This window comes from Paracoccus sp. 22332, from assembly GCF_052045125.1.
GTDB classification, from domain to species: domain Bacteria; phylum Pseudomonadota; class Alphaproteobacteria; order Rhodobacterales; family Rhodobacteraceae; genus Paracoccus; species Paracoccus haematequi_A.
The window spans coordinates 1-52,141 of the sequence record NZ_JBQEOI010000021.1; the positions used below are offsets into that span (position 1 = coordinate 1).

Sequence of the window (52,141 nt, forward strand, 5' to 3'; positions counted from 1 at the left end):
TTGCGGCCCGCAACCAGTTCGCCATAATGTTCGGCGAGCGCTTCGACGCTTGAGTATCTGAAACCGCATGGAGCCGGTCAGATACACAAAGTTCAGGACACTCCCCGATCTCGGCCTGCACCAGTTCGCCCAGCCATTCGGCCGTCAAACGGCGCTCGCCACCCCCGCCCAGGTCCACCGCCACGCCATGACGCAGCCATTGCCAAAGCTGGGCGCGGGAAATCTCGGCCGTCGCGGCGTCCTCCATCAGGTTGTTGATCGGCACCGCGCCGCGCCCCGACAGCCATTGCGCCAGATATTCGACGGCCACCGCGATGTTGGTGCGCACACCCTGTTCGGTGACGCGGCCCTCGTGCGGCTTCAGCAGCATCGCCGGCTCTATCCGCCATTCCTGCCGCTGCTTGCGGATCTGATTCAGGCCCGGCATCTCGGCGTCGAACACCTCGCGCGCCACCGGCACCAGGTCGGGATGCGCGACCCAGGTGCCGTCATGGCCAAGCTGGACCTCGCGCAGTTTGTCGGCGCGGACGCGGGCAAAGGCGGCCTCGTTCGCCGCCGGATCGCCCTTGACCGGAATCGCCGCCGCCATGCCGCCCATGGCGTGGATGCCGCGGCGGTGGCAGACCTTGACCAGCCGCGCCGCGTAGACGGCCAGGAAGGCACGGTCCATCGTCACCTCGGCCCGGTCGGGCAGAACATAGGCGCCGTGGTTGCGCAGGGTCTTGATATAGCTGAAGATATAGTCCCAGCGACCGCAGTTCAGCCCGGCGATATGGTCGCGCAGCTGCCAAATGATCTCGTCCATCTCGAAGGCGGCGGGCAGCGTCTCGATCAGGACGGTGGCCTTGATCGTGCCCTTGGGCAGCCCGACACTCTCCTGCGCGAACAGTAACACGTCGTTCCACATCCGCGCCTCGTCATGGCTTTCCAGCTTGGGCAGGTAGTAGAAGGGCCCACGTTCGGTCGCGGCCAACGCCCGTCCACAATGGAAGATCGTCAGGCCGAAATCGAACAGCGCGGCCGAGACCGGCTGGCCGCCGATCAGGACATTGGCCTCGTGCATGTGCAGCCCGCGCGGCCGGACGATCAGCAGCGCCGGGTCGGGGCCGACGCGGTAGGACTTGCCGGTTCCGGGATCGTCATGCTCCAGCGTGCCGTCGCGATAATCCAGCATGTTGGCATGGCCGGCGATGATATTGGTGAAGCTCGGCGCGGTGGCGTCCTCGAAATCGGCCATGAAGACCTTGGCGCCCGAGTTCAGCGCGTTGATCATCATCTTGCGGTCCACCGGCCCGGTGATCTCGACCCGGCGATCACGCAGCGCCTGCGGCACCGGCGCCGCCTCCCAGATGCCCTGACGGATGTCCCTGGTCTCGGGCAGGTAGTCGGGCAGCTCACCACGGTCGATGCGCTCCTGGCGGCGGGCGCGGGCGACCATCAGCGCGTTGAGCCGCAGCGAGAACCGCGCCTGAAGCTCGGCCACGAAGGCCAGCGCCTCGGCGGTCAGGACGCGCTCGGCCTCGGGCGCGGTGCGCAGGACGATGGGGGGCAGGCTGGTGGTCGGGCGATCAAGCGGCATGGCATCCTCCGGTGATTCAGGGCTTGTGTCACACTAGTAATGTCATGCCGTATGTGCATTATGATCCTTGAAACAAAGGGTGTTTCTGTAACGTCTGTCGGATCGCCCTTGTCATTCTGTAAGGTTTGTCACATGGCGCAGCGCGTCGAAAAGCTCATCATCGGCCAGCGGTTGCGCGTTCTGCGCACATCGCTCGGCCTGACCCAGGCGCAGATGGCGACCGAACTCGGCGTCTCGCCGAGCTACATCACCCTGATCGAATCCGATCAGCGCCCCGCCTCGGCCCGGTTCCTGATGAAGCTGGCCGAAGTCTATGATCTGAACATCTCGGAACTCGCGCCCACGACCGACGCACAGCTTGCGGCCGAGTTCGGCGCGGCGTTGAAAGACCCGACCTTCGACCTTGGTGGCTTGCCGAAAGCCGAGATCGAGGCGGTGCTTCAGGCGTCCCCCCGCCTCGCCACCGCGGTTATCCGCCTGCATGACCGCTACCGCGAAAGCCTGCTGCGGCCGCTGGCCGAGGACAACCCGATGACCGACCGCGACAAGGTGGAGGTTTTGGCCGAAACCTCCCGTCCGGTTGAAGCGGTGCGGGGTTGGTTCTATGCGCACCGCAACCACGTCGACGCGCTGGATCGCGAGGCCGAGGCGCTCGCCGACGAACTCGGGCTGCATCGCAACGAGCCCCATGTCGCCCTGACCGCCCGGCTGGCCGCGCATGGCATTCGGGTACGGATCCTGCCGGCCGAGGTGATGGGCGAACAACTGCGCCGCTTCGACCTGCACCGCAAGGAGTTGATGCTGTCGGAACTGCTGGGACAATCCAGCCGCCGCTTCCAGATCGGTGTCCTGCTGGCCAAGCTGGAACAGGAACGGGCGATGACCCGGCTGGTGGACGATGCGCGGCTGGCCGATCCGGCGGCGGTGTCGCTGATGCGGGTCAGCCTTGCCAATTACTTCGCCGCCGCGCTCTTGATGCCCTACCGCCGCTTCCTCGCCGCCTGCGAATCCAGCCGCTACGACATCGAGCTTCTCGGCCACCGTTTTGGGTCGAGCTTCGAGCAGACCGCGCATCGCATGTCCACGCTGCAACGCGAGGGCGCGCGCGGCATCCCGTTCTTCTTCGTCCGGGTGGATCGCGCCGGAAACATGACCAAGCGGTTCAGCGCCGGGCGGTGTCCCTTCTCGCGCTTCGGCGGCACCTGTCCGCTCTGGAACATCCATGCCGCCTTCGAGATGTTCGATCAGGTCCAGACCCAAGTCATCCGCATGCCCGAGGGCGCCAGCTATTTCTCGATCGCCCGCACGGTGACGCGCGCTGGCGGCACTCATGGCCAGCCCGCGCAAAGGCTGGCAATCGGGCTGGGCTGTGATGTCGCCTATGCACCGCGGCTGGTCTATGCCGACGGGATGGATCTGGGGCGTTTGAAGCCCGTCGACATCGGCCTCAACTGCTACCTCTGCGAACGCAACGATTGTTCCGCTCGAGCGCACGCCCCGATCAATCGCCGTCTGAAGGTCAATGAAAGGGAAAGAAGCCTGGCGATCTTCCAGTTCGAACGGGACTGACGCCCTAGTTCGCAGCAGATTCAATACTGGAGAAAGTCTAAAAGGGGGCCATGAGGAACTGCGGCTACCTGTCATGCCAACCGATGAGGTTGGCGCACCCGAAGGGATTCGAACCCCTGGCCTCTGCCTTCGGAGGGCAGCGCTCTATCCAGCTGAGCTACGGGTGCCTGGGGCCGTGAATAGCCGCAGCGGAGGCGGGGCGCAACGGCGAAAACGATGCGGTGGTCTCAGCCCGCGCAGATCTGTTGCAGGGCCAGCCATTGTTCGTCGGTCAGCAGCGCGCGGGCGGGGGGGGCGTTGCGGAAGGGATCGCCCTCGATCAGCGGCAGGACCGTTTGGCCGGTGGGGTCCAGGGTGCGGGCATAGGGTTCGGCCGGGATGCCGCGTTCGGTCAGGGAGGACAACAGGTCGGCGTCGGTGGGCCGGGGCGGCGGGGCCGAGAGCATCATGGCGCCAAAGCCGCGCATGGCGTCCTGGGGCAGGTGGCCCAGCGTCATCAGCCGCAAGGAGGCCAGCAGCCCGGCGTGACGGGCGGCGTCCTGGCGGAGATCCTCGTCTCGGGTGGCAAGGCGGGCGGCGATCAGGTGGGCGGCGGCGGATTCGGGCCCGGAAGCGGTTCGCAGAAGGTCGCTGCCGATCACATAGATGTCCCCCGGAAGGCGGCGGGCGCCGCCGATCGGGCCTGGGACCACGCGGATCGCGGCGTCGGGGCCGAGAAGTTGCGGCGCCAGCCAGTCCAGCACCGCCTGGCCGGATTCGCGCCTGCACACCGCGCCCGATCCCTGTTCCAGATCAGCCAGGATCGCCCAGCCCATATCGCGGGCCTGGGCGGGCGGCGCGATGCGGGCAGCATGGGCGACCAGGGCGCCGGGCAGCCAGAAGACCAGCCCGCCCAGCACCGCCAGGATCGCCAGGACCAGCAACCCGCTGCGCAGCCGTCCGCTGTGGGCGCGGTGGCTGGCAACGGCGCCCTGGACGCGGGCGATCGCCTGGATCATCAGGGGATCGTCGATGGCGACGGTTTCATCCTCGCTGCCGAGGCCGGGGGCATAGACAGCGGGCAGGACGCCGGGGTTCAGTTGGATCACGGCTGGCAGGGACCAGTGCGACAGGGGTCGGTCGGTCCGGGGATCGGACAGGACCAGCGTCGCTTCGCCCACCGAAACGATCACCTCGCGCAAGGGCGCATCCGGGGCGGCGCGCCACGAGCCCTGGGCCTCGAGCCGTTGAAAGTCAGTAAGCGCGGTCATCGGGTCCGGTCTGCCATCCTCAAGCCGACCATAGCGCGCGCCGATGGCAGGTCAATCGCGCCCCGCCTGGGTCAGGTTGCGCTTTCAGGCACCTTCATGCCCTTGTCGCGGGCAAGGACGCGCATCCGGTCCTGCAGCTTTTCGAAGGCCCGGACCTCGATCTGGCGGATGCGTTCGCGCGAGACGTCATAACGGGCCGACAGATCCTCCAGCGTCAGGGGATCGTCGCGCAGGCGGCGCTCGATCAGGATGTCCTTTTCGCGGTCGTTCAGCACGTCCATCGCGGCCAGCAGCATCTGGCGGCGGGTGTCCAGTTCCTCGGACTCGGCATAGGCTTCGGCTTGGTTGGCATCCTCATCCTCCAGCCAGTCCTGCCACTGGGACGCCGAATCTCCCTCGCCGCTGCCCACGGTCGCATTCAGGGATGCGTCTCCGCCTGACAGGCGGCGGTTCATGTCGATGACTTCCTGTTCCGTCACGTTCAGGTCGTTGGCGATCTGGGCGACGTTTTCGGGACGCAGGTCGCCTTCCTCAAGCGCGCCGATGCGAGACTTTGCCTTGCGCAGGTTGAAGAACAGCTTTTTCTGCGCGCTGGTGGTGCCCATCTTCACCAGCGACCAGGACCGCAGGATATACTCCTGGATCGAGGCGCGGATCCACCACATCGCATAGGTCGCCAGTCGGAACCCCCGTTCCGGGTCGAACCGCTTGACCGCCTGCATCAGGCCGACATTCGCCTCGGAGATGACTTCGGCCTGGGGCAGGCCATAGCCGCGGTAGCCCATGGCGATCTTGGCGGCCAAGCGCAGGTGCGACGTGACCAGCTTGTGCGCGGCCTCGCTGTCCTGGTGGTCGGCCCAGGCCTTGGCCAGCATGTATTCCTCTTCCGGCTGCAACAGCGGGAACTTGCGGATTTCCTGCAGATAACGGTTCAGCCCCTGTTCGGGGCTGGGGGCGGGAAGATTTCCGTAATTTGCCATGGTTCTGGCCTTTCGCAAGTATCCGGGGAACGCAACCTGCGCGGCAGCGGTTCCGGCGGAACCGTCGCCACGCATGGCCCGGCAGGGATCGGGATCATTCTGACGGGTAATCGTAAACAGGTAAGGGGCGGATCCTTCACGTTTCTGTCAAGGCGACCCCCGCAGCATGTCCAGCAGCGCCTGCATGTCGAGGGGCAGGCGGCTGTCGAAGGACAGCGCCTCGCCCGTCACCGGGTGATCGAAACCCAGATGCGCCGCGTGCAGGGCCTGACGCGGAAAGGCTGATACCACCTCCGCCGCCGGGCCGAGCGCCTTGGCCGAAGCGCGACGCGCACCCCCATAGACCGGATCGCCGATCAGCCCCAGACCCGCATGGGCCATGTGGACGCGGATCTGATGGGTGCGCCCTGTCTCCAACCTGCATTCGACCAGCATCGCCACGGGCGGCCGGCCGAAGCGTTCCAGCATCCGTGCCCGCGTTACCGCATGACGGCCCTTGTCGAAGAACACCGCCTGCCGCTGCCGGTCCGTCGCGTGCCGGGTCAGGCGCGAGGTGATCTTCAGCACCGCGCCGTCTTCGAAGCTGACGCCCGGCGTGCCGCGCAGGCGCGGGTCGGCGCCGTCGATCACGCCGTGGGCCAGCGCCAGGTACCGGCGTTGCGCGGTATGCGCTTCGAACTGCGCGGCGAGGCCGTGATGCGCGCGGTCGGATTTCGCCACCACCAGCAGGCCCGAGGTGTCCTTGTCGATCCGATGCACGATGCCGGGACGCTTTTCCCCGCCGATCCCCGACAGCGAATCGCCGCAATGGGCCAGCAGGGCGTTGACCAGGGTGCCCCGTGGCGAACCGGGGGCAGGGTGGACGACCATCCCGGCGGGCTTGTCGATGACGATCAGGTCGTCGTCCTCGAAGACGATGGCCAGCGGGATCGCCTCGGGGCGGGTTTCGACGGGTTCCGGGTCCGGGATGCTGATGCTGTAATCCTGCCCCTCGGCCACGCGGGCCTTGCCGTCGCGGATCACGCCATCGGGACCGCTGACCGCGCCATCCGCGATCAGCCGCGCCAGCCGCGAGCGCGACAGCGCCGCTGCCTCTGGCACCGCAAGGGCAAGCGCCTTATCAAGCCGGTCGGGCGGATTGGCCGGGATGGTCACGACAAGGTTCGACATGGATCACGATGATAGCGACTGGAAAAGGGCGGCGAAAGCGGTGCCGGAACTGCGGCTACTGCGCTGGCTGGTGACGGGGCTGGCCCTGGTGATGGGCCTGGGCATGATCGCCCTTGTCGCGCTGCTGTGGATGCGGCTGGGCCAGCCGGTGCTGCCGGACCTGCCCGACGCGATCGCCTTGCCCGCCGGGTCAAGGGCCGAGGCCGTGACCTTCGCCCGCGACTGGATCGTCGTCGTGACCGACGCGGGCGAGGTGCTGCTGTATGACCGTTCCGGCGCGCTGAGGGAGCGGGTTCAGCCCTGACGCCCGGCCTCCAGCTTGTCCAGCCTGGCCTTCAGCTCGGCATTCTCGGTCCGGGCCTTGATCGCCATCTCGCGCACGGCGTCGAACTCTTCGCGGGTCACGAAATCGCGATCCGCAAGCCAGCGGTCGATCCAGCCCTTCATGGCCGTTTCCGCCTCGGACCGGGCGCCCTGGGCCACGCCCATGGCATTGGTCATCAGCTTCGAGATGTCGTCAAAGAACTTGTTTTGCGTGGTCATTTGGCCTTCGCCCCCGATAGATGCTTGGCGTCCTATATGGGCCGGGCGGCGCGGGGGTTCAATGCGCGCCATGCCGCATCCGCGCCGCGACGCCGCCCGGCCCGCTGTTGACACCGCGCCCCGGCTGGCTAGCGTGCCCGCCGCAACCGCCCCGAGGCCCCATGATCCCGTTTCCCAATATCTCGCCCGAGATCTTCACAATTCATCTGGGCGGGCTGACCCTGTCGCTGCGCTGGTATGCGCTGGCCTATCTGGCCGGGCTGCTGATCGGCTGGCGGGTCGTTGCCGCGATGATGCGCCGCGACGCCCTGTGGGGCGACCATGCGCCGATGCGCGCCGACCGGGTGGACGACCTGCTGACCTGGGTGATCCTGGGGGTGATCCTGGGCGGGCGGCTGGGCTTCGTGCTGTTCTACGAACCCGGCTTCTATCTGTCCAACCCGGCCGAGATCATCAAGGTCTGGCAAGGCGGCATGAGCTTTCATGGCGGTTTCGCGGGCGTCATCGTCGCCACCTGGGCCTTCTGCCGCGCCAATGGCATCCCGGCGCTGCGGCTGGCCGACGCCTTGGCCGTGGTCGCGCCCATCGGGCTGTTCTTCGGGCGCATCGCGAACTTCATCAATGCCGAATTGTGGGGCCGTCCCACCGACCTGCCCTGGGGCGTGATCTTTCCGGGCGAGGCCGCGCAGACCTGTCCCGGCGTGTTCGGCCCCTGCGCCCGCCATCCCAGCCAGCTTTACGAGGCGGGGCTGGAAGGTCTGCTGCTGGGCCTGGTCCTGCTGGCCTTGGTCCGGGCGGGCGGGCTGCGCCGTCCGGGGCTGGCCTTCGGCGTCTTCCTGGCCGGATACGGGCTGGCGCGCATGTTCGTGGAACTGTTCCGCGTCGCGGACGCGCAGTTCATCACCCCCGATAACCCGCTGGGCCATGTGATCGGCGGGCCTGTCGTGGGGCTGACCATGGGCCAGCTTCTGTCGCTGCCGATGGTGCTGATCGGGCTGTTCTTCATCTGGCGCGCCCGCAGCCGTCCGGCGGTGGCCACCGCATGACGGCTCTGGCCCGGATCATCGCGGCGCGGATCCGTGCGACCGGGCCGATAACGCTGGCTGATTACATGGAGATCTGCCTGCTGCATCCCCGCCATGGCTATTACGCGACGCGCGATCCCTTCGGCGCAGCGGGCGATTTCACCACGGCGCCGGAAATCCATCAGATGTTCGGGGAACTGTGCGGTCTGGCGCTGGCGCAGGCCTGGATGGACCAGGGCAGCCCCGCGCCCTTCACGCTGGCCGAGCCCGGACCTGGGCGCGGCACGCTGATGGCCGACATGCTGCGCGCGATCCGCGTGGCGCCGGGCATGGCGGATGCCGCCCAGGTCGCGCTGATCGAGGCGTCGCCGCATCTGCGACGGATGCAGCAGGCGCGTCTGGGCCATGTCCAGCACCTCGATTCTGTCGAGGAATTACCAGACAGTCCTTTGTTCCTGATGGCAAATGAATTTTTTGATGCCCTGCCGGTCCGGCAATATCAGCATACGGACGACGGCTGGGCCGAACGGATGATCGGCCTGTCGGATGAGGGGCTGCAATTCGGCCTCGGCCTGCCGGTGGATCTGCCGCGCCCTGGCAAGCCCGGCGACGTGGTCGAGGAATGCCCCGCCGCCGTTGCCATCACGGAAACCATCGCCCGCCGCATCGCCGCTCGGGGCGGGGCGGCGGTCTTCGTCGATTACGGCGGCTGGAACGGCTATGGCGACACTTTCCAGGCGCTGCGCAACCATGCCCCCGAGGATCCTCTGGCAAATCCGGGCGAGGCCGACCTGACCGCCCATGTCGATTTCGCGCCCCTTGCGGCGGCGGCGATCCGGGCCGGGGCGGTGGCTTCGGCGCCGGTTCGGCAGGGCGACTGGCTGCTGTCGCTGGGGGCTGCCCAGCGGGCGGAACGGCTGGCAGCCGCTGGGGACGGGGGCGCGATGGCGGCGCTTCGGCGCTTGACCCACCCGGAAGAAATGGGTCACCTATTCAAGGCGATGGCCATCTGGCCGAAAGGGGCGCCCCCGGTGCCCGGATTTGCTGCGCTGAGGCTTCATGCAGACCACGCTTGAGATTCTGACACATCCCTTGCTGCGCCCGGTCAGGCACGGGTTCTTCACCCGCAAGGGCGGCGCGTCCTCGGGGCTGTTCTCGGGGCTGAACTGCGGTCGCCGGTCCACGGATCAGGCCGAGATGGTCGTCCTGAACCGCGGCCGCGTCGCAACGGCCATGGGTGTTCCCGCCGGGGCGCTGGCCACGGTCAAGCAGGTCCATTCCGCCGATGTGGTCACGCTGACCGACGACAGCGACATCCCCACCGTCGCGAATACCGAGGCCGACGGTATCGTCACCGCCCGTCGCGGCGTCGCCCTGGCCGTGCTGACCGCCGATTGCCAGCCGATCCTGCTGGCGGACCCGGATGCCGGGGTGATCGGTGCCTGTCACGCGGGCTGGCGCGGCGCGCTGGACGGCATCATCGAAGCGACGGTCCAGGCCATGCGTGCCTTGGGCGCCACCCGGATCCGCGCCGTGATCGGCCCGACGATCAGCCAGCGCGCCTATGAGGTCGGGCCGGATTTCATGGACAGCTTCCTGGCCGATGATCCCGGCCACAGCCGCTTTTTCAGCGGCGGCCCGAACGGACGGCCGATGTTCGACCTGCCGTCCTTCGGCCTGATGCGCCTGCGCGATGCCGGGGTGGACGCGGAATGGTCCGGGCATTGCACCTATTCAGATCCCGACAAATTCTTCAGCTATCGCCGCGCCACGCATGAAGGCGAGGCCGATTATGGCAGGCTGATCTCGGCCATCACGCTTTGATCCGGGCGGGGCTTCCCCCTGCGCTGCCGGGGATGCGCATCGGGCTGTTGGGAGGATCCTTCGATCCCGCCCATGACGGCCATGTCGCCATCACCCAAGCCGCGATGCGCCGCTTTCGGCTGGACCGGATTTGGTGGCTAGTCTCGCCCGGCAATCCGTTGAAGGCTCGGGGGCCTGCGCCGATGGCGGACCGCATCGCCCAGGCGCGGCGCCTGCAAACGGACCCGCGCGTGATCGTGACCGACATCGAACAGCGGCTGGGCACTCGGATGACGGCCGACACCATCGCTGCGCTGAAGCACGTCTATCCGGGTGTTCGCTTCGTCTGGCTGATGGGGTCGGACAATCTGGTGCAGTTCCACCGCTGGGACCGCTGGCGGTCGATCGCGGCGGCGGTGCCCATCGGCGTCCTGGCCCGGCCGGGCACGCGCACGCTGGCGCGCCACTCGGTCGCCGCGCAGATCATGGCGCAGGCGCGCCTGCCGCAATCGCTGGCGGGTTCGCTGGCCTTCCGCGCGCCGCCCGCCTGGGTGCTGGTGAACCTGCCCATGTCGCGCCAATCCTCGACCGCGCTGCGGGGCGGGCGGTGATGCGCCGCCGCGCGCTGCTGGCGGGCCTTGCCGCGCTGCCCACGGCGTCCTGGGGCCGCCCGCCCCCGAAGCCCGCCTTTTCCGCCGGACCGCTGGTCAGGGCGGCGGGGCTGCCCGGCGTCGTCGCCTATGCCCGTCTGGATGCGGATGGCGAGGTGCTGGCCGACGCGGCCTTGGCCGCCGCGCCGATGATGCCTGCCAGCACGCTGAAGGCGGTGACGGCCCTTTATGCGTTGGATCGGCTGGGTCCGGACCGCCGCTTCATGACGCGGGTGATCCGGGCAGGCGACATGCTGGTCCTGGCCGGGGGCGGCGATCCGCTGCTGTCCACCGACGACCTGGCCCGGCTTGCGGCCGATCTTGCCGCAACCGGACAGCCCGCGCCCGCGCGTTTCGCCGTCTGGGGCGGCGCGCTGCCGCAGATCCCGGAAATCGCGCCGGGGCAGGCCGATCATCTGGCCTATAATCCGGCACTGTCCGGGATGATTCTGAACTTCAACCGCGTGCATCTGGGGTGGCGGCAGGGCGGAACGCAGATGTCGCTGGAGGCGCGGGCCGCCAGCCATTCGCCGCGCGCCTATACGATCACCGCCGCGCCCGCCGATCAGCCCGACCTGTTCGCCTGGCGCCAGGACGGCCCCCGCGAAAGCTGGGCCGTCGCGCGCAGCGCCATGGCCCGTCCCGGCAGCCGCTGGCTGCCCGTCCGCAAGCCGGAACTCTATGCCGGCGACGTGTTCCAGACGCTGTGCCGCGCGAAGGGGCTGATCCTGCCCGCGCCGTCGGTCATCCGCGACCTGTCCATGGGCGAGACGCTGGCCAGCCATGCCAGCCCGCCGCTGGAGCAGATCCTGCGCGGAATGCTGCACTTCTCGACCAACCTGACGGCCGAAGTGGTGGGCCTGCACGCCAGCGGTGCCGGTGATCTGGCGGCATCGGCCCGCGCCATGCAGGACTGGTTGACGGCGCAGGGGCAGGGGCGCGATTTCACGCTGGCCGATCATTCAGGCTTGTCGCCCGAAAGCCGGGTTACGGCCGAAGGCATGGCGCACCTGCTGGCCGGTCCGGGCCTTGCTGCGGGCCTGCCCGGCCTTCTGAAGAATAACCCGCTGGACGAGGATCTGGGCCGCGACCCCGCGCAGGCCGCGCGGATCCGCGCCAAGACCGGGACGCTGAATTTCGTGTCGAACCTTGCCGGCTATCTGGACCGCGCGGACGGTCGGCAATCGGCCTTTGCGATCCTGACCGCCGATCCCGCGCGCCAGGCGGCGACGGCTGGGCAGGAACGGCCGCCGGGGGTGTTGGTCTGGACGCGCGACGCCAAGCGGCTTCAGCGGGATGTGCTGGCGATCTGGTCCTGACGACTACAACACGCGGTGGCGCACCTGGGCCGACAGTTCGATCGCGGCGGCGTGCAGCCGGGGGATGTTCAACTGGTGCCGGATCTCGGCCAGCATCGCCACTTCGCCTTCATACAGCTGGCCGTCGGCCGCGCCCACGTCGCAGGCCAGGGCATAGGCGGTCTCGTACAGCTTTTCGGGCAGCGCGTCGCGGACCAGGCCGAACAGGGCATCGATGCCGTCCTCATGCTCGAACAGGCTGATGACCGTCTGGCTGATCGCGCGGATCCGGTCCTCGTCATAGGCGGCGAAGACCGGGGCGTGATCGACGTTGCGCTGGATCGCCACCAGTTCCGAGGTGCGATAGGTCTGGCCCGAGGCCAGCACCGCCACCATGACCGCCACCAAGGCATCGCAGGGCGAGAACGAGGGCAGGTCGATGGTCATGGCGGATCCTTGTGGCAAGCCGGTTCCGGTGCAAATTATTGACCATTCGGGCGGCTTTCAATAAGGCGTCAAGGTCTTGGAACAGGAGAAGACGCGATGACCACCCTGCGCGACGCCGCGATGCGATCGAAGGCTTGGCCGTTCGAGGAGGCGCGCCAGGTGCTGAAACGCTATGAAAAGAAGGATCCCGAAAAGGGCTATGTCCTGTTCGAGACGGGCTATGGCCCCTCGGGTCTGCCGCATATCGGCACCTTCGGGGAAGTCGCGCGGACCACGATGATCCGCCGCGCCTTCGAAATCATCAGCGACATCCCGACCCGGCTGTTCTGCTTTTCCGACGACATGGACGGGATGCGCAAGGTTCCCGAAAACGTCCCGAACCAGGACATGCTGCGCCAGCATCTGCAAGAGCCGCTGACGACGGTGCCCGATCCCTTCGGCGAATACGACAGCTTCGGCGGCCATAACAACGCCATGCTGCGCCGTTTCCTGGACACGTTCGGCTTCGAATACGAATTCATCAGCGCGACCGAGTTCTATAAATCCGGCCGCTTCGACGACACGCTGCGGCTTGCCGCCGAGCGTTACGACGCGATCATGGAGGTGATGCTGGCCAGCCTGCGCGAGGAACGCCAGCAGACCTACAGCTGTTTCCTGCCGATCAGCCCCAAGACCGGCAAGGTGCTGTATGTGCCGATCAAGCATGTCGATGCGAAGAACGGCACGATCACCTTCGACGACGAGGACGGGCAGGAACTGACCCTGCCGGTCACGGGCGGGCAGGTGAAGCTGCAATGGAAGCCCGATTTCGGCGCCCGCTGGGCCGCGCTGGACGTGGATTTCGAGATGTACGGCAAGGATCATTCCACCAACACGCCGATCTATGACGGCATCTGCGAGATCCTGGGCGGGCGCGCTCCTGCGCATTTCACCTATGAGCTGTTCCTGGATCAGCACGGCCAGAAGATCAGCAAGTCCAAGGGCAACGGGCTGTCCATCGACGAATGGCTGACCTATGCGGCGACCGAAAGCCTGTCCTATTTCATGTATCAGAAGCCCAAGACCGCCAAGCGGATGTATTTCGACGTGATCCCCAAGGCGGTCGATGAATATCACCAGCAGTTGCGCGCCTACCCGGATCAGACGGACGATCAGCAACTGGCGAACCCGGTCTGGCATATCCACGGCGGCGATGTGCCCGCCAGCGACATGGTGGTGCCGTTCCAGATGCTGCTGAACCTGGCATCCGTCGCGGGGGCCAAGGACAAGGACGGGCTGTGGGGCTTCATCCGCCGCTATGCGCCCGAGGCCAGCCCCGAGACGCATCCGGGGCTGGATCAGGCGGCGGGCTTTGCCGTGCGCTATTTCACCGATTTTGTGGCGCCCACCCGCCAGTTCCGCGCGCCGACCGAGATCGAGCGCCGCGCGATGGAGGATCTGGCGGGCCGTCTGGCCGCATGGGACCAGCCCGCCGACCCCGAGGCGCTGCAATCCATGGTCTTCGCCATCGGCAAGGATCATGGTTTCGAGCCGCTGCGCGACTGGTTCGGGGCGCTGTATCAGGTGCTTCTGGGCGCCGATCAGGGTCCGCGCTTCGGCGGCTTCATCGCGCTTTACGGCATCGATGAGACCCGCGCGTTGATCGAGAAGGCCTTGACCGGGGAATTGGCAGGGGCGTGACGATGGTGTTGCGCTGACTGGCGAAGGGGCGGCCTTCGCCAGCCAAAACCTTGCTCTAAAGCCGCCGCCGGGCGCGCAGTGCCGCGCTGATCGTGCCGTCGTCGAGGTAATCCAGTTCCCCGCCGATCGGCACGCCTTGCGCCAAGCCTGTCACCGCCGTTCCCGTGTCAGCCAAGGCGTCGGCGATGTAATGCGCGGTGGTCTGGCCGTCCACCGTGGCGTTCAGCGCCAGGATCACCTCGCGGATCTTCTCGCGGTCCACCCGGTCGATCAGGGACGGGATGCCCAGGTCGTCGGGGCCGATCTCATCCAGCGCCGACAGCGTGCCGCCCAGGACGTGATAGCGCCCGCCGAAGGCGCGGCCCCGCTCCATCGCCCACAGGTCGGCCACGTCCTGAACCACGCAGATCTCTCCGGTGGCGCGGGCGGGGTCGGTGCAGATCCCGCATTCGTCGCGGTCGGTGATATTGCCGCAGGTCACGCATTCGCGGGAATTGACGGCGACCCGTTCCAGCAGCCCGGCCAGTTGCGACATCTGCCCGCTGCGCTTGCGGATCAGGTGCAGCACGATCCGCCGGGCCGAGCGCGGCCCGAGCCCCGGCAACCGCGCCATCAGCGCGACAAGCGCCTGAATGTCGTCGCTGTCGCCCGTCATCTTCCGGCGGCCATTCAGAAGGGCAGCTTCATGTCGGCGGGCAGGCCCAGTTCCTGGCTGATGCGGGCCATTTCGGACTGCATCTTGTCCTGCGCCTTGCGCTGCGCGTCCTTGATGGCGGCCAGGATCAGATCCTCGACCACCTCTTTTTCAGAAGGCACGAAGATCGACGGGTCGATGTCCAGAGCCGTCAATTCGCCCTTGGCAGTGGCGGTCGCGCGGACCAGCCCCGCGCCGGATTCGCCGGTCACGGTGATGGTGTCCAGGTCGGCCTGCATCTTCTGCATCCGGTCCTGCATGTCCTTCGCGGCCTTCATCATCTTGGCCATGTCGCCAAAACCGCCCAAACCCTTGATCATCGCTTATTCCTCGTCCTCGAAGGGATCCCATTCCTCGACCTCGGCCACCGGGCCCTGGGTCAGGTCGTGCGGGTTCGCCGCGCCTTCCGCCAGTTCGACGGCTTCGGCCACGACGGGTGCGTGGCGCACCTGCTTCAGCCGGGCGCCCGGAAAGGCCGCCAGTACCTGCTGCACGATGGGCAGTTGCAGGGCGCGGGCCTCGCGTTCCCGCCGTTCGGCCGCATGCTGTTCGGCGATGGTCGGCGCGCCGCCCGTATTCGTGACGGTGACGGTCCAGCGTTGCCCGCCGGTCCAGCCGCGCAGCCGTTCGGCCAGTTTCTGCGCCAGATCGCGCGGGGCGTCCGCGCGCGGCTCGAACTCGATCCGTCCGGGGCTATAGCGGACCAGCCCGACATGGCGTTCCACCTGCACCAGCAGCAGCATGTCGCCCATCCGCCGGATCAGCTCCAGGACCGAGGCGAAGTCGGGATAGGCCGCGAAGGCGTCCGGGCTGACCGCCAGGGCCGTCGCGGCCCCCGAGGCCTGGGCGATCACCGGGGCGGGGCGGGACGCACGGGGCGCCTGCGAGGGCGCCGCCGGGGCGCCTGTCCGCGCGAAATCGCCCGCCGCCTGCGCCTGCTGGACGCGGCGGATCAGCGCCTCGGGGTCGGGCAGGTCGGCCACATGGGTCAGCCGGATCACCGCCATTTCGGCAGCCATCATCGCGTTGGGCGCGGCGGACACTTCTTCCAGGGCCTTCAGCAGCATCTGCCACAGCCGGGTCAGCACCCGCATCGCCAGCTTTCCGGCCAGTTCCTTGCCGCGCAGCCGTTCGTCCGGCGCGATGGTCGGATCATCGCCGGCGTCCGGCGTGATCTTCACGACCGAGATCCAATGCGTGATCTCGGCCAGGTCGCGCAGCACGGCCACCGGATCGGCGCCGTCGGCATATTGCGATTGCAGTTCGGTCAGGGCGGATGCCGCGTCGCCGCGCAGGATCATCTCGAACAGGTCGATGACGCGGCCCCGGTCGGCCAGTCCCAGCATGGCGCGGACCTGTTCCGCCGTGGTTTCCCCCGCGCCATGGCTGATCGCCTGATCCAGCAGGCTGGTCGCGTCGCGGGCCGATCCTTCCGCCGCGCGGGCGATCAGCGCCAGCGCGTCGTCGGTGATCTGCGCGCCTTCCGCCGTGGCAATGCGGCGCAGCAGGGCGATCATCACCTCGGGCTCGATCCGGCGCAGGTCGAAGCGCTGGCAGCGCGACAGGACGGTGACGGGAACCTTGCGGATTTCCGTGGTGGCAAAGATGAATTTCACATGGGGGGGCGGCTCCTCAAGCGTCTTCAGCAGCGCGTTGAAGGCGCTTGTGGACAGCATGTGAACTTCGTCGATGATATAGATCTTGTAGCGCGCCGAGGCCGCGCGATAGTGGACGGATTCGATGATCTCGCGGATGTCGCCCACGCCGGTGCGGGATGCCGCGTCCATTTCCAGCACGTCGACATGGCGGCCCTCGCTGATCGCCACGCAATGCTCGCAGACGCCGCAGGGTTCGGTCGTGGGGCCGCCCTGGCCGTCGGGGCCGATGCAGTTCATGCCCTTGGCGATGATCCGCGCCGTGGTGGTCTTGCCGGTGCCGCGAATGCCGGTCATCACGAAGGCTTGCGCGATCCTGTCGGCAGCAAAGGCGTTCTTCAGCGTGCGCACCATCGCGTCCTGGCCGACCAGGTCGGCAAAGGTCTCGGGCCGGTATTTGCGGGCCAAGACCTGATAGGTCGGCGCGGCGTTCTGGGGCATCGTGGGGTCCGTCAAAAGGTCATGGCGAACCTAGTCGCTGGCACCGGGCGCGACAAGGGCCGCCTATTCGGCAGGCTCGGGCACCGTGCCGCGGCGCATCTGGCGGAACTTCTCCCACGCCTCGTTGAGGCGGCGGGTGCGGGCCTCGGCCAGGCGCACGGCCTCGGGCGGAAGGCCGCGGGCGATGGCGCGGTCGGGATGGGCCTCGAGGATCAGCGCCCGGAACCGCTTGCGCGCCTCGGGCAGAGGGGTGTCCAGCGGAATGCCCAGAACGTCGCAGGGCGGGCAGCCGGTCGCGGCGTCGTGGCGCAGGCGGATCGCGGCCACGCGTTCGGCGGGCAGGCCGAAGATGCGGCCCACCTCGTCGATGAACAGGATCTCGTTCTCGTGCATGCCGCCATCGGCGACGGCGATGATGCACAACCCCTCGATCACGTCGGCCAGAACCGGATCGCCCGGCGGGAACATCGCGGCGATGCGCCGCGCCCAGGCGTCGAAGCCCGCCACATCCTGCCGCGCCAGGTCGAAGACGCGGGCGGCGTTCTTTTCCTCGGTCCGGGGGATGATGAAGACGCGGCGGAAGGCCGCGACCTCGGACCGGGCGACGGCGCCGTCGGATTTCGCCAGCTTGGCGCCAAGCGCGATCACCGCGATGGTGAAGGCCACGGATCGTTCGGGCGGAATCGCGGCGCGGCGCGCGCCCAGCATCGCGGCCAGGCGGTCGCCGATGCGCTGCCAGAAGCTGCGGGGCTTCGGCAGGCTGGGGCAGGGGGTGTCGGTCGCGCGCATGTCCATGAAACCACGTTACCCGCTTACGCCGCGCAAGGGTAGGGGCAGGGTGTCGCATCCCCCGTCTTAGCGCACCAGATCCTTGCCCATCAGCACCAGGTCGTGAAATGTGCCGAATTTCCACCCCGCGCAGGGGATCCGGCCCCATTCGGCATAGCCTGCCCGCGCATGGAACCGCAGCGATCCTTCGTTGGATGCGGTGATGCCGCCGATCAAAAGCCGGTGTCCGGCGGCGCGGGCGTGTTCTTCCAGCGCCGCAAGCAGCAGCCCGCCGATTCCGCCGCCGCGCGCCTCGGGCGCCAGATAGATCGTGTGTTCCATGCTGTGTGCATAGCCGCCGCCGTGGCGGAACTGGCCATAGGTCGCAAAGCCCCGCACGCCCGCCGCGTTCTCGACCACGATGAAGGGGTGGCCCGCCGCCTGACGGTCGCGGATCAGCGCGGAGATTTCGGACTCGCTGCGCTCGGTCGGCCAGAAGGTAATGGCGGTGTCGCGGACAATCGGGTTCCAGATCGCGGCGATGGCCGGCACGTCGCCGGGCCGGGCGGGGCGGATCACAAGGCGACCTCGCCGTCCGGGGTGGCGATCACGGCGGCGAAGGCCGCCCCCGGAACGATGCGCGGATCGTCCAGCGGCATCCGGTCCAGCGGCAGCGTCAGGCGGGTCAGGCGAAGACCCCGGTCGGGCAGGCGGTCAGAGGGATGGGCGCCGCCGCCCCAGTCGATCCGCATGGGCTGCGCCCCGTCCTGGGGCATCTGGCCCGCGTCCGGCAGGGTGATCTGCCAGCGAAGATCGCCCCGGCTGGCCTGGCTGACCGTCGTGCCGGGGATCGGCTGCAACGGGGATTGCCGCATGACCCAGCCCGCCAGGCGCGGCGGGCCGTCGAAGCCGTCCAGCCCGAACCAGCGGGGACGGGCGGGGTCAGGCGCGTCGGGGTCGACCGCGATCAGTTCCAGGTATTCGCCCGATCCCAGCGACAGCAGCAGGTTGTGGGTGCCCATCAGCGGATGCTTGCCTCCGGGTTCCGGGGCCACGCCCAGCCTGTCGGCCAGCCAGGCCGCGCCTTCGTCCAGCGACCGGGCGGCGATGGCGAGGTGATCGAAGCCCGGTATCCGCATCAGCCGCGATGCGCCCCGGCGGCCAGGTCGCGCACGAAATCCAGAACCTCGGGCACGGGGCGGCCTTCGCCGATCTTCTTGACGATGGCGCTGCCCACCACGCAGCCATCGGCGACGCCGGCGATCTGTTCGGCGGCATCCGCGGTCGAGATGCCGAAACCCACCACCACCGGCAGGTTCGCGGCGGCGCGGATCCGCGCGACCTCGGGCGCGACTTCGGCGGCATTGGCGGCGGGGCCGCCGGTAATGCCCGTGACGCTGACATAATAGACGAAGCCCGAGGTGTTCCTGACCACCGCAGGCAGGCGGCGGTCGTCGGTCGTAGGCGTGGCGAGGCGGATGAAGTTCAGCCCGGCGCGGTTGGCGGGGATGCACAGTTCCTCGTCCTCCTCGGGCGGCAGGTCGACGACGATCAGGCCGTCGACGCCCGCCTCCTTGGCCTCGGCCAGGAAGGCCTCGACGCCGCCGCGCCGGGCATAGATCGGGTTGTAATACCCCATCAGCACCACCGGGGTCGTGTCGTCGGACTTGCGGAATTCTCGCAGGATTTCCAGCGTCCGCGTGACGCTGCCGCCTGCGGCCAAGGCGCGCTGGCCTGCGGCCTGGATCGTCGGGCCGTCGGCCATCGGATCGGTGAAGGGCATCCCCAGTTCGATGATGTCCACCCCGGCGCCGGGCAAGCCGCGCATGATCTGCAACGTCGTGTCATGATCGGGGTCCGAGGCCATGATATAGGTCACGAAGGCCTTGCGCCCCTGAGCTTGCAACCGCTGAAAGGTATCGTCGATCCGGGTCATGGCCATTCCTTGTGCGAACCGGGCCTTGTCTGTCCCAGTTCGCCTGCGGGATCAAGTGGCCTGCCCCCGTCTGGCGCCCGATCAGCCGTCAAGCCGCCATGGCGGCCACTTCGCAGACGGCGCGTCGAAGATAGCCCGCGAACTCGGCCGCTTCGCGCCGGGCTGGGCCGTCGGCGACATAGACGTTCAGCCATGTCGGCGGCAGGGGCGGCAGGGCGCCGCCATGGTCCACCGGCTCCAGCCCCGCCTGGGCGATTCCGCGGGGCAGGATGGTGATGCCCAGATCGGCCGCCGCGCTGACCCGCCAGGTGTCGCTGCCGCCGTCCGCCACCGCCTGCACCCATTCGATGCCCGCCCGGTCCAGCGCCGTCAGTCCCACCGGATAGTATGCGCAATGCGGCGAATTCGCCAAGGGCAGGGGGCGCTGCGTCCAGGCCGTGCCGCCGACCGCCCCGAACCAGGCCAGATCGACCTTGGACAGGTGGATCGCGCCGGGCGGGGTCTCGAATTCCGTGGTCAGGATCACGTCATGTTCGCCGCGCTTCATCTGCTGGCGCAGATCCTTGCTGCGGCCGTCGTTGATGATCAGCTCGATCCGCGGATTGGCCTGCCGGAAGGCGCGCACGGCCTGGGCGACCTTGGTGAACAGCCAGTCGCTGGTCAGCCCGACCCGCAGCCGCGCCTCGGGCCGCTGGCCGGTGAAGCGGGACAGGATGGCGTCGTTCAGCGCCACCAGCTTGCGCGCCTCGATCAGCAGTTCCGTGGCGAAATCGGTCAGCACCACCCCGCGCCCCTGCTTTTGCAGCATCGCCTCGCCGAACAGGTCGTCCAGGCGCTTGATCTGCATGGACAATGCGCTTTGCGTCATGTTGAGCGATTCGGCCGCCCGCGTGACGGCGCCGTATTCGGCCACCGCTTGGAGCGAGCGCAGCGTGGCGATATCGAGATTGCGCATCGTTCGATTTCCCTGATGCAAGCGATCAAAAACATTCGTTTCAAAGATACGAAAGAGCGCGCTATTGATCAATCACGGAAACTTAAAAGTCCTCTTGCATCATATCCGTTGATGCAATCCATCACCGGAGACGAACGATGTCCATCAAGACAGCCGCTTCGCTTCCCCTTGTTGCCGGGCACGGCCTTTCACCGCGTCCGTCACTGGGCAAGCGTATCATGACCATGCTGGCCCTGCGTCGGTCGCGCCTGGATCTCGCCCATCTCAGCGATGATCAGTTGCGCGACATCGGACTGACCCGCGATCAGGTCGCGGCCGAGATCGCCCGCCCCATCTGGGACGTGCCTGCCAATTGGCGTCGCTGATCCTACCCCATCGCGATTGCCACACTGCCGCGCCGCCCCTGCCGGGCCGGCGCGGTTTTTTCCTGTCCCGCCGCCGTCAGGACGCCGGGTCGTCGGTCATGATCGGCGGGCCGAAGCGTTCCACCATCCGCGCCTGGATCTGGTCGCGGGTCTGGCGATAGGCGGCCAGCTTCGCCTCGCGCCCCTCGGCCAGGCCGGTCGGGTCCATGATCGGCCAGTATTCCACGTCCAGGTGGAAGACGCGGGTCAGTTCCAGGGCCTGACGCTGGCTGGCGGGCGACAGCGCCACGATCAGGTCGAACCCGCCCAGGTCGTCGCCCCAGTCCTTCATTTCGTCAAACGAGCGGCTGCGGTGGTTTTCGATCCTGACGCCGATCTCGTCGCAGACGGCGATGGCGAAGCCGTCCACCTCCATGTCGTTCTTGACGCCCGCCGACTGGACATAGGCTGCGCGTCCATAGAACTTTTTCATCATTCCTTCGGCAATGGGCGAGCGAATGGAATTATGGTCGCAACAGAACAGGACCGACGCTGGGATCGTGTTCTGCGCCATCGTCAGCCTTGCGGCACTAGGGCGCAGATCAGGGTGAACAGCCGCCGGGCAGTGTCGATGTCCAGTTCGGCCTTGCCCTCCAGCCGTTCCTGCAAGGTGCGCGCGCCTTCGTTGTGGATGCCGCGCCGGGCCATGTCGATCGCCTCGATCTGGGCGGGGGGCAGGCGCTTCACCGCGTCGAAATAGCTTTGGCAGATCTGGAAGTAGTCCTTGACCACCTGGCGGAACGGGCCAAGCGACAGGTGGAATTCGGCCACCTTGTCGCCCTGTTCGGCCGTCACGTCGAAGACCAGGCGGCGTTCGCGGATGCACAGATCCACCCGGAACGGGCCTTGCGGCGCGGGCTGGCCGTCGCGGCCGGGAACGGCGAAGCTGTTGTCCTCGATCAGGTCGAAGATGGCGACGCGGCGCTCCTGCTCCATTTCCGGGGTGGCGGGGGGGGCCTGGGAATCGTCGATCTGAATATGGATGATCCGGGTCATTCGGGCGCCCTTTCGTTCAGCCGTTCCAGGCGCACGCGGATGGATTCGCCATGGGCCTGCAAGCCCTCGGCGGCAGCCAGCCGCATGGCCGCGTGGCCGACCGCGTTCAGCGCGCCGGGCGTCAGCCGCGCCATCGTCGTGCGCTTCAGGAAATCCATCACCGACAGCCCCGATGAAAACCGGGCCGATCGCGCGGTTGGCAGGACGTGGTTCGGGCCGCTGATGTAATCGCCCACCGCCTCGGGCGTGTGCGGCCCCAGGAAGATCGCGCCCGCATGAACGCATTTCGCGGCCAGCCCTTCGGGATCGTCCACGCACAGTTCCAGATGTTCGGGAGCGATGCGATTCGACAGGGCGGCGGCCTCGTCCAGGTCGCGCACGATGATGATGGTGCCGTAATCGCGCCAGCTTGCCCCGGCGATCCGGGCGCGGGGCAGGGTGGGCAGGATCCGGTCCACCGCGCCCGCGACCGCATGGCCCAGGGCGGGATCGGTGGTGATCAGGATCGATTGCGCGTCGGCATCATGTTCGGCCTGGGCCAGCAGGTCGAGCGCCAGCCAGTCGGGGTGCTGGTCGCCTTCGGCGATCACCAGAACCTCGGACGGGCCGGCGATCATGTCGATGCCCACGCGGCCGAAGACCTGCCGCTTGGCCGCCGCGACATAGGCGTTGCCGGGGCCGGTGATCTTGTCCACCGGCGCGATGCTGTCCGTGCCATAGGCCAGCGCGGCAATCGCCTGCGCGCCGCCGATGCGATAGATCTCGGCCACGCCGGACAGTTGCGCGGCCAGCAGGACCAGCGGGTTGATATGGCCGTCGGGGGTTGGCACGCAGATGACCAGACGTTCCACCCCGGCCACTCGCGCCGGGATGGCGTTCATCAGCACCGACGACGGATAGGCCGCCTGTCCTCCCGGCACATAGAGGCCCGCGGCCGATACCGGCGTCCAGCGCCAGCCCAGGGTCGCGCCTTCGGGATCGGTCCAGCTTGCATCCTCGGGCATCTGCCGGGCGTGATAGGCGCGGATGCGTTCGGCGGCCAGAGTCAGGGCGGCGCGATCCTCGGGGGCGACACGATGGATCTCGGCCGCGATCTCCTCGGGCGAGAAGCGCAGCCGGTCGGGGGTCAGGTCCAGCCGGTCGAAGCGGCGGGTCAGGTCGCACAGGGCCGCGTCGCCGCGTCGCCGCACATCCCCGATGATCGCGGCTACGGCGTCGTTCACATCGGTCGAATCCTCGCGCTTGGCCGACAGCATGTCGCCAAAGCGCGATTCGAAATCGGCGTCGGATGTGTTCAACGTGACCGGCATGATCTGTCCCCTGCAATCACGTCTTGTTAGCCGCAAGTCGCGCCCGCCTTCAAGCGGGCCGCGCCTGCCCGTTCAGTCAGGATGGACCGGCGCCTTGCCCGAGACCGCGCGATAGGGGCGGGTCACGTCGCGCAGTTCGACATTGATGCATTCCACCTCGGTCGCCAGGGTGCCGTCGCCCGCGAATTCCAGCAGCAGCCGCCCGGTCCCGTCCTGGCCAGGCTGCCAGACCATCGCCAGCAGTTCCAGGACCGTGTCGCCGTCGCGGCTGATCCCGTCCGACAGCACGCGCTGCACGTCGCGGATCAGCAGGACCGACCGCACCCGTTCGTAATCGCGGCCCTCGGCGGCCGCCTGATCCGCGTCTTCCCAGCGGAACCTGTTCAGCAGCAGCGCCAGCGACCGCCCCCTCCGGTCATAGGACATTTCCGCGGCCGGCAGCACCGCGTCCTGCAACAGCGCCGACAGAATGCGCAGATCCTGTTCATCCTCGGCCATGAGCGCCAAGGGCGCGGGATCGGCATCGGCGAACCGGGCGTCGGCAATCCGGGAATCGGCGGGCATGGCTTACTCCTCTTTCACGCGTTCGATATGGGCGCCGACGCCGCGCAGCTTGCGGACCACATGCTCATAGCCGCGATCCAGGTGATAGACGCGGCTGACGGTGGTCTGCCCCTCGGCCGCAAGGCCCGCCAGGATCAGGCTGACGGACGCGCGCAGGTCGGTCGCCATGACCGGAGCGCCGCGCAGCCGTTCGACGCCGGTGACGGTGGCATGGCCGCCGTGAACCTCGATCCGGGCGCCCATTCGGGTCAGTTCCGGCGCGTGCATGAAGCGGTTCTCGAAGATCGTCTCCTCCAGCACGCTGGTGCCTTCGGCCACGCACATCAGGGCCATGAACTGGGCTTGCAGGTCGGTCGGGAAGCCGGGGAACGGCTCGGTCGTGACATTGACGGCGCGGATGCCGTTGCGGCGGCTGACCTTCAGCCCGCGCGCCGTTTCGGTGACGCTGATCCCCGCCTCGTCCAGCTTGTCGCAAAAGGCCGACAAAAGCTCGATCCGGCCCCCCAGGCACTCGACTTCGCCGCCGCAGAGGGCGGGCGCCAGCATATAGGTGCCCAGTTCGATCCGGTCGGTGACGACGGGATGGGTCGCGCCGTGCAGGGCGTCGACGCCCTGGATGGTGATGGTGCCCGTGCCCTCGCCCTCGATCTGGGCGCCCATGGCGCGCAGGCAGCGGGCCAGATCGACGATCTCGGGCTCGCGCGCGGCGTTGTTCAGGACCGTGGTGCCGCGCGCCAGGGTCGCGGCCATCAGCGCGTTTTCCGTCGCGCCGACCGAGACCAAGGGGAAATCCACGGTCGCGCCCCGCAGCCCGCCCGAGGGCGCCTTGGCATGGACATAGCCGTCGCGCAGATCCAGTTCCGCGCCCATCGCCTCGAACGCCTTCAGGTGCAGGTCCACCGGCCGCGCGCCGATGGCGCAGCCGCCGGGCAGCGAGACCTCGGCCCGGCCGTCCCGCGCCAGCATCGGCCCCAGCACCAGGATCGAGGCGCGCATCTTGCGCACGATGTCGTAATCCGCGCGGTGGCTGGTCAGGGCATGGCTGGACAGCGCCAGAACCTGGCCGTCCTGGAGGCTGGCGACCTCGGCCCCAAGGCTTTGTAGCAGGGCGGTCATGGTGCGGATGTCCGACAGGCGCGGCGCATTGGTCAGCGTCAGCGGCTGGTCGGTCAGCAGCGTGGCGGGCATCAGCGTCAGGCAGGCGTTCTTGGCGCCCGCGATGGGGATTTCCCCCGAAAGCGGGCCGTTCCCGCGAACGATGATCTGGTCCATCTAAGCGCCGTCCTTGCCTGTGTCGCTGTCCTGCCGCCCGCCGTCGTCCTGCGCCGCGCGCGCACGCGCCTGCGCCTTGCGCCGTTGCAGGTTGGCCCGCAGGGCGGCGCGCAGCCGATCCTCGCGGCTGTCCTGTTTCTTTTTGTCGTCCGGGCGGTCCTTCATCCGAAACCTGTTACCGCCCGTCGCGCTAACAGTCCAGCAAAGCCCGCACCGACGGGCCGCCCGATTTTTCCGCCGATCCCCCCTTGCGTCACGCATCCGCTTTGTCTAAACGCCCCTTCACGGCGCTGCGGTAGCTCAGTGGTAGAGCACACCCTTGGTAAGGGTGAGGTCGAGAGTTCAATCCTCTCTCGCAGCACCAGAAACTCATCAAAGATCAAATACTTGCTTGATCCGTTGCGGATCGCCGAAAGCCTCGATGCAGAATTTTGCGCGAACAGATCGCCAGTTTTCCGAGCCTGTTCGTACAAATCCCGTACAGTCGTTCCACGCACGTTCGCCATCGAATCGCGGAGGATGACGCCATGACCGGACTGGAGCTCTCCTTGCTCATCACCGCCACGGGCGGGCTGCTCATCGGCGGGGTTGCCTACTGGATCGCCATGCGGCCGAACAAAGAGCATCGGAACCCGGCGGAGTAATGGAAAGCCCCGGCCTCTCGACCCGGGCTTCGCGCCACGCCCGCAAGGAACGAAGGCTGCGCGCTGTCGGTGTTATCGTGAGCGGGGCACTACCGACTAACCCCCGCCGAGTTTCCTCGGCATGGAAATCCAGAGAAGCTTGCCACCGGTGGGCAAGGCGGGCCAGCAGCGATCCGACCTTTTGTGACCGCTGCCGCAAACCAATTTTGCAATCACGCAGCCCAAACGGTCATGCGATCAGTCCAGCTTCTGCATGGTGAATCTCAAAACAGCACCAGGGGCTGATGGTGACGTTGCCTGGCCCTCAATTGACCCATTAGGCAGCACCTTGCCATGGGCGGCTAAGGATGCGTTTTCGACGCCAAAAACGGAAGTTATCCCCGGAACATGTAGATGGGTCACAAAGTCCAGTGTTGCACTGAAGTTATCCTGTGCGGCTTGGTAGCGGCCAATGTAGTACATCATGGAGTCGCCGCCTTTAAGGCTGCCCCCCTGAAGTATGACGACGCCGCCTCCGGCGCCAAGCTCAGTCTCGAACTTAACAGTGTAAAAACCATCCAACATCTGAAGTTTACTCCTCTTCCAGATAGTAAAGGATATTGGGACGCTTTCTTGCGGCGTCGACCTGCCTTGTTCGTCAGGTTCTCTGGGAGCAGGCCTTCGATCTTTGGGAGAGTGGACCTGCCAGATGGTCGCGGCGGACCATGCGAAGGACTGGTCGCGGTATAGCGGCGGGGCCTATGCGGGGTGCTGACTTCTACACGCTAGCATCGACACAAAGCATCCCAAGTCGCATTTCGATCGGTTTCCTCAAGGGTGGCATAAGATGGCCAACTCCGCGCATCCCATCAACGGTGTAGCCATTCTGAACCAGAAAATCTGCGATCTGGTAGGCAATCTGCTCCGACCTTCTTGTGCTGACATAAGCTAATCTGATCACTTCTGTCTTGTCCAGGGTCAGGAGAGATCGCAGCACCTCGGGTGTGAGTTGGAACTCCTGTTTGCCGTAGTTATTCACCGGCCCGATGTGGCCGTTGTTGGTGCCATAGTTATTGAAGTTATCGCCGGTCATCGATCTATCTTCCCTCTTACGTGATTTCCGCCCTTTTAGCGTCGCGAGCCATTGCCAAGCTAAGACCATCAAGCAAGCAAGTGCGGCTAGCACTCCACTCCAGAACACAGGATTTTCGTAGTCTTTAAATACGGTCGGTGCTACCGATGCGGATATGCCAACAGCGCTGCTGAGGATCAGACCCACGATTGCGGATGATTGATTCGACATTTGACCTGACCCGAAGTTCATATTGCGATCAGAGCTTCACATACAGATGTCCGCAAGATCCCCGGTAAGGACGATGGCAGTCAGGGCCAGCCATAAGGCTCATGCCCCCATCGATCCGAGGCAGCAGCTTTGACCTGGGCAAGCGCGGCTTCCATCGTCTCGGTCCATCCGTTCCGCGCTGGCATGGTGATGACGGACCATCGCCAATGCGGGCGCCCTACGCCTTGGCTGCGGTCCCAGATCACCCGGCCGACGACATAACCGTCGCGCAGGATGACCCAATCCTTGTCCCCATCCCTGTCGTCGGGGAAGGCGAGTTTACGGGTCCATTTAGGCTTCGACATTAGATCATTCGAATATCGCCAATATAGGGCCGATATTTATCGGCTCCCCCATCCATCGCGTTACCACAATAGCGTTCTGCCGAATGTCCCCGATCTGGATTGCACCATCGCCTATATGCTGAATAGCCTTGCCGTTAATCGCCCAGACCACGCCAGTATTACCCTCGGACGGCGCAACCATATAAAGGCCGCCAATCGAACTGTCACCTCCAACTGCGGCGCAGAAGGCCCATGTCCTTTCCGGCTCGCCGCCATCCTCCACCCTGCAGCGCACCGGATCGTAGATGCCGCGATCGAGATAGAAGAGCTCTAACGCATCCCGTACCTGGCGCTTCTCACCCCTTCCAACCGGCTCGGCCGCAGCCGGATGCGCCATCATCAGGATGGTCGCGAGCGTTCCCATGCAGACCCGGTTCATCATCTTGTTCCCTGTTCGGTCCAAAGTGTGACATGCGTGACATGGACGTGACACGCGATCAATGTCACTTTTCGCGTGACATAGGACCGTTTCCTATAATCGTTGTATTTCAACGGTCGCACGGTTCAGAAGTGACAATGTCACTCCAATGTCACGTCACGTCACAGAAAACGGCTGTCTCCGGGTTATTTCCTATTACACAAATGTGATCGGCGTTCTTCTGATCGCCTTTCAGCCAGCACATGCTGGGCGAATGGCCGATATCGGATTATTTCCGATTTACATGTTCACGCTGATGTTACTTCTCAAAACGCCGGATTTGGGCGCAATCCTCGTCCGTGGGCCACGCGTGCGGCCTTCTGATACCAGAGGGAAGAGGGGGAGACAGTCCCCCAGACTGTCTCCCCTGGAAACCTCTCTCCATCCTTCCACAGCTTCACCGTAGCTTACGGATCCTCGCGCGATGTTCTCAATCCGGGAAGTCGGCGAAGACGCGCGCCTCCAGTTCGAAGCCGCAGTCTATCGCATCGGCCAGGGGAAGGCCCGAAGCGCCTTCTCACGGGCCATGAACCACGAAACGGCTAAGGCACGGACGCGGATTAACCGCGTCCTGCGTGCTCAAACCGGGATCAGAGTTGGAGATATCAGCCGGGCAACCAGTTTCATTCGGGCATATCCGAATAAACTTCAATCAGAGATAAACGCCAAAGGCGACCCGTTTCCGCTCAAATACTTCAGAGCGCGTCAATTCAAATACGGCGTCAGAGCTAATCCCTGGAATACCTCGCGCCGCTTTCCCGGTTCATTCATCGTCCGCTCTATCGACGGCAACGTCTTCCACAGAACCGGAAGGCTCAACTCCAAATCAGGACGCATGAACGCAATCGAGAAGATGTGGGGACCATCGCTCCCCCGCGAAATCATGCAGCCCGATCCCCTTCGCCAATTCGACCTCGGCGGCAATGCCATCCTCGAGCGCGCCATGCACGAGTTGCGCCGCATCCTCGAGGGGGCATAGAGCCGGGGTCGCGATGCCTCTGGCCCATCCCGATCTGTGACCGAAATGCAACACCGAGGGCGGACCCACCCCGGGTAGGGACCGAAATCGGAGCCGATCCTATGCGGGTCCGCGGCCTCCCGGCGTTTGAGCGTTTTTCTATCTGGCAGAAACCCGTTTTGATTTTGGAAAGACGCCATGGCAGCCGCAAAAAAAGCAGAGAAACTCGTCGCGGCCTCTGAGCCTGCCATTCCTGATCTCGTGCCGATCGACGTGGCAGCCGGAATTCTGACCATCGGGCCAGAGCGCGTGCGTCAACTGATCAAAAGCGGGCATGTCCCGCGCGGTCCTCGGGGTAAGGTGAACCTGGTCGCGGCCATTCAGGGCTACGTCGCCTTTCTGAAAGAGGCCGCAGAAAAGGCGGCACAGCCGCCCTCGCGTGAACGCATAAACAATGCTCGCGAGCGGCAGATCGAATTGCTGATTGCTAAGGAAGAGCGTGCCCTGATCCCCATCGAAGATGCGATCATGGCGATGGACAAGGTCGTGGGCGTGACAAACGCCGAACTGTCTGGGCTTCCGGCCAGGATCACACGCGACATGGGCATTCGCAGGAAGGCAGAGGCGGAAGTTCATGGCGTGCGGAAAAGGATCAGCGACGCCCTCGCTAAAATGTCAGGCGCTGCTCGCACGGGCATCGGTCTTGATGGCTCCGGCAGAGGTGGTGACGCCTGACGAATGGGCGCAACGATATCGGACCTATGGGCCCGAGAGCGGTCATCCGGGCCCGCGCGATCCTTGGCTGACGGCTTACCAAATTCCATTCATCCGGAAGATCCACGAACGGACGCATCGGCGGGTGGTTGCGGTCACCGCAGCGCAGAGCGGCAAGACGGAAGGCCTGATGGATGCGATCGGGGCGCGTCTCGATCAGCGCCCGGCGCCGATCATCTATGTAGGGCCGTCCCGCGAGTTCGTGTCAGACCAGTTCGAGCCGCGCCTGATGGCGCTGCTCGACGAGGCGCCATCCTTGGCGGCGAAAGTCGTGCGCGGCCGCCGCATGAAGAAGACCCTGAAGTGGGTCGCCGGCGTCCGGCTTCGCCTCGCATCGGCCGGTAGTTCGACCGCCCTGAAATCCGACCCGGCGGCGCTGGGCATCGCGGACGAGTACGACGAGATGACCGCCAACATCAAAGGGCAGGGTGATCCGCTGGGGCTGCTGGAAGCACGTGGCGAGACCTACGCCGATTTTGTGGCGGCCGTTGTGTCAACGCCTTCTCAGGGCACGATCGAGACCGAAATTGACCCGGTCAACGGCCTTGAGATGTGGGCCAAGGCTGATCCGGACCTGGTGGAAAGCCCCATTTGGCGGTTGTTCCAGTCCGGAACGCGACATCATTTCGCATGGCCATGCCCGCATTGCGATGAGTATTTCATCCCGATGCGCAAGCACCTGACTTGGCCAAAGGGTTCGACCCCGGCGCAGGCGCGCCGGGCGGCGACCTTGGTCTGCCCCCACTGCGGCACGCACATTGACGAGGGTCCACAAGGCGCGACGAAGCAGGAAATGATCCGGCGCGGCGTGCAGGTGGCGCCTGGCCAAACGATTGAGGAGGCGATGGAGGGCATCAACGAGCCTGACGTCTCCACCTGGTCCTGCTGGACGTCGGGACTTTGCAGCCCTTTTGTTACTTGGGGCGAGCGCGCTCAAAGCTTCCTGACAGCACTTGCAACAGGCGAACCGGACAAGCTGCAGACCACGATCAACGCCAACTTTGGCGAGTGCGCCTCGCCAATCGGCGCGACGGACAAGCCCGAATGGACCGAGGTTCAGGAACGGGCGCTGCCTTATGCTGAGGGCGACGTGCCGGCTGGCGTCCTGCGTCTCGTTATGGGCGTGGACGTGCAGAAGTTCAGCCTGTTCTATGTGATCCGGGGCTACGGCGAGCGAGGTTCGTCCTGGCTGATCACCAGCGGCCAGCTGTTCGGGCCGACCGATCAGGACGATGTCTGGGCCGCGTTGGCCGATCTCTTCCTGAACCCGGTCGGCGGGATGATGATCGAGCGTGTCGGCATCGACTCTGGCTTTCGTCCGGACAAGGGCGATGGGGGAAGCGAGCACAAGGTCTACGAGTTCTGCCGCCGCTACAACTGGCTCTGCGTCCCGACCAAGGGCAAGGACCAGCAGAACCCGCCGCTGCGGCTGTCGAAGATCGAGGTGAAGAAGGATGGGAAGAAGGCCAGCTATTCGCTGAACTTGGCCTGGCTTTCCACCGACTTCTTCAAGTCGCTGGTGATGTCGAAGATCCACGCGCCGCTGGGCGCGCCGGGCGCCTTCCACGTCCACAGCGACATCACCGAGGACTATTGCCGCCAGGTGACCTCGGAGGTTCGGACGGTCGTCGAAGGCAAGCCGAAATGGAATCGCTTGTCGAAGGCGAACCACTTCCTCGACTGCGAAGCGATCGCGGAAGGCATGGCCTACATGCTGAACGTGCAGCGCATTCCGGAAGGGGTCCGTCGCGTCCCCGATGATCCTGATGATCCCCCGCGTGGGGAAGAACGGCCCATGGCCGCCCGACCCGATGCAACTGCCCCGGTCCAACCGGAGGCTGCTATCTCACGGCGCAGCCGCTTCGCGGGTCTGGCGCATCGCATGAACAGGTGACCGCATGTCGATTTTCTCCCGTCTGTTCGGTGGCGGCAATCAGCCCGCGGCCGAGGCTCCGGTGAAGGTCGGCGGCGATGTGTCCCGATTTGCCAGTGGCTACATGCGGGGCGGTCGATCGGTTGCGATGAGCCGCTGGTCGCCCGGCATCCGAGAAGCACAGGACGACGTCGCCGCTGCCTGGGAGAAGGCGGCCGCGCGGGCGACGGACGCCATCATCAATTCGGGCTGGTTGTCCGGGGCAATCGAGCAGTGCGTTGCGAACACGGTCGGGACCGGGCTGCGCCTGAAGGCCCAGCCAGAAAACGAGACCTTCGGCATGTCGAATGCCGAGGCCCAGAAATGGGCGCGGCTGGTCGAGCAGCGTTTCGAGCTTTGGCGCCAGCGGCCCGAGGAATGCGACATCCATGGCATGCGGTCCTTCGGTCAGTTGCAGGATGCTGGGTTCCGGGGCTGGCTGGCGACCGGGGAAATCCTTTCCGAGGCGGTCTGGCGCAAGCGCCCGTGGAACCGCTACGGCACGAAGATCAGAGTCTTGCCGGCCTATCGTTTATCGAGGAAGGACGACCAGCTGAACAGGGTCAGGACCGGGCTTGTGCTGGACGGTGATGATCGGCCTATCGCGGCCATGATCCGGACGTACGATCCCGTCATGGGTTGGCAGGAAAAGCGAATGGCCATGCGCGACGCCTATGGCCGGCGCCTTCTCGGTCACTTTCACGATGGTCCGCTTGGTGCTTACCGAGGCATTGGTCCGCTGGTGCCGGTGCTTCAGGTGGTCCGGCAGTTCGACGACCTTTCGGATGCCACCTTGGCGGGGCAGATCCTGCGCACGCTTTACGCCGCCGTCATCGAATCTGAAATGCCGACTGAGGAAGCTCTGCAGGCCCTGCTGACGGATCAGGAACAGGCGAAGATGGCGACGCGCGGCGAGAGCCCATTCGATGCCTACCTCGACATGATCGCAGGGTTCTACGAGGCTGGCGGGATCGACTTCGGGCGGAATGCCCGCGTCGCCCACCTGATGCCCGGCGACAAGCTGAACCTAAAGCAAGCGGAGGCGCCCAGCACCGATTACAAGGCCTATGCGGACGACCTGAAGCGCGAGATCGCGCGGGCGCTGGGCATGACGTTCGAGAGCTTCACCGGCGAGTATCAGGGCGCGTCATACAATTCCAACAGCTACGGCACGACCGAGATATTCCAGGTCACCATGGCGCGGCGGGAGAAGATCGTCGCTCCCTTCTGCCAGTTCGCCTATGAGGCTTGGCTGGAAGAAGAGATCGAAGCCGAGAGCATCCCGTTCCCCGGGGGCATCGAGAACTTCATCGCCAACCGCGCGGCCGCGAGCCGGGCGATCTGGCGAGGGTCGCCGAAGCCGTTGGCCGACATTCTCAAGGCGGCAAAGGCCTTCGAGGCTCTGGATCGAATGGGCGTCATGTCGCAGGGGCAGATTTCGGACGCCTTGGGCGCCGACATCGAGGATGTCTACGCGGCCAGGCAGCAGGAAGCAGCGATGCGCAAGCAGTACCAGCTGCCCGAGCCGATATACATGAACGCGTCTGGCGGCGGACCAAAACCGGCCCCGGCCGACGACAATGACGAGGATGCCGATGGCGATCGAGATTGATGAAAGCAAGCCGTGCGAGGCTGCGCAGCAGCTGCGCCAGGTGCATCTACAGATGGTTGCTGGGCAGACGGCTGCGGAGATCCGCTTTCGAGCCGGTCCGAACGGCGTCGAGCGGATGGTCTCCTTCTCGAAGGGCGATCCCGCGCAGTTGCTGAAACTGATCCGGGGCTACGAGGCGCAATGCGCGGCATCGCAGGGCAAGCGCCCGCGACGATATGCCCTGTCATCGGGGGGAAGGTTCTGACATGACCACGATCCAGAACACAGGGGCGCCCAGCCGGGCGCCCCTTCTGCATTTGGCCGACCGGGCATTGAATCGCCCGCTGGTCATCCACCCGGACAAAGCCGCCATCATCATGGACGTGCTGTCTGGCCGGATCGGGATCGATGGTCCCGATCTGGGAGCGATGTCGCCCGAGGCCAGCCGCTTCTATGGATCGACCCGGCGGGAGGATGGCAGCTATTCCATGAACCGGGTTGCCGGTGGTGTGGCGGTCATCCCCATCATCGGGACGCTCGTGAACCGAGGCGCCTGGATCGGGACGTCATCCGGTTTAGTCAGCTATGAAGGTATTGGTGCCCAGATCCGGGAAGCTGCGGCTGATCCAGCGGTAACCTCGGTCATCTTGGACATCGATACCCCCGGTGGCGAGGCTGGAGGGATCACCGGGCTTGCAGGACAGATCGCCGCGCTGGCCAAGTCCAAGCGTGTCGTCGCTGTCGTGAACGACACCGCGTGCAGCGGCGGATACTGGATCGCTTCGGCCGCCGACGAGATCGTCGTGTCGGAAACCAGTGTCGTCGGTTCGATCGGCGTCCTGATGCTGCACATCAACCGCGCAGGCGAGATGCAGCAGAAGGGTTGGGCTCCGACCTTCATTCACGCGGGGGCCCACAAGGTCGACGGCCATTCTCTTGGCCCCCTGCCTGACGGCGTTCGCGCCGATGTGCAGCAGTCGATCGATGCGCTCTACGACCGCTTCGTCACTGCTGTCGGGGCAGGGCGGGGCGCCAAGTTTTCCGCAGATCAAGCCCGCGCCACCGAGGCGCGGGTCTTCCAAGGGCAGGCGGCCATCGCGGCTGGCCTGGCTGACCGGTTCGGCACGTTCGAGAGCGTCCTGTCCGAACTTCAATCGCGGCGCACCAATCCGGGCGCCCGGCAATCGAGAGGTACAAGAATGGAAACCCAGAACCAGCCGGGCGTGGATGCCGGCATCACGCAGGCGCAGATGGACGCGGCGGTCAGCACCGCTCGCGCGGAAGGCGCGAAGGCCGAACGCACCCGCATCTCGACCATCATGGACAGCGATGCGGCCAAGGATCGGCCGGCGGCAGCCCGCCATGTCGCCTTGAACAGCGAAATGACGGCGGATGCCGCCGCCACCTTCCTGGCCGGGCTGCCGATGGAGGCGAAGGGCGGCTATCGCACCATCGAGCAGCGCGCCGCCGAACAGGTTGAAGCGGGCGGTGACGGCACTTCTGCGGAGGCTGCGGCAAAGGACAGCCTGACCGCTGCCGCCGGGGCCGCCGCGCACAGCAAGAGCATCGACAAGATCAACGCCATGCGGGGCGGCGCCTGATCGGGCGCCGCTTCTTTCTTCCCACCCGATAAAGGAGACGCGCTATGGCGCCCCTGAAAGACAACGGCAACCGCCCGACCGCGTGCATCCTGACGGAAGCCAACGGTCATCGCTCGCGTGAGAACATCTTCCTGAAGGCGGGAAGCGGCATCATCGCGCCGAACACCGTCCTGGCTTTGGACGGTGACAAGTATGTGCCCGCCGCTGCGGCCGCGACGGCCGTCGGAATCGCGCTTTATGGCGGCGACACGACCGATGGCGACGTGCCTGTTGCCGGCCTGATGCGCGATGCCGAGGTGAACATCCACACCCTGATCTTCGCGCCGGACGTCGATACCGCCGGTGAGCGCGCGACGAAGATCGCCCAACTGGCCGCCGTGGGCATCCGCGCCCGCTGAACCATCACGCGCACCAGAGAGGGCGCAGAAAGAAGGAATGGCTCCATGGCGAGCATGAACATTTTCGAGAACGACGCCTTCTCGGTCGTCCAACTCACCCAGTCGATCAACCGCATCCGCTTCAAGGCGGGCCGCATCGGGCAGATGGGCCTGTTTGGGGTCGACCGGATCAGCACCACCGTGGCGATGGTCGAGGTCATGGATAATGGCCTGCTGCGCATCGTCGGCCCGACCCCGCGCGGCGGCCCCGGCAACACCCTGCCGAAGGGCGACCGCGATCTCATTCCGCTGCTGGTCCCGCACTTCGAGATCAACGATGCGGTCAACGCTGACGAGGTGCAGAATATCCGCGCCTTCGGCACGGAAAGCGACCTGGAAACGGTCGTGGCCAAGGTGAACCAGCGGCAGGCCCTGCATGTCGACAGCTTCGCGCTGACCGAAGAGCACACCCGCATGGGTGCGATCACAGGCCAGATCGTTTACCAGAAGGCCAGCGACGGAAAGCTCTACATGGCGCCGCTGAATCTCTACACTGCGTTCGGGATCGCAGCCCCTGCGGCGGTCGCCTTCGACATGGATTCGACGGACGGCACGTTGCGCAAGCAAACGCAGGACGTGATCCGCCAGATGGGCAACATCATGGGCGGCAGCATGTTCTCGCGCGTCCATGCCTTCGTCGGTGACGATTTCTTCGACCGGCTGCTGATGGCCCCGGAGATCCGCGACAGCTTCAAGGGTACGTCCGAGGCCGAATGGCTGCGCGCCCAGAAGGTCACCCATGGCCTAGACGGGGCATCCTGGGGCGCCTTCGAATACGGCGGCATTGTTTTCGAGAACTATCGGGGCGGCACCTACAAGAACACCGCCGACGAGGATGTTTCGTTCATCCCGGCCGACGAAGCGCGCTTCTTCCCCGTGGGCGTGCCCGGCCTGTTCCAGACGGTCTATGCGCCGGCGGATTACGAGGAGACGGTCAACACCCTGGGCGAGCGTCTCTACACCAAGCAGTGGCCGTCTCTGAATGGCAAGCGCCGCGAACTGGAGAGCCAGATGAACGCGCTGCAGTACTGCTCGAACCCGGGTGTGCTGATCCGCGGCACTATCGAGCCGTAAGGATCGGGTATCATGCCCGATCCTTTTGCTGCGCTTGACGATCTTGTCTCGGGGGCTGTCGAGGCAGCATTCGGGACCGAGATCATTATCAAGCCGCGTCTGCCTGGTTCGCAGTATGTCGCACCTGCGCCTGATCCGGCGCGCCCGGACAGGCAGGTCCGGGCGGTATTCTCGTCCGGCCCCGCGATCGACACGATCGGCGGGCAGGGCATGGCTGGCGCCTCGGGCGGCACCACCAAGATCGGCGGTCAGACGCTGGTCCTTTGGCTGTCGCCCGGCGTCGTCCGCTCCATTCCCTATGCGCTTCGCAAGGGCGACGGTGTCGCTTTCGTCGATGATCCCGTCCTTACCTACGAGATCGTCGTCCCCCGTCCGACAAATACGGGCGACCTTGAATTGATCATTACCCGGGAGTGATCCATGAGCTTGGCCAGGACCATCCTGCGCATCGCGGCGGTGCAGGCGATCACCGGCAAGACGCTTGCCGGTGATGCCGTATTCGACAGCGACATCGATCCCATAGACCAGCGGATTTCCGAGACGGCGAAGCCGCTGATCGTGGTCTACACCGATGACGATCAGTCCAGCCCGACTGGCTTTTCCGACTTCCTCCAGGGCGGCCAAGTCGAGCTAGTGGTCGAGGTGGTCTATGCAGGACGGACCACGGTGATGATCGATCCCGACGGGCAGGGACCGCAGGAAACCGAGGCTCTGCAGTTGTCGGGCCGGGACGCGACGAACGAAATCCTGCTCGACATGATCGAGCGTCAGGTTGTGCGGACCCTCACGGTGGGGCAGGGTGCATGGTCCCAGGTCTTCCGGGCTGTGGCGTCCAACTGCACGCGGCGCCTGTCGCGTCGTGGTGCATCAGCCGAGCAAGGCGTTCGGTTCGCGGTCCGTCAGCTTGTCCTGACCCTTGAGCCGCTTATCGACCCGGTGCCAGGCATGCCAATCCCTGTGGGCAGCGCTTGGGACAAAGCCCTGTCCCTGATAGACGGGGGGCAGTTCGGCCCAATCGCGCAGATGCTGCGAGATGACATCGAGGGGCAGCCGATCACGGAATGGCGGCGGTTCGCGGGTCAGCTTGGCGTCAGCCTGGAGACAATGTCGGCCATCGGCATGGGGCCGGTCGGCGCCGAGGATCCCGTTCCCCTGATGGAAGGAACGTTCGATGATCCGTGAGTTTGCCGATCTCGCCCGCCGCATGGCGGAGTTGGAGCGGCGGATGGCCGCGTCTGGAAGGTTTGGGACCGTGGCCGAGGTCGACGCGGCGCAAGGCCTGATCCGGATCGACTTGGGAGACGGGATGCTTTCTCCCTGGGTTCCCTATGTGCAGACGGCGGGCGCCCTGAAGGTGCATAGCCCGCCTTCGATCGGCCAACAGATGATCCTGGTCGCGCCTAGCGGAGAGACATCACAGGGCTATGCCACAGCACTGTCTTTCGGCGGCGGCAACGGATCGCCTTCGACGGCGGACGACGAGCATGTGGTGACCTTCGGGGCCGTCCGCATGGACCTGACAGCAGACAGCCTCGTCGTTTCCATTGGGGGTGTGACCTTGGCGATCAGCGGCGCGGGCGTCGCGATCACGGGCGGCACCGTCACCCACGACGGCAAGAACATCGGCTCGACCCACCGTCACGGCGGGGTGGCTCGGGGCAACTCAAATACCGATCCGCCCAACTAGGAGAGCATCATGAAAACCTATGTCATCACCGACAAGGCGGGCCGCTTTGTCGCGGGCCAGCGCAATCCCGGCGTCGGCACGACCCTGCGGCTGACCGAGAAGGCGGCCGAGGCTGGCCTGCGCGAGGGCGCACTGGTTGTCAGGAAGGACGAAGCCGACGCAACGTCCGCCGAAGCCCCGCAGAAGCAGGATGCGTCGAAGCAGCCCGCCTCCAAGACGCAGACCAAGAAGGCCGATTGACGAGGCTGGCGATGCCGACGAACACGCGAGATATCGGCGTCGGCATCGACGCCATGACCGGCGCATCCCTGTCCGGCTGGCCGCATGTCGTGCAGTCACTGCGCGACATTTTCCTGACCCGGTTCGGCTCTAGGATCATGCGCGAATGGTACGGGTCCTTCCTGCCTGATGCTCTGGGCCGCCTGATCAACAGGACCGAGATGCTGCCCGTCATGGCGTCGATGACATCGGCGATCGAACAGTGGGAGCCTCGCTTCCTGGTCGAGAGCATCACGGTGGATACCGACGAGGCGCGCACCGGCGCGCTGTCGGTAACGATCCTGGGCATTTACCGACCCCGCGCCCTTGTCGGCGATATGACCCCGGAGGGGTCGAAGAAGCTTGTCGTTGTCCTATCCGGCAGCGGCGTGACCGTGAGGTGAGGCATGGCGTATTCCCAGGTCAATCTGGCAGATCTTCCCGCGCCCAAACTGGTTCGGGAGATCGCCTTCGAGGATATCCTGGCTGAGATGAAGGCCGCTTGCGTCCGTATCCACCCCACGATGGAGCCGATCCTGCAGGTCGAAAGCGAACCAGCGGTGAAGGTGCTGGAGGTCGCGGCGGCCTATGTCATGATGCTGCGCGCCGAAATTAACGACGCCGCGCGGGGGGTGCTGCTGGCCTATGCCACTGGCAGCGATCTGGACCATCTCGGCGCGCTTTTCGGGGTGGAGCGGTCCGTCCTGCAAGAGGCCACCGACATTTCTCCCTTTGAATTCGAGACAGACGCGTCGTTCCGCGCTCGCATCCAGATGTCGTTTGAGGGCTTTTCATCAGCTGGGCCGCGTGGCGCCTATGACTTCCACGCGCGATCGGCGGATGGACGCGTCAAGGATGTGTCCGTGGTCGGACCGCAGGATGCGGGGGCGATCACGGTGCCGCCTGGGCAGGTGAACATCTATGTCTTATCTTCCGCAGGCAATGGCGCCGCACCGGACGATCTTATTTCCAGCGTATCCGCCGCGGTGAATGCTGAGGATGTGCGACCACTTTGCGACACGGTGGTGGTTCAGTCCGCCACGATCCAGAATTACACCGTCGCGGCCGCCATAGACGTGTTTGACGGTCCCGACCGGGCGGTGATCCTAGCAGAGGCGCAGGCTGCGCTGGCTGACTACCTCGCTGCATCCCATGCTCTGGGCGCGACCATCGCCCTGTCTGGCATCCACGGCGCGCTGCACCGGCCGGGCGTCCGGCGCGTGACGCTCACCCAGCCCGCCGCAGACATCGTGACCCCGCCGAATACGGCACCCTATGCCACATCAGTGACGGTGACGATCACATGACGGACCTTTTGCCTTCGCACTCTGGCCCAGCCGAAAAGGCTCTGGCGGGTGCGGTCGATGAAGCCCTTGCGATCCCGGTAGAAATCGCAACGGTCTGGCGACCTGAGGAAGCGCCGCCTGCGTTCCTTCCATGGCTGGCCTGGGCCTTGTCTGTCGATGAGTGGGATCCTGATTGGCCCGAGGACGACAAGCGGCGCGCCATCTCCTTGAGCCTGGAAATCCATCGCCACAAGGGCACAGTGCGAGCAATGAGGCTGGCGTTGATCGCGGCCGGGCTTGGCGATGCCGAAATCCAGGAAGGCTGGTCCGCGAACCAGTTCAACGGGACGTTCACGCGGGATGGCAGCCGCACCAGGGCACCGTCAGATCATTGGGCGGAATACCGAGTGAAACTCGCCAGGCCCATGTCGATTTCGCAAGCCGCCCGTGCCCGCGCGGCTCTCACCGCCGCCGCGCCGGCTCGATGCCACCTCAAGCTGCTGACCTTTGAAGAAGCGGCTTTGACCTACAACGGCGCCGTCACGCGCGACGGCCAATACACCCGAGGGATTGTCTGATGGCGACTCTACCGGAAACTGATGAATACCCATTGGGCATCTATCAGCTTGAAACCGCCGATCCGGTTTTGGGTGGCCCGCCGAATGAGGCCACTAAGGCCGGGGTCGACAATATCCCGCACCAGCAGCTCGCAAAAAGAACCCGATGGCTGAAGGTCCGCGTCGACAATCTGCTCAACAAGGTCATCGCAGCCACCACTGCGGTTGCTGGGATCGTCCGCCTGTCGAGCGCGACCAACAGCATATCCGAGACTGAAGCGGCCACGCCTAAAGCAGTCAAGTCGGCTTGGGATAACGCCGAATCCAGGGCACTGAAATCGACCGAGATCAAATCGTCCGGGCTATTGAGCGGCGGAGGACCGTTGTCTTCGAGCCTGGATCTTGAGGTGCGGATCGCGACCCAGGCCGAGGCTGAAACTGGTGTTCTTGACAACAGGGCCATGACTCCGCTCAAGACCTTGCAGGCGATAACTGCACGCTTGGGCGGAAGGTCTGTCACGACGGCAGGACTGGCCATTGGTGGCGGAGCACTGTCCGCAGACCGTCAGATCACGGTCCCGGATGCAACCCAAGCCGAGGCAGAGGCGGGGAGCGCGACCAACAAGGCCATGTCGCCCTTGCGCGTGGCGCAAGCCATAGCTGCGAGATTGGCTGCGCGATCCGTGGAAACCGCAGGACTGGCTACAGGAGGGGGGGCACTCTCGGCAAACCGAACCATCACTGTGCCGGTCGCGACGCTGGCTGACGCGCAGAATGGAGAGTCCCATGACGTGGCGATGACGCCACTGCGTACAGCGCAGTATGTCTCCAGGCTTTTCCTTAGGTCCATCGCCGGGAACGGCTACATCACCTTGCCTGGTGGGCTTATCCTGCAATGGCTATCCGTATCCATCATCGGCAGCAATCTGTCAGCTTCAGCAAGTCTGCCGACGGCCTTCCCGAATGCACCTTTCGGTGCCTTGGCCACACGGCGGTCGGCGACGCCCATCGAGGCGAACGACGCGAGTGCGACTGACTTGGGATCCGGCCATGTCACCGTCCGGCGCGCCGCTTCTCCGGGCAACACAGCCACATACTTAGTCGTCGCATTGGGGTGGTAGGATGAGCCTCTATATTGCTTTCAGCAATGGTCGTGCGGTTTTCTTCGATGATCGCCTGACCTCTCCGCCTTTTGGCGCAGTCGCTATTTCAAAAGAGCGTCACGCGGCGCTTCTTGCGGGACAGGCGACAGGCAAGATCATCACCGCTGATGCACAGGGCAAGCCGGTTCTTGCTGACCCGGAGGCATCGCCCCTCCCAGTCCCAGACGTGGTCAGCCGCTTCCAGGCCCGAATGGCATTGCGTAATGCGGGCCTCTTCGAAGCGGCAAACGATGCCGTCTACGGGAGCCAAGACGACCTGTTGATCGAGGCATGGGAAAGCGCGGTCGAGTTCCGGCGCGTGTCGCCTTCGATCATCATGCTCGGGGCGGTCTTGGGGCTGGAGGATGCAGCCATCGACCAGTTGTTCCGTGACGCGGCGGCCATCACAGCCTGATCCAAGCCATAACATTCGACCTCTGGGGCGCCAACGGCGCCCTTTTCCATTCCAAAATCCACTGGGAGCTCATCCATGGCCACCCCGACTTTCGGTCTGACGATCCAGACCATCGATAATGAAATCCGACCGGCTGTCTGGAGCGATCTGTCCGTGATCGGCCTGGTCGGCACCGCTCCTTCTGCATCGGCCGCGGCATTCCCGCTGAATGTGCCGGTGCTCGTGAATTCGAGCGATGCTTCTGCCATCACGGCTTTGGGAAATGCCGGCACGTTGGCCGATGCGCTGCGCATGATCACGGCGCAGTTGGGCGAGTTTCAGTCCGCTGCTCGGTGCATCGTCGTCCGTGTCGCCGACGACCCCGACCCCGATGCCGCCATGGCGAATGTAGCGGGCGACGGCATCTCGACGGGCGTAGCGGCGCTGCTGGAGGCCGGACCTCTGACCGGCTATACGCCCCGCCTGCTGGCGGCGCCTGGCTTTACCGCGCAGCATGATCCCGAAGAGGCGAATGTCGTGGTATCGGCTCTGGCGGCCGTGGCTCCGCGTCTTTTGGCGCATGCCGTTGTCGATGGCCCTAGCACGAGCTTAGCCGCCGTGCAGGCGTGGCGCGAGACCATCAACTCGGACCGCATTATCCCGGTCGTGCCCGGCGCGCGCATCCTGGATGTGACCAGCACTGCGGGTGCCATCATCGACGCACCCATGTCGCCTGCGATCCTGGGTATCGCCGTGCGGCGGGATTTCGAGAACGGCGGGCGGCCGTTCCATTCCTGGGCCAACCAGGCGGTTCATGGCATTGTCGGCATCTCGCGACCCCTGCCTTTCAGCCTGACAGACGGCACCAGCGAGGGTCAGTCGTTGCTGGCCGCGAACATCGGCATCGTCACCCGCGGCGAGATGGGCGTGGACGGTGGCATTGCCGATGGCGGCTTCGTCTATATCGGCACCGACAACGCGGGCGACGACGACCTGTGGCGCTTCTACAACGTGATGCGCGGCCGGGATTACATCCACCTCATGTCGCTGAAGACGCTGCGGACCTACCTGGGCCGCTTCAACATCACCGGGCAGACCATCCAGGCGATCCTGAATACGCTGAACATCGCGCTGCGCGACCTGCAATCGACGGGCGACATCCTCGGCTATCAGGTCCAGTTCCTCGAAGACCAGAACTCGCCGGAAGACCTGCGCGCGGGCAAGATTTCCGTTCGCTTCCTGGCTGAGGAGGCGCCAGTCCTGCGGCGAATCGACATCCAGTCGGGACGCTACCGTGCGGCGCTTGAAAGCTTGATCGGCGACCTGGCCACGGCCTGACGCACCCTTGCCCACCCCGCCTGATGCGGAGGGGCTTTTCCACCACAGATCGAAGGGCACAGAGGATGGCCACGAACTTTTACATGATGGAGGCCGTAAACCTGTTTTGCGGCGACCATGACCCGTCCGCGTCGAAGCACCTGACGCTGACCGAATTCCAACTTCCGGCGCTGACCGAAAAATACCAAGATCACCATCCGGGCGGTTCTCGCGTCGGGATCGAGATCGATGTCGGCATTGAGAAGCTGACGCCCTCCTTCAAGCTGGCGGGGTTCGACCCGGACATGCTCGACCTGTTCGGGCTGGGACGGAAGGGCAACAAGGTCTTCACCGGCTATGGTGTGATCCGCGACAAGCGGACCGGAAACGCGCTCGAGGCTAAAGCCATCATCGAAGGGCGCTTGGGCAAGATTGAGCCCGAGGCTTTCCAGCGCGGCGAGATGCATGGCCACGATTATGCGATCAGCGGCGTGCTGCATTACGAGTTGTGGTTCGACAAGCGCGAGAAGTTCTACTGGGACTTCTTCACCTCGACCTGGCGTGTGAACGGCAAGGATGAGAACGCGGACGAGCGGCGCATCCTGCGGATCGTGTGAGGTGAGACATGGCTGACAAACCAACTATTACCCTGTCCGAGCCGATCGAACTGGGCGAAAAGGTCATCACTACCGTCACCCTGCGCACCATCAAGACCAAGAGCATGCGCAAGATTTCTGCGGCGAAGGATGATTTCGAAACATCATTCCAAATGGTCTGCGCGGTTACTGGCCTTGCCGACGAAGAGGTCGACGAGCTGACGGTTGGGGACTTCACCAAGATCGCCGAGGCCGCCGCCGATTTTTTGCCGCAGGAGGCATCCAGCCCGAACACTGGAAGCTCTGGCGGGGCATCGTCGCAGACGTCGCCTGCATCCTGAACACACCGATACCGGCCATCATGGAAATGGACTGGCCGGAGGTCATTGCCTGGCACGAGCAGGCAAAGCGCCTGCACAGAGCGCGCGTCCGATAGCCGGGCGCGCGCCTTTTCGACGTTTGAGGGATCGCCATGGCCCGGACCCATGAAAGCCGCCTGATTGTATCGCTTCTGGACCGCGTGACGGCACCCGGCCGCCGCGTGGCTGGCGCGCTGCGCGGCCTTGGTGGCCAGATCGACCGATTCTCCCAGGGCGGCAGCCGTCTCGGCATGCGCCTGGAGGCGGCCATGGCCCGCAACGAGGCATCGCTGGATCGCGCGCGTGTCGGCATCGCCGATACCGTCGCCTCGTATTACACGCTGAAGGCCGCCATCGGCGCGCCTGTCCAGGCCGCGCGCGAGTTTGACAGCGCCATGGCCGATGTCCGCAAGGTCGTCGATTTCCCGACCCCCAAGGCTTATGCCGAATTCCGGCAAGGCCTGATCGACCTGTCCAAGCGGGTGCCGATCACCATCAACGGTCTCGCTGACATCGCTGCCGCCGCGGGGCAGGCAGGCATTGCCGGTGAAGACCTGACGAGGTTCACCGAGAAGGCGGCGCAGATCGGGACCGCTTTCGACATCTCGGCCGACGAGGCCGGGAGTGCGATGGCCAAGCTGATGACTGGTCTCAACCTGACCATCGACGAGGCGGTTTTGCTGGCCGATGCCATGAACCACCTTTCCAATGCTCAGGCGTCTGGTGCGGATGAAGTGCTGGATGTGGTGCGGCGGGTCGGGGCCCAGGGCAAGCAGTTCGGTTTCACCGGGCAGGAGGTTGCGGCATTCGGATCGGCGATGATCTCGGCGGGCGCGCAATCGGAAGTCGCGGCAACCAGCTTCATGAACATGGGTCGCGCCCTGACCAGAGGGGAAAGCGCCACGAAGCGGCAATCCGCCGCCATGTCGCGCCTTGGTCTCAACAGCGCCGAGGTTGCGCGCCGGATGCAGGACGACGCGGTCGGCACAACCATCGACGTGATGGAGCGTATTGCCGCCCTGCCGAAGGAGGTTCAGGCCGCCGTGTCGTCCGATCTGTTCGGCGACGAGGCGCGCGCCTTGGGCCCGCTGCTGACCAACCTCGACCTGATCCGCGAAAGCGTCGCCATGGTTGCCGACGAGGCGAGCTATGCCGGTTCGTCTTTCAAAGAATTTCAGGTCAGGTCGAAGACCTTCGACAATGCGGTCAAGATCTTCAACAACCGCATGCATGCCCTGAAGGTGACGATCGGATCGGCTCTGATCCCCGTCCTGACGGACATGATGGATGCCATTGCGCCTGTGGTCGAAAAGCTAACAGCATTCGTGGACGCGCACCCTCAACTCGTGTCCAACCTCATGCTGTCCGTCGGCGCGCTCATCGCCTTCCGGGGTGCTCTGGCTGGGCTGCGATTCGTCGGTCTGCTTGGTCAGTCCGGGGCGCTGAACCTTGCCCATCTGGCCCTTGTCAGGATCGCCGGCACCGCGGCAGGCATTCGGGGCGCAGGGGTGGCCTCGACCGCGCTACAGGCCTCGTTGGCCGCAATGCAAGGGGCGACCCTTACCCGTTGGGATCGGATGGGCGCTGCCCTGCGCGGTATGGCGGGGGCCACCCCCGGCCTGCGGCTGGCGGCGCCGGCGGTTGGAGCGGTCGTTACCGCCATCGGTGCGATATCCGCGCCTGTCTGGATCGCTATCGCGGCGGCCGTTGCCGCCCTCGGCGCGGCCTGGAAATATTGGGATCGGATCGCGGCCATCGCGGATGGTGTGGGTCGGGCCATTTCAGAGCGATTGCGCCCGGAAATGGAGAAGATCCGAGAATGGGCCGAGCCTCTCGGTCCGATCCTGCGCCGGTTCGCCGATGCATGGCGGCCCATCTCCCAAGGCATCGATGATGCGGCCAATGCGGTCCGGGCTTTCGGTGGCAGGCTGTTCTCGCGAGAGATCCTGACGGATGCCGAGGCGGCGGAGATCAGCGCCCGCGCGGCGGAGATCACGCGCAACATCATCTCCAAGCTGGACGAGATCGTTGCTGGCGTGCGCGCCATGGGAGCTGACATCTACGAGGCAGGTGCGGCGCTGATCCAGAGCCTGTGGGACGGGATGAAGGATCGCTGGGCAAAGGTAATCGCCTGGGCTGGAAAGCTTCGCGAGGATTTCCGCGCGGCCGTGGGCGACGGTCTTATGGGCGTATTGTCTGGCGGTAGAACTGGGCAGCAGGACCTCGGGACTTATAACCCCGAGACGGGCGCATTCGAGCAGATCGACGGCGCCCGCGCCAAAGGCGGTCGCGTCTCGGCCGGTGCGACCTATCTGGTCGGCGAGGAAGGGCCGGAACGGTTTACCGCAAATCGCTCGGGCTATATCCACCCGACCGGATCTGGTGGCGGCCTTTCGATTGGAGCTATCACGATCAACCCGACTCTGACCTTCCCCGGTGTCACGGCCGCCGATGCCGACCGGATCGCCCGCGAGGTGATGCGCAGGCTTGAAGCCGAGGCCGGTGCCGCGCTGCGCGGTGCCTTCGCCGACCTGCAAGTGGGGTGACAAAATGCTGATGATGATCGGGCCGGTGCAGTTCAAGGTAGCGCCGTTCAATGCGACCGAATACGCCCGGACGCACACCGCCAGCCATGTGGCCAAGCAGGTCTTGGGCGCGGCGCCCCCCCTGGAATTCACTGGGGAGGGCGAAGAAAGCTGGTCGATCCGCGCCATCCTCTTCCCCGAAAAGTTTGGGGGAGAGGGCACGCTGAACATCCTCTCGCTCATGCGCAGGAGCGGTCAGCCGCAATACATGATGCGGGGCGACGGCGGCCTTATGGGATGGGTCGTGATCGATTCTGTGAGCGAGCGGTCATCGTATCTCGATCCCGGCGGGGTCGGGCGGGTCATTGAGGTCGATATAGCATTGCGCCGAACTTCGGCCCCCTTGGCGGGGGCCTTCTTCTCGTCCCTGACGCAAGTTTTCAACAGCATCTTCTGAGCGGGGCGCCCATGGCGGACACGGAAAGTATCGTCGTTACCGGCGATGGTATCACGCTGCCACTGCTGGTCTGGAGGCGCTTTCGCAAACCCATGCCAGGCGTTGTCGAGCGAACCCTCGATATCAATCCCGGCCTCGCGGCGCAGGGGCCGTTCATCGCACCGGGAACGGTCGTGCTGATCCCCGTCTCTGGCGAAAACGAAACCCCCTCCGAGCCGCAAGGCCGGATACGGCTCTGGTGAACGATGGCATGGCAAGACAAGCGGCCTACACGGTGCAGATCAACGGAATGGACATCACGTCGACGCTGGCACCGCTTCTGGTGTCGGCGTCGGTCTCGCTGCGCGCGGGCGCGGAAGGCGACACGGCATCCCTTATCCTGGACGACACGGGCGGCCAGATCGCGATGCCGAGCATCGGCGCAGGGATTGTGATTGCGATGGGCTGGCGGGATACCGGCCTGCGTATCGTGTTCGAAGGCACCGTCGATGAACCCCGGTCCAGCGGCGGTCGCGCCGTCGGGCGTCTGCTCACCATCACAGCGAAGGGCTTCGACAGCGCAGGCGCATCCAAGGATCGGAAACGCAAGCACTGGGATGATGCGACGGTCGAGACGATCCTCTCCGAGGCGGCCAAGCTCGCCGGGCTGGCATCGGTTCAGGTCGATCCGACACTGGCGGGCGTGAAGCTGAAATACTGGGCCATGTCGGACGAAAGCTTTCTGCATATGGGCCAGCGGCTTGCCGAACGGATCGGCGGAAACTTCAGGCTCCAGCGCGATGTCGCGGTCATGGCCCGGCGCGGTGCGGCATATGCCCCGCAGATTGTCGGGCGATACGGCGCCAACCTGCACGGCTGGGACATCTCGCCGATCTTGGGGCGCAAGATCTATGGGAAGGTCGCAGCGCCGTACTTCGACCGCACAACGGGAAAGTGGGATCAGGTCGAGATCGAGACGGGCCTTGTCAGTAAAGCCGTTCTGAAGATTTCCCCCCCTGCCGATGACAAGGATGATGCGAATCGGCAGGCAGAAGCACAGGCCGAGGCCTGCAAGAGGGCAGGGGGCGCCGGGTCCGTCACCATCGAGGGCGATCCGTCTGCCGTTCCGGACGCAGCGTGCATCATCGTGGGCGCGCGCCCGGGCATCGATGGCAAGTATCGGATCGCGGGGGTGACACACACCTTGGCCCGGAGTGCCGGTTTTCTGACCCAGGTCGAGATCGCGCACCCGGACAGCTTGGCACAGGGAGGCGCAAATGCTTAGCCGTTGGGCTTGGTTCACCCGATACCGGGACCGCAAGCTGGAATGGCTTCTTGCCTTTTATACGCTATGGTTTGGTCTGTGGGTCAGCCTGCCGCTGCATTCAATGGCTGGCCCTAGCTTTGAGGATGCGCTGGCACTCGCGCCCGAGTGGCTCTGGGGCATTGTCTACACCTTGGTCGGGGTGATCCACCTCATCAGCCTGCATGTGAACGGCAGAGGCTGGTGGACCCCATTTGCCAGGCTGTTCGCCCTGTTCCTCAACAGTCAGGTATTTCTGGCGCTGACCATAGGCATCGCCCAGCAGAACCCATGGGGTACTGGCGTTGCGACCTACATCTTCATCGCACTCGGTTTCTGCGGGGCTGCTTTCTACAACGCCGCGCTTGATTGCGGCCACGAGATCAAGATTTGGCGGACTCGATGCAGATAGACTGGGCAGCAATTGGGCAGGGTCTCGGTTTCATCGGTTTGGCAGGTGGTGCGGCCCTCGCGATGATCAAAGGACATCGTAAGAGCGACGGGACACCACCACCTGATCGCCCCCCTGCGCCAAACGAGGTCAAGGAAACCTTGACTGAACTTCGGCGGATGCTGGAGGGGCTTATTCAGAAAACAGAGCGGCATCGAGAACTGACCGACGACGATTTGTCGGACATCAAGAAGCAACTGGACCGGATCGAAGCTGCGCAGCGACTACAGGATGCCGTGGCGGGGATCCGGCGCGAGTTCGGAGGACTGCCGAAATGACCGAGACCGGCTGGCAATGGCGAACCTCTTGCGCTTTGAACGGCTTTCTCGGCGGGCGATCTGACGAACCTCTGTGCAGCAGGGCTTGGCGCTTGGCGTGGCAGGCCTTCATCGACGCCATGCAGATCGTATGGCGCGATCCCGTGCATTGCGAGGACGTGCATCTGCGCTGGCGGGCGATGCAGGCCTACCCGCCGATCACCGGCAGGCGCCACCCTGATCCCGGATACTGATTTCCTCGGCGTCAGGTCAGCGCCGATCCGCCCAGAAATAGCTGACGGAAACACTGATTTCCACCCGCCCAGGTCACCACCTGCGGCGGGCTTTTTCATGGAGCCATCATGCAAACCTCTGACAAGGGCGTGGCCTTCCTGGTCGCGCACGAAGGCATCGTGCCCGCGCCGTATCGGGATAGTGTCGGCGTCTGGACGTTCGGGATCGGGCACACGGCTGCTGCTGGCCCGCCCATCCCGGCAACCATGCCGCGCGGGATGCCAGCCGATCTGGACACTGTTCTGCGCGAGGTGTTCGCCGTGTTTCGGCGCGATCTGGCGCGCTACGAGGCAGACGTGTTGAACGCGCTGGGCCGCACACCGACGGCCCAGCATGAATTCGACGCGGCGGTCAGCTTCCATTTCAACACTGGGGCCATCGGCAGGGCAGCTTGGGTGAACCTGTGGAAGCGCGGGCAAAAGGCTGATGCCGCCGCTTCAATGCTGGCGAACTGGCGAAAGCCTGCGGAGATCATCGGACGTCGAACCGCCGAGCGCGACCTTTTCCTGACCGGCGATTACGGCAAGGCAAAGGCCACTGTCTGGCAGGTCAGCAGCACCGGCAAGGTTATCTGGAAACCGGCCAAGCGGCTTTTCCAATCGGACATCCTGGCGCTGATGGGCCGAGAAGATGCCGAAACGCCCCTGCACCGCCTGCAACGGGCCCTCGCAGCCATCGGCCTCTACACCGGCAGGATCGACGGCATCGACGGTCCTCGCACCCAAGCAGCCCTTTCCGCCTTCAACCGCGCCCGCGACGAGATCGCCGCGCTTAACCTGGAGACCTGACATGCTCGCGAAACAACTGTCCGCCCTACCCACGAACAAACTCCTGGCCGGGGGCGGTATCGCCTCGGTCGTGCAGGCAGCATGGGGCGAGGTCATGACGACTGCGGCCCCTTCGCTTGCTGGGCCTGGAATGTCCGCCCTGGTGGGCTTCCTGGCGGCCATGCTGATCGGCTATTTCGTGCCGGATCGGCTGAACGCTCCCGCCGAATGACACCACCCCTGTTCGCGGGCTTCGAGGGCGCCCGGCTACATTGGAACGGCGTGGACACGCTGATCCAGACGCGACACGTCCCGGGCATGGGCATGGCCCGGCATTATGCCGCCGCCATTGCCCAGGGTGCGCAGGGCTTCCGGGACACGCTGCCCGAGCGGTTCGACCCGCTAGAACGCTGGTCCTGCGCGCGGGCCGAGGTACCGAATGCGCTGATCGTCTGGTCGGCCGTCCATTTCGATCAGCCGGGCGATCCGATTGGCCACGTGCAGCGGCTGGCAGGCATCCTGGGGCCGCGTGACCGGCTGATCGCGGTCAATGAGCCGAGCGTTGGGCCGGGCCTGTCCGGGCAATCCCGAGAGGACGCGACCATGCAGGCAGCCGCCATGATGGGGGCGGCCCTGGCGATCAACCCCGATCTGCGGTTCTGGACCTGCGATCCGGCGCACGTCTGTGATGATGATGTCTGGTGGGCGACAGACCGGCTGGTGAGGCTGTTCGGCCCGGCTATCGAGGTGATCGGGATCAATCATCATGCGTGCTGGTCGGACGCCCCGCTGCGCGATGTGCTGCGCTGCGCAGCCGACCGTTACCCGGACCACAGGATCGCGCTGACGGAATGCTCGTGGCATGATGGGCTGCCTGCGGCTGAGGCGAGGCATCCAGGCATCCGGTCCCGTCGCGATTGGTGGGCGCATGTGCAGGACGAGATCGACGCATCCGGCGTGCCGCTGGTCTGCGCGACCTGGGCGCCGTGGCTCGACATGGCATGGGAGCCAGGCGAGGCCTGGCCGAACGGCTGGCCCGAGGTGGCCTGACGGAAACTGCCGAAAAGACCATCGGGCGCCCAAACGGGCGCCTTTTTCTTTTTCATCGGGGACAAACATGGCCTTCGACGTAAAAAAATGGCGCGATGCGGGTGTTCCCGCAGACCTGATCGCGATCCTGGTAGACGTCAATCGCGCGGCCGCCCGCATCCCGGCAAAGGGCGAGCGGGGCGTGGGTATCGCGAGCATGGTGGCGGACGCCGATAACGGCGGCATCATCATCACGATGACGGACGGCGGGACGACGCGGGTAGAGGGTTTGACCGCAAACCTTGCACCTGAAGATCAGAATGCAATCGCTTCTGCGCTTGCCGAAATGCAGGCTGTTCTTGGTCAGGCTTCTGGATTCGCGTCCCAGGCCGGATCGGCTGCCGGAGCTGCAGTCGAGGCGGCTCTGGCGGACCTGCCGCTGCCGGTGATCGACCTGGACATCGAGGGCGGCAGGCTGATCAAGATCATGGCCGACGGGTCGCGGGTCGATGGTCCACTGCTGCCGGTCGGCCCTGTGGACCCGGAACCTGAGGTGGCGCCCGCGCTCTCGGGCGGGGCGCTTGATCTGGTCGATGGCGACCTGGTGCTGGTGCCGCCCACCGTCACCGCAGGGCAGCCGGATCCCCAGGTGGTCCTGACCAGCCTGACGCGCGATGGCGCGAGCGTTCTGGATGAGGTCGAGGACGGACGGATCGCCGACGCGGCGCCCGGTGTCTACGAGGCGGTTTGGACGGCCAGCAATGGCGTGGATCCCGACGCGACGGCGGTCGCCAGCCTGACGATCACCGCACCGATCCTCCAAGCCACCATCACCCCCAACCCGCTGGTGGCGGGCCAGTCCGCCAGCGTCACCTTCAACGCCCCTATCGACGGCCCTCCGACCATCGCCCAAGGGCAGACGGCGATCACGGCCACGCGGGTCGGCCAGACGAACGATTGGACCTTCACGCCGGTCGCAGCCGGTGCGTTGATCATCGCGGCGGCGGCAGCAGGCTATGCGTCCACCCCCTGGACCTTCGAAGTCAGCCCGGCACCCGCCGATCTGATCGTCACCCCTACCAGCATCTTCGCCATCGCCAACGTGGACGCGGCGTCGGAACCCGAGACCCTGGCCCTGGCTAGCCCGACCGCGCCTGCGGAGATGATGGGCGAGTGGGAGATCGACTTCGCGCCGCTGGCATCCGGTCCTGTCCTGCTGCGCGATCCCTACATTGCCGGCACCCCGGCTGTGGGTCAGACGATGACGCTGCATCTGCCGCCACCGCTGAGCCTGATCGCGGGGTCCGAGCCGACTTTCGACTGGTCCTGGCCGGATGGGTCGAAAGGCAAGACCTATGTCAACCGGGCCGAAGACGCGGGTGTGCCCTATGATGTGGACGTGACCCTGACCGACGGCAAT

At 65.5% G+C, this 52,141-nt stretch carries 64 protein-coding genes and 2 tRNA genes; 41 read left to right on the top strand and 25 right to left on the bottom strand.

Annotated features, from left to right (window positions below):
* On the bottom strand, positions 1-1,579 hold a 1,579-nt coding region (gene aceB / locus ACTJI6_RS16675), incomplete at its 3' end, for a malate synthase A (RefSeq protein WP_440802226.1).
* 132 nt (positions 1,580-1,711) lie between these two features.
* Between aceB and ACTJI6_RS16680 the strand changes: the two genes are divergently transcribed.
* Positions 1,712-3,148: a helix-turn-helix domain-containing protein gene (locus ACTJI6_RS16680; RefSeq protein ID WP_440802228.1), complete on the top strand. Its 1,437-nt coding sequence runs from the start codon at positions 1,712-1,714 to the stop codon at positions 3,146-3,148.
* Between the two features lie 90 nt (positions 3,149-3,238).
* Here the strand turns inward: ACTJI6_RS16680 and ACTJI6_RS16685 are convergent.
* The 4 genes from ACTJI6_RS16685 to ACTJI6_RS16700 all read right to left on the bottom strand — a co-directional run bounded on the left by ACTJI6_RS16685 (position 3,239) and on the right by ACTJI6_RS16700 (position 6,548).
* A tRNA-Arg gene (locus ACTJI6_RS16685) sits at positions 3,239-3,315 on the bottom strand.
* Positions 3,316-3,375: 60 nt separating this feature from the next.
* A complete protein-coding gene (locus ACTJI6_RS16690; RefSeq protein ID WP_440802230.1) occupies positions 3,376-4,398 on the bottom strand; it encodes a hypothetical protein in 1,023 nt (340 codons plus the stop codon).
* A 71-nt stretch (positions 4,399-4,469) separates the two neighbouring features.
* A complete protein-coding gene (gene rpoH / locus ACTJI6_RS16695; protein WP_126154966.1) occupies positions 4,470-5,378 on the bottom strand; it encodes an RNA polymerase sigma factor RpoH in 909 nt (302 codons plus the stop codon).
* A gap of 147 nt (positions 5,379-5,525) precedes the next feature.
* Positions 5,526-6,548: an RluA family pseudouridine synthase gene (locus ACTJI6_RS16700; RefSeq protein ID WP_440802233.1), complete on the bottom strand. Its 1,023-nt coding sequence runs from the start codon at positions 6,546-6,548 to the stop codon at positions 5,526-5,528.
* Here ACTJI6_RS16700 and ACTJI6_RS16705 point away from each other — a divergent pair.
* Positions 6,547-6,852, top strand: coding sequence for a DUF6476 family protein (locus ACTJI6_RS16705; protein WP_440802235.1), 306 nt, complete (start codon positions 6,547-6,549; stop codon positions 6,850-6,852). The two genes, ACTJI6_RS16700 and ACTJI6_RS16705, sit on opposite strands and share 2 nt — an antisense overlap.
* On the opposite strand, the gene ACTJI6_RS16710 is transcribed toward ACTJI6_RS16705, so the two are convergent.
* On the bottom strand, positions 6,843-7,091 hold the full coding sequence (locus ACTJI6_RS16710) for an accessory factor UbiK family protein (RefSeq protein WP_275103580.1): 249 nt from the start codon (positions 7,089-7,091) through the stop codon (positions 6,843-6,845). The genes ACTJI6_RS16705 and ACTJI6_RS16710 overlap by 10 nt on opposite strands.
* Before the next feature lie 161 nt (positions 7,092-7,252).
* On the opposite strand from ACTJI6_RS16710, the gene lgt reads away from it, so the two are divergent.
* Genes lgt through dacB form a run of 5 tightly spaced genes read left to right on the top strand, consistent with a single transcriptional unit; the run spans position 7,253 to position 11,888 of the window.
* Positions 7,253-8,137: a prolipoprotein diacylglyceryl transferase gene (gene lgt / locus ACTJI6_RS16715; protein ID WP_440802237.1), complete on the top strand. Its 885-nt coding sequence runs from the start codon at positions 7,253-7,255 to the stop codon at positions 8,135-8,137.
* Positions 8,134-9,192, top strand: a complete 1,059-nt coding sequence (locus tag ACTJI6_RS16720; RefSeq protein ID WP_440802239.1) for a class I SAM-dependent methyltransferase — start codon at positions 8,134-8,136, stop codon at positions 9,190-9,192. Before lgt ends, ACTJI6_RS16720 begins: the two co-directional genes overlap by 4 nt.
* The gene (gene pgeF / locus ACTJI6_RS16725) at positions 9,176-9,940 is read left to right on the top strand and encodes a peptidoglycan editing factor PgeF (protein WP_440802242.1); all 765 of its coding nucleotides are present in this window, start codon (positions 9,176-9,178) and stop codon (positions 9,938-9,940) included. Before ACTJI6_RS16720 ends, pgeF begins: the two co-directional genes overlap by 17 nt.
* A 32-nt stretch (positions 9,941-9,972) precedes the next feature.
* The gene (locus ACTJI6_RS16730) at positions 9,973-10,530 is read left to right on the top strand and encodes a nicotinate-nucleotide adenylyltransferase (protein ID WP_241232800.1); all 558 of its coding nucleotides are present in this window, start codon (positions 9,973-9,975) and stop codon (positions 10,528-10,530) included.
* On the top strand, positions 10,530-11,888 hold the full coding sequence (dacB, locus tag ACTJI6_RS16735) for a D-alanyl-D-alanine carboxypeptidase/D-alanyl-D-alanine endopeptidase (protein WP_440802244.1): 1,359 nt from the start codon (positions 10,530-10,532) through the stop codon (positions 11,886-11,888). Before ACTJI6_RS16730 ends, dacB begins: the two co-directional genes overlap by 1 nt.
* Positions 11,889-11,891: 3 nt before the next feature.
* On the opposite strand, the gene ACTJI6_RS16740 is transcribed toward dacB, so the two are convergent.
* The gene (locus tag ACTJI6_RS16740; RefSeq protein WP_126154973.1) at positions 11,892-12,314 is read right to left on the bottom strand and encodes a tellurite resistance TerB family protein; all 423 of its coding nucleotides are present in this window, start codon (positions 12,312-12,314) and stop codon (positions 11,892-11,894) included.
* A 96-nt stretch (positions 12,315-12,410) separates the two neighbouring features.
* On the opposite strand from ACTJI6_RS16740, the gene ACTJI6_RS16745 reads away from it, so the two are divergent.
* Positions 12,411-13,994 (top strand): lysine--tRNA ligase, encoded by a 1,584-nt coding sequence (locus ACTJI6_RS16745; protein ID WP_440802247.1) that lies wholly within the window; start codon positions 12,411-12,413, stop codon positions 13,992-13,994.
* Between the two features lie 55 nt (positions 13,995-14,049).
* On the opposite strand, the gene recR is transcribed toward ACTJI6_RS16745, so the two are convergent.
* The 8 genes from recR to ACTJI6_RS16785 form a co-directional block, all read right to left on the bottom strand.
* Positions 14,050-14,649 carry a recombination mediator RecR gene (gene recR, locus ACTJI6_RS16750; protein ID WP_440802249.1) on the bottom strand — a complete coding sequence of 200 codons (600 nt, stop codon included), beginning with the start codon at positions 14,647-14,649 and terminating at the stop codon, positions 14,050-14,052.
* A gap of 14 nt (positions 14,650-14,663) precedes the next feature.
* Positions 14,664-15,008, bottom strand: a complete 345-nt coding sequence (locus ACTJI6_RS16755) for a YbaB/EbfC family nucleoid-associated protein (protein ID WP_126154976.1) — start codon at positions 15,006-15,008, stop codon at positions 14,664-14,666.
* Between the two features lie 3 nt (positions 15,009-15,011).
* Positions 15,012-16,784, bottom strand: a complete 1,773-nt coding sequence (locus tag ACTJI6_RS16760; RefSeq protein ID WP_440802252.1) for a DNA polymerase III subunit gamma/tau — start codon at positions 16,782-16,784, stop codon at positions 15,012-15,014.
* Between the two features lie 63 nt (positions 16,785-16,847).
* On the bottom strand, positions 16,848-17,579 hold the full coding sequence (locus ACTJI6_RS16765) for a TerB family tellurite resistance protein (protein WP_440802254.1): 732 nt from the start codon (positions 17,577-17,579) through the stop codon (positions 16,848-16,850).
* Between the two features lie 60 nt (positions 17,580-17,639).
* Entirely contained in the window at positions 17,640-18,131 is a 492-nt protein-coding gene (locus ACTJI6_RS16770) for an N-acetyltransferase family protein (protein ID WP_440802255.1), read from the bottom strand.
* Positions 18,128-18,691, bottom strand: a complete 564-nt coding sequence (locus ACTJI6_RS16775) for a VOC family protein (RefSeq protein ID WP_440802257.1) — start codon at positions 18,689-18,691, stop codon at positions 18,128-18,130. The genes ACTJI6_RS16770 and ACTJI6_RS16775 overlap by 4 nt, the downstream gene beginning before the upstream one ends.
* On the bottom strand, positions 18,691-19,488 hold the full coding sequence (gene trpA / locus ACTJI6_RS16780; protein WP_440802259.1) for a tryptophan synthase subunit alpha: 798 nt from the start codon (positions 19,486-19,488) through the stop codon (positions 18,691-18,693). Before trpA ends, ACTJI6_RS16775 begins: the two co-directional genes overlap by 1 nt.
* Before the next feature lie 88 nt (positions 19,489-19,576).
* Complete coding sequence (locus ACTJI6_RS16785) at positions 19,577-20,443, bottom strand: LysR family transcriptional regulator (RefSeq protein ID WP_126154982.1); 867 nt, start codon at positions 20,441-20,443, stop codon at positions 19,577-19,579.
* A gap of 218 nt (positions 20,444-20,661) precedes the next feature.
* Between ACTJI6_RS16785 and ACTJI6_RS16790 the strand changes: the two genes are divergently transcribed.
* Positions 20,662-20,808, top strand: coding sequence for a DUF1127 domain-containing protein (locus ACTJI6_RS16790; protein ID WP_440802262.1), 147 nt, complete (start codon positions 20,662-20,664; stop codon positions 20,806-20,808).
* Between the two features lie 76 nt (positions 20,809-20,884).
* Here ACTJI6_RS16790 and ACTJI6_RS16795 read toward each other — a convergent pair whose 3' ends face one another.
* The 6 genes from ACTJI6_RS16795 to ACTJI6_RS16820 all read right to left on the bottom strand — a co-directional run bounded on the left by ACTJI6_RS16795 (position 20,885) and on the right by ACTJI6_RS16820 (position 25,154).
* Entirely contained in the window at positions 20,885-21,361 is a 477-nt protein-coding gene (locus tag ACTJI6_RS16795) for an arsenate-mycothiol transferase ArsC (protein WP_440802264.1), read from the bottom strand.
* Between the two features lie 2 nt (positions 21,362-21,363).
* Positions 21,364-21,843: a UPF0262 family protein gene (locus ACTJI6_RS16800; RefSeq protein WP_126154984.1), complete on the bottom strand. Its 480-nt coding sequence runs from the start codon at positions 21,841-21,843 to the stop codon at positions 21,364-21,366.
* Entirely contained in the window at positions 21,840-23,153 is a 1,314-nt protein-coding gene (hisD, locus tag ACTJI6_RS16805; RefSeq protein ID WP_126154985.1) for a histidinol dehydrogenase, read from the bottom strand. The genes ACTJI6_RS16800 and hisD overlap by 4 nt, the downstream gene beginning before the upstream one ends.
* A gap of 72 nt (positions 23,154-23,225) precedes the next feature.
* Positions 23,226-23,717 (bottom strand): DUF2948 family protein, encoded by a 492-nt coding sequence (locus ACTJI6_RS16810; RefSeq protein ID WP_241232802.1) that lies wholly within the window; start codon positions 23,715-23,717, stop codon positions 23,226-23,228.
* 3 nt (positions 23,718-23,720) lie between these two features.
* Positions 23,721-24,989, bottom strand: a complete 1,269-nt coding sequence (murA, locus tag ACTJI6_RS16815; RefSeq protein ID WP_440802267.1) for a UDP-N-acetylglucosamine 1-carboxyvinyltransferase — start codon at positions 24,987-24,989, stop codon at positions 23,721-23,723.
* Positions 24,990-25,154, bottom strand: coding sequence for a hypothetical protein (locus tag ACTJI6_RS16820; protein WP_440802269.1), 165 nt, complete (start codon positions 25,152-25,154; stop codon positions 24,990-24,992).
* Positions 25,155-25,278: 124 nt separating this feature from the next.
* Here ACTJI6_RS16820 and ACTJI6_RS16825 point away from each other — a divergent pair.
* Positions 25,279-25,353, top strand: a tRNA-Thr gene (locus ACTJI6_RS16825).
* A 517-nt stretch (positions 25,354-25,870) separates the two neighbouring features.
* On the opposite strand, the gene ACTJI6_RS16830 is transcribed toward ACTJI6_RS16825, so the two are convergent.
* The 4 genes from ACTJI6_RS16830 to ACTJI6_RS16845 form a co-directional block, all read right to left on the bottom strand.
* Positions 25,871-26,197, bottom strand: coding sequence for a GrlR family regulatory protein (locus ACTJI6_RS16830; protein WP_440802270.1), 327 nt, complete (start codon positions 26,195-26,197; stop codon positions 25,871-25,873).
* A 193-nt stretch (positions 26,198-26,390) separates the two neighbouring features.
* Positions 26,391-26,705 carry a hypothetical protein gene (locus ACTJI6_RS16835; protein WP_440802272.1) on the bottom strand — a complete coding sequence of 105 codons (315 nt, stop codon included), beginning with the start codon at positions 26,703-26,705 and terminating at the stop codon, positions 26,391-26,393.
* A gap of 290 nt (positions 26,706-26,995) precedes the next feature.
* Positions 26,996-27,259: a hypothetical protein gene (locus tag ACTJI6_RS16840; protein ID WP_440802273.1), complete on the bottom strand. Its 264-nt coding sequence runs from the start codon at positions 27,257-27,259 to the stop codon at positions 26,996-26,998.
* A gap of 4 nt (positions 27,260-27,263) precedes the next feature.
* Entirely contained in the window at positions 27,264-27,680 is a 417-nt protein-coding gene (locus ACTJI6_RS16845; protein WP_440802275.1) for a hypothetical protein, read from the bottom strand.
* Between the two features lie 460 nt (positions 27,681-28,140).
* Here ACTJI6_RS16845 and ACTJI6_RS16850 point away from each other — a divergent pair, with 460 nt between their 5' ends.
* From ACTJI6_RS16850 to ACTJI6_RS17000, 31 genes are all read left to right on the top strand, one after another.
* Entirely contained in the window at positions 28,141-28,695 is a 555-nt protein-coding gene (locus ACTJI6_RS16850; protein WP_440802277.1) for a hypothetical protein, read from the top strand.
* 177 nt (positions 28,696-28,872) lie between these two features.
* The gene (locus ACTJI6_RS16855) at positions 28,873-29,409 is read left to right on the top strand and encodes a hypothetical protein (protein WP_440802279.1); all 537 of its coding nucleotides are present in this window, start codon (positions 28,873-28,875) and stop codon (positions 29,407-29,409) included.
* Positions 29,399-31,342 (top strand): terminase gpA endonuclease subunit, encoded by a 1,944-nt coding sequence (locus tag ACTJI6_RS16860; protein ID WP_440802281.1) that lies wholly within the window; start codon positions 29,399-29,401, stop codon positions 31,340-31,342. The genes ACTJI6_RS16855 and ACTJI6_RS16860 overlap by 11 nt, the downstream gene beginning before the upstream one ends.
* Positions 31,343-31,346: 4 nt before the next feature.
* Positions 31,347-32,972 carry a phage portal protein gene (locus ACTJI6_RS16865; protein ID WP_440802282.1) on the top strand — a complete coding sequence of 542 codons (1,626 nt, stop codon included), beginning with the start codon at positions 31,347-31,349 and terminating at the stop codon, positions 32,970-32,972.
* On the top strand, positions 32,956-33,216 hold the full coding sequence (locus ACTJI6_RS16870; protein WP_440802285.1) for a hypothetical protein: 261 nt from the start codon (positions 32,956-32,958) through the stop codon (positions 33,214-33,216). Before ACTJI6_RS16865 ends, ACTJI6_RS16870 begins: the two co-directional genes overlap by 17 nt.
* 163 nt (positions 33,217-33,379) lie before the next feature.
* Positions 33,380-34,552, top strand: a complete 1,173-nt coding sequence (locus ACTJI6_RS16875) for a S49 family peptidase (RefSeq protein ID WP_440802287.1) — start codon at positions 33,380-33,382, stop codon at positions 34,550-34,552.
* A gap of 44 nt (positions 34,553-34,596) precedes the next feature.
* Positions 34,597-34,950: a head decoration protein gene (locus ACTJI6_RS16880; RefSeq protein WP_440802290.1), complete on the top strand. Its 354-nt coding sequence runs from the start codon at positions 34,597-34,599 to the stop codon at positions 34,948-34,950.
* A gap of 45 nt (positions 34,951-34,995) precedes the next feature.
* A complete protein-coding gene (locus tag ACTJI6_RS16885) occupies positions 34,996-36,063 on the top strand; it encodes a major capsid protein (protein ID WP_440802292.1) in 1,068 nt (355 codons plus the stop codon).
* A gap of 12 nt (positions 36,064-36,075) precedes the next feature.
* A complete protein-coding gene (locus tag ACTJI6_RS16890) occupies positions 36,076-36,480 on the top strand; it encodes a hypothetical protein (RefSeq protein WP_440802294.1) in 405 nt (134 codons plus the stop codon).
* A gap of 3 nt (positions 36,481-36,483) precedes the next feature.
* A complete protein-coding gene (locus ACTJI6_RS16895) occupies positions 36,484-37,245 on the top strand; it encodes a hypothetical protein (RefSeq protein ID WP_440802296.1) in 762 nt (253 codons plus the stop codon).
* Positions 37,235-37,750, top strand: a complete 516-nt coding sequence (locus tag ACTJI6_RS16900) for a phage baseplate assembly protein V (RefSeq protein WP_440802298.1) — start codon at positions 37,235-37,237, stop codon at positions 37,748-37,750. The genes ACTJI6_RS16895 and ACTJI6_RS16900 overlap by 11 nt, the downstream gene beginning before the upstream one ends.
* A gap of 9 nt (positions 37,751-37,759) precedes the next feature.
* Positions 37,760-37,990: a hypothetical protein gene (locus tag ACTJI6_RS16905; RefSeq protein ID WP_440802301.1), complete on the top strand. Its 231-nt coding sequence runs from the start codon at positions 37,760-37,762 to the stop codon at positions 37,988-37,990.
* A gap of 11 nt (positions 37,991-38,001) precedes the next feature.
* A complete protein-coding gene (locus tag ACTJI6_RS16910) occupies positions 38,002-38,412 on the top strand; it encodes a GPW/gp25 family protein (protein ID WP_440802302.1) in 411 nt (136 codons plus the stop codon).
* A gap of 3 nt (positions 38,413-38,415) precedes the next feature.
* On the top strand, positions 38,416-39,315 hold the full coding sequence (locus ACTJI6_RS16915; protein WP_440802303.1) for a baseplate assembly protein: 900 nt from the start codon (positions 38,416-38,418) through the stop codon (positions 39,313-39,315).
* Complete coding sequence (locus tag ACTJI6_RS16920) at positions 39,312-39,872, top strand: phage tail protein I (protein ID WP_440802306.1); 561 nt, start codon at positions 39,312-39,314, stop codon at positions 39,870-39,872. The genes ACTJI6_RS16915 and ACTJI6_RS16920 overlap by 4 nt, the downstream gene beginning before the upstream one ends.
* Positions 39,872-40,972, top strand: coding sequence for a phage tail protein (locus ACTJI6_RS16925; RefSeq protein ID WP_440802308.1), 1,101 nt, complete (start codon positions 39,872-39,874; stop codon positions 40,970-40,972). Before ACTJI6_RS16920 ends, ACTJI6_RS16925 begins: the two co-directional genes overlap by 1 nt.
* Position 40,973: 1 nt before the next feature.
* A complete protein-coding gene (locus tag ACTJI6_RS16930) occupies positions 40,974-41,408 on the top strand; it encodes a hypothetical protein (RefSeq protein ID WP_440802310.1) in 435 nt (144 codons plus the stop codon).
* A gap of 75 nt (positions 41,409-41,483) precedes the next feature.
* Positions 41,484-42,725 carry a hypothetical protein gene (locus ACTJI6_RS16935; protein WP_440802312.1) on the top strand — a complete coding sequence of 414 codons (1,242 nt, stop codon included), beginning with the start codon at positions 41,484-41,486 and terminating at the stop codon, positions 42,723-42,725.
* A 65-nt stretch (positions 42,726-42,790) separates the two neighbouring features.
* Positions 42,791-43,321, top strand: a complete 531-nt coding sequence (locus ACTJI6_RS16940; protein WP_440802314.1) for a phage major tail tube protein — start codon at positions 42,791-42,793, stop codon at positions 43,319-43,321.
* A gap of 8 nt (positions 43,322-43,329) precedes the next feature.
* Entirely contained in the window at positions 43,330-43,641 is a 312-nt protein-coding gene (locus ACTJI6_RS16945; RefSeq protein ID WP_440802316.1) for a phage tail assembly protein, read from the top strand.
* Between the two features lie 131 nt (positions 43,642-43,772).
* Positions 43,773-46,205, top strand: a complete 2,433-nt coding sequence (locus ACTJI6_RS16950; RefSeq protein WP_440802318.1) for a phage tail tape measure protein — start codon at positions 43,773-43,775, stop codon at positions 46,203-46,205.
* 4 nt (positions 46,206-46,209) lie between these two features.
* Positions 46,210-46,641 carry a phage tail protein gene (locus ACTJI6_RS16955; RefSeq protein ID WP_440802321.1) on the top strand — a complete coding sequence of 144 codons (432 nt, stop codon included), beginning with the start codon at positions 46,210-46,212 and terminating at the stop codon, positions 46,639-46,641.
* 11 nt (positions 46,642-46,652) lie between these two features.
* Positions 46,653-46,883, top strand: coding sequence for a tail protein X (locus ACTJI6_RS16960; protein WP_440802323.1), 231 nt, complete (start codon positions 46,653-46,655; stop codon positions 46,881-46,883).
* Positions 46,880-47,905, top strand: a complete 1,026-nt coding sequence (locus tag ACTJI6_RS16965) for a phage late control D family protein (RefSeq protein WP_440802326.1) — start codon at positions 46,880-46,882, stop codon at positions 47,903-47,905. The genes ACTJI6_RS16960 and ACTJI6_RS16965 overlap by 4 nt, the downstream gene beginning before the upstream one ends.
* Positions 47,898-48,335, top strand: a complete 438-nt coding sequence (locus ACTJI6_RS16970; RefSeq protein WP_440802329.1) for a hypothetical protein — start codon at positions 47,898-47,900, stop codon at positions 48,333-48,335. The genes ACTJI6_RS16965 and ACTJI6_RS16970 overlap by 8 nt, the downstream gene beginning before the upstream one ends.
* Positions 48,326-48,652 (top strand): hypothetical protein, encoded by a 327-nt coding sequence (locus tag ACTJI6_RS16975; protein WP_440802330.1) that lies wholly within the window; start codon positions 48,326-48,328, stop codon positions 48,650-48,652. The genes ACTJI6_RS16970 and ACTJI6_RS16975 overlap by 10 nt, the downstream gene beginning before the upstream one ends.
* Complete coding sequence (locus ACTJI6_RS16980) at positions 48,649-48,885, top strand: hypothetical protein (protein WP_440802331.1); 237 nt, start codon at positions 48,649-48,651, stop codon at positions 48,883-48,885. Before ACTJI6_RS16975 ends, ACTJI6_RS16980 begins: the two co-directional genes overlap by 4 nt.
* 108 nt (positions 48,886-48,993) lie before the next feature.
* The gene (locus tag ACTJI6_RS16985) at positions 48,994-49,713 is read left to right on the top strand and encodes a glycoside hydrolase family protein (protein ID WP_440802334.1); all 720 of its coding nucleotides are present in this window, start codon (positions 48,994-48,996) and stop codon (positions 49,711-49,713) included.
* Position 49,714: 1 nt separating this feature from the next.
* Complete coding sequence (locus tag ACTJI6_RS16990; protein WP_440802335.1) at positions 49,715-49,924, top strand: hypothetical protein; 210 nt, start codon at positions 49,715-49,717, stop codon at positions 49,922-49,924.
* On the top strand, positions 49,921-50,742 hold the full coding sequence (locus ACTJI6_RS16995) for a hypothetical protein (protein WP_440802336.1): 822 nt from the start codon (positions 49,921-49,923) through the stop codon (positions 50,740-50,742). The genes ACTJI6_RS16990 and ACTJI6_RS16995 overlap by 4 nt, the downstream gene beginning before the upstream one ends.
* Positions 50,743-50,809: 67 nt before the next feature.
* A partial coding sequence (locus ACTJI6_RS17000; protein WP_440802337.1) for a hypothetical protein occupies positions 50,810-52,141 on the top strand: 1,332 nt, incomplete at its 3' end.

Coding starts and splice junctions, on each gene's coding strand:
- ACTJI6_RS16680 (WP_440802228.1), top strand. CDS start 1,712: ATGGCGCAGCGCGTCGAAAAGCTCATCATCGGCCAGCGGTTGCGCGTT.
- ACTJI6_RS16690 (WP_440802230.1), bottom strand. CDS start 4,398: ATGACCGCGCTTACTGACTTTCAACGGCTCGAGGCCCAGGGCTCGTGG.
- rpoH (WP_126154966.1), bottom strand. CDS start 5,378: ATGGCAAATTACGGAAATCTTCCCGCCCCCAGCCCCGAACAGGGGCTG.
- ACTJI6_RS16705 (WP_440802235.1), top strand. CDS start 6,547: ATGGATCACGATGATAGCGACTGGAAAAGGGCGGCGAAAGCGGTGCCG.
- ACTJI6_RS16700 (WP_440802233.1), bottom strand. CDS start 6,548: ATGTCGAACCTTGTCGTGACCATCCCGGCCAATCCGCCCGACCGGCTT.
- ACTJI6_RS16710 (WP_275103580.1), bottom strand. CDS start 7,091: ATGACCACGCAAAACAAGTTCTTTGACGACATCTCGAAGCTGATGACC.
- lgt (WP_440802237.1), top strand. CDS start 7,253: ATGATCCCGTTTCCCAATATCTCGCCCGAGATCTTCACAATTCATCTG.
- ACTJI6_RS16720 (WP_440802239.1), top strand. CDS start 8,134: ATGACGGCTCTGGCCCGGATCATCGCGGCGCGGATCCGTGCGACCGGG.
- pgeF (WP_440802242.1), top strand. CDS start 9,176: ATGCAGACCACGCTTGAGATTCTGACACATCCCTTGCTGCGCCCGGTC.
- ACTJI6_RS16730 (WP_241232800.1), top strand. CDS start 9,973: ATGCGCATCGGGCTGTTGGGAGGATCCTTCGATCCCGCCCATGACGGC.
- dacB (WP_440802244.1), top strand. CDS start 10,530: ATGCGCCGCCGCGCGCTGCTGGCGGGCCTTGCCGCGCTGCCCACGGCG.
- ACTJI6_RS16740 (WP_126154973.1), bottom strand. CDS start 12,314: ATGACCATCGACCTGCCCTCGTTCTCGCCCTGCGATGCCTTGGTGGCG.
- ACTJI6_RS16745 (WP_440802247.1), top strand. CDS start 12,411: ATGACCACCCTGCGCGACGCCGCGATGCGATCGAAGGCTTGGCCGTTC.
- recR (WP_440802249.1), bottom strand. CDS start 14,649: ATGACGGGCGACAGCGACGACATTCAGGCGCTTGTCGCGCTGATGGCG.
- ACTJI6_RS16755 (WP_126154976.1), bottom strand. CDS start 15,008: ATGATCAAGGGTTTGGGCGGTTTTGGCGACATGGCCAAGATGATGAAG.
- ACTJI6_RS16760 (WP_440802252.1), bottom strand. CDS start 16,784: ATGCCCCAGAACGCCGCGCCGACCTATCAGGTCTTGGCCCGCAAATAC.
- ACTJI6_RS16765 (WP_440802254.1), bottom strand. CDS start 17,579: ATGGACATGCGCGCGACCGACACCCCCTGCCCCAGCCTGCCGAAGCCC.
- ACTJI6_RS16775 (WP_440802257.1), bottom strand. CDS start 18,691: ATGCGGATACCGGGCTTCGATCACCTCGCCATCGCCGCCCGGTCGCTG.
- trpA (WP_440802259.1), bottom strand. CDS start 19,488: ATGACCCGGATCGACGATACCTTTCAGCGGTTGCAAGCTCAGGGGCGC.
- ACTJI6_RS16785 (WP_126154982.1), bottom strand. CDS start 20,443: ATGCGCAATCTCGATATCGCCACGCTGCGCTCGCTCCAAGCGGTGGCC.
- ACTJI6_RS16790 (WP_440802262.1), top strand. CDS start 20,662: ATGACCATGCTGGCCCTGCGTCGGTCGCGCCTGGATCTCGCCCATCTC.
- ACTJI6_RS16795 (WP_440802264.1), bottom strand. CDS start 21,361: ATGGCGCAGAACACGATCCCAGCGTCGGTCCTGTTCTGTTGCGACCAT.
- ACTJI6_RS16800 (WP_126154984.1), bottom strand. CDS start 21,843: ATGACCCGGATCATCCATATTCAGATCGACGATTCCCAGGCCCCCCCC.
- hisD (WP_126154985.1), bottom strand. CDS start 23,153: ATGCCGGTCACGTTGAACACATCCGACGCCGATTTCGAATCGCGCTTT.
- ACTJI6_RS16810 (WP_241232802.1), bottom strand. CDS start 23,717: ATGCCCGCCGATTCCCGGATTGCCGACGCCCGGTTCGCCGATGCCGAT.
- murA (WP_440802267.1), bottom strand. CDS start 24,989: ATGGACCAGATCATCGTTCGCGGGAACGGCCCGCTTTCGGGGGAAATC.
- ACTJI6_RS16820 (WP_440802269.1), bottom strand. CDS start 25,154: ATGAAGGACCGCCCGGACGACAAAAAGAAACAGGACAGCCGCGAGGAT.
- ACTJI6_RS16830 (WP_440802270.1), bottom strand. CDS start 26,197: ATGTTGGATGGTTTTTACACTGTTAAGTTCGAGACTGAGCTTGGCGCC.
- ACTJI6_RS16835 (WP_440802272.1), bottom strand. CDS start 26,705: ATGACCGGCGATAACTTCAATAACTATGGCACCAACAACGGCCACATC.
- ACTJI6_RS16840 (WP_440802273.1), bottom strand. CDS start 27,259: ATGTCGAAGCCTAAATGGACCCGTAAACTCGCCTTCCCCGACGACAGG.
- ACTJI6_RS16845 (WP_440802275.1), bottom strand. CDS start 27,680: ATGATGAACCGGGTCTGCATGGGAACGCTCGCGACCATCCTGATGATG.
- ACTJI6_RS16850 (WP_440802277.1), top strand. CDS start 28,141: ATGTTCTCAATCCGGGAAGTCGGCGAAGACGCGCGCCTCCAGTTCGAA.
- ACTJI6_RS16855 (WP_440802279.1), top strand. CDS start 28,873: ATGGCAGCCGCAAAAAAAGCAGAGAAACTCGTCGCGGCCTCTGAGCCT.
- ACTJI6_RS16865 (WP_440802282.1), top strand. CDS start 31,347: ATGTCGATTTTCTCCCGTCTGTTCGGTGGCGGCAATCAGCCCGCGGCC.
- ACTJI6_RS16870 (WP_440802285.1), top strand. CDS start 32,956: ATGGCGATCGAGATTGATGAAAGCAAGCCGTGCGAGGCTGCGCAGCAG.
- ACTJI6_RS16875 (WP_440802287.1), top strand. CDS start 33,380: ATGTCGCCCGAGGCCAGCCGCTTCTATGGATCGACCCGGCGGGAGGAT.
- ACTJI6_RS16880 (WP_440802290.1), top strand. CDS start 34,597: ATGGCGCCCCTGAAAGACAACGGCAACCGCCCGACCGCGTGCATCCTG.
- ACTJI6_RS16885 (WP_440802292.1), top strand. CDS start 34,996: ATGGCGAGCATGAACATTTTCGAGAACGACGCCTTCTCGGTCGTCCAA.
- ACTJI6_RS16890 (WP_440802294.1), top strand. CDS start 36,076: ATGCCCGATCCTTTTGCTGCGCTTGACGATCTTGTCTCGGGGGCTGTC.
- ACTJI6_RS16895 (WP_440802296.1), top strand. CDS start 36,484: ATGAGCTTGGCCAGGACCATCCTGCGCATCGCGGCGGTGCAGGCGATC.
- ACTJI6_RS16900 (WP_440802298.1), top strand. CDS start 37,235: ATGATCCGTGAGTTTGCCGATCTCGCCCGCCGCATGGCGGAGTTGGAG.
- ACTJI6_RS16905 (WP_440802301.1), top strand. CDS start 37,760: ATGAAAACCTATGTCATCACCGACAAGGCGGGCCGCTTTGTCGCGGGC.
- ACTJI6_RS16910 (WP_440802302.1), top strand. CDS start 38,002: ATGCCGACGAACACGCGAGATATCGGCGTCGGCATCGACGCCATGACC.
- ACTJI6_RS16915 (WP_440802303.1), top strand. CDS start 38,416: ATGGCGTATTCCCAGGTCAATCTGGCAGATCTTCCCGCGCCCAAACTG.
- ACTJI6_RS16920 (WP_440802306.1), top strand. CDS start 39,312: ATGACGGACCTTTTGCCTTCGCACTCTGGCCCAGCCGAAAAGGCTCTG.
- ACTJI6_RS16925 (WP_440802308.1), top strand. CDS start 39,872: ATGGCGACTCTACCGGAAACTGATGAATACCCATTGGGCATCTATCAG.
- ACTJI6_RS16930 (WP_440802310.1), top strand. CDS start 40,974: ATGAGCCTCTATATTGCTTTCAGCAATGGTCGTGCGGTTTTCTTCGAT.
- ACTJI6_RS16935 (WP_440802312.1), top strand. CDS start 41,484: ATGGCCACCCCGACTTTCGGTCTGACGATCCAGACCATCGATAATGAA.
- ACTJI6_RS16940 (WP_440802314.1), top strand. CDS start 42,791: ATGGCCACGAACTTTTACATGATGGAGGCCGTAAACCTGTTTTGCGGC.
- ACTJI6_RS16945 (WP_440802316.1), top strand. CDS start 43,330: ATGGCTGACAAACCAACTATTACCCTGTCCGAGCCGATCGAACTGGGC.
- ACTJI6_RS16950 (WP_440802318.1), top strand. CDS start 43,773: ATGGCCCGGACCCATGAAAGCCGCCTGATTGTATCGCTTCTGGACCGC.
- ACTJI6_RS16955 (WP_440802321.1), top strand. CDS start 46,210: ATGCTGATGATGATCGGGCCGGTGCAGTTCAAGGTAGCGCCGTTCAAT.
- ACTJI6_RS16960 (WP_440802323.1), top strand. CDS start 46,653: ATGGCGGACACGGAAAGTATCGTCGTTACCGGCGATGGTATCACGCTG.
- ACTJI6_RS16970 (WP_440802329.1), top strand. CDS start 47,898: ATGCTTAGCCGTTGGGCTTGGTTCACCCGATACCGGGACCGCAAGCTG.
- ACTJI6_RS16975 (WP_440802330.1), top strand. CDS start 48,326: ATGCAGATAGACTGGGCAGCAATTGGGCAGGGTCTCGGTTTCATCGGT.
- ACTJI6_RS16980 (WP_440802331.1), top strand. CDS start 48,649: ATGACCGAGACCGGCTGGCAATGGCGAACCTCTTGCGCTTTGAACGGC.
- ACTJI6_RS16985 (WP_440802334.1), top strand. CDS start 48,994: ATGCAAACCTCTGACAAGGGCGTGGCCTTCCTGGTCGCGCACGAAGGC.
- ACTJI6_RS16990 (WP_440802335.1), top strand. CDS start 49,715: ATGCTCGCGAAACAACTGTCCGCCCTACCCACGAACAAACTCCTGGCC.
- ACTJI6_RS16995 (WP_440802336.1), top strand. CDS start 49,921: ATGACACCACCCCTGTTCGCGGGCTTCGAGGGCGCCCGGCTACATTGG.